Source organism: Novosphingobium rosa NBRC 15208 (assembly GCF_001598555.1).
Classification (GTDB): Bacteria; Pseudomonadota; Alphaproteobacteria; order Sphingomonadales; family Sphingomonadaceae; genus Novosphingobium; species Novosphingobium rosa.
Genome location: NZ_BCZE01000036.1, coordinates 1 through 56,613, shown reverse-complemented (window position 1 = coordinate 56,613; position 56,613 = coordinate 1). Strand labels below are relative to the sequence as shown.

Annotated in this window: 51 protein-coding genes (1 of these 51 only partly in view); 26 read left to right on the top strand and 25 right to left on the bottom strand. The window is 66.3% G+C overall.

What is annotated here, in order from left to right:
* A protein-coding gene (locus tag SR3_RS14635; protein WP_068087384.1) for a sugar kinase crosses the window boundary here: on the top strand, positions 1-892 show its 3' portion. Its footprint begins 128 nt before the window's first position; 892 of the gene's 1,020 nt are visible here — the last part of the coding sequence; its start codon lies beyond the left edge, outside the window; its stop codon occupies positions 890-892.
* Positions 893-935: 43 nt separating this feature from the next.
* Here SR3_RS14635 and SR3_RS14630 read toward each other — a convergent pair whose 3' ends face one another.
* Both SR3_RS14630 and SR3_RS14625 read right to left on the bottom strand, forming a co-directional pair.
* The gene (locus SR3_RS14630) at positions 936-1,976 is read right to left on the bottom strand and encodes an aldo/keto reductase (protein WP_068087382.1); all 1,041 of its coding nucleotides are present in this window, start codon (positions 1,974-1,976) and stop codon (positions 936-938) included.
* Between the two features lie 83 nt (positions 1,977-2,059).
* Entirely contained in the window at positions 2,060-3,019 is a 960-nt protein-coding gene (locus tag SR3_RS14625) for a phosphatase PAP2 family protein (protein WP_068087379.1), read from the bottom strand.
* A gap of 484 nt (positions 3,020-3,503) precedes the next feature.
* On the opposite strand from SR3_RS14625, the gene SR3_RS14620 reads away from it, so the two are divergent.
* Both SR3_RS14620 and SR3_RS14615 read left to right on the top strand, forming a co-directional pair.
* Entirely contained in the window at positions 3,504-5,267 is a 1,764-nt protein-coding gene (locus tag SR3_RS14620) for a DEAD/DEAH box helicase (RefSeq protein ID WP_068087376.1), read from the top strand.
* Positions 5,267-6,460: a BaiN/RdsA family NAD(P)/FAD-dependent oxidoreductase gene (locus SR3_RS14615; RefSeq protein ID WP_068087374.1), complete on the top strand. Its 1,194-nt coding sequence runs from the start codon at positions 5,267-5,269 to the stop codon at positions 6,458-6,460. The genes SR3_RS14620 and SR3_RS14615 overlap by 1 nt, the downstream gene beginning before the upstream one ends.
* Before the next feature lie 243 nt (positions 6,461-6,703).
* Here the strand turns inward: SR3_RS14615 and SR3_RS14610 are convergent, their stop codons facing one another.
* Entirely contained in the window at positions 6,704-9,124 is a 2,421-nt protein-coding gene (locus SR3_RS14610; RefSeq protein WP_068087371.1) for a S8 family peptidase, read from the bottom strand.
* A 270-nt stretch (positions 9,125-9,394) separates the two neighbouring features.
* Between SR3_RS14610 and dapD the strand changes: the two genes are divergently transcribed.
* Both dapD and SR3_RS14600 read left to right on the top strand, forming a co-directional pair.
* Positions 9,395-10,240 carry a 2,3,4,5-tetrahydropyridine-2,6-dicarboxylate N-succinyltransferase gene (dapD, locus tag SR3_RS14605; protein WP_068087368.1) on the top strand — a complete coding sequence of 282 codons (846 nt, stop codon included), beginning with the start codon at positions 9,395-9,397 and terminating at the stop codon, positions 10,238-10,240.
* Complete coding sequence (locus SR3_RS14600) at positions 10,240-11,052, top strand: glutaminyl-peptide cyclotransferase (protein ID WP_245653928.1); 813 nt, start codon at positions 10,240-10,242, stop codon at positions 11,050-11,052. The genes dapD and SR3_RS14600 overlap by 1 nt, the downstream gene beginning before the upstream one ends.
* A gap of 263 nt (positions 11,053-11,315) precedes the next feature.
* On the opposite strand, the gene SR3_RS14595 is transcribed toward SR3_RS14600, so the two are convergent.
* From SR3_RS14595 to SR3_RS14570, 6 genes are all read right to left on the bottom strand, one after another.
* Positions 11,316-12,638: a dipeptidase gene (locus tag SR3_RS14595; protein WP_068087365.1), complete on the bottom strand. Its 1,323-nt coding sequence runs from the start codon at positions 12,636-12,638 to the stop codon at positions 11,316-11,318.
* A gap of 135 nt (positions 12,639-12,773) precedes the next feature.
* Positions 12,774-13,928 carry a glycosyltransferase gene (locus SR3_RS14590; protein WP_068087362.1) on the bottom strand — a complete coding sequence of 385 codons (1,155 nt, stop codon included), beginning with the start codon at positions 13,926-13,928 and terminating at the stop codon, positions 12,774-12,776.
* A 105-nt stretch (positions 13,929-14,033) separates the two neighbouring features.
* On the bottom strand, positions 14,034-14,555 hold the full coding sequence (locus SR3_RS14585; RefSeq protein WP_068087489.1) for a DUF2141 domain-containing protein: 522 nt from the start codon (positions 14,553-14,555) through the stop codon (positions 14,034-14,036).
* Between the two features lie 59 nt (positions 14,556-14,614).
* Complete coding sequence (locus SR3_RS14580) at positions 14,615-15,553, bottom strand: hypothetical protein (RefSeq protein WP_245653927.1); 939 nt, start codon at positions 15,551-15,553, stop codon at positions 14,615-14,617.
* A 160-nt stretch (positions 15,554-15,713) separates the two neighbouring features.
* Complete coding sequence (locus SR3_RS14575) at positions 15,714-16,475, bottom strand: DUF2334 domain-containing protein (RefSeq protein ID WP_068087359.1); 762 nt, start codon at positions 16,473-16,475, stop codon at positions 15,714-15,716.
* Complete coding sequence (locus SR3_RS14570; RefSeq protein ID WP_068087356.1) at positions 16,472-19,093, bottom strand: MMPL family transporter; 2,622 nt, start codon at positions 19,091-19,093, stop codon at positions 16,472-16,474. The genes SR3_RS14575 and SR3_RS14570 overlap by 4 nt, the downstream gene beginning before the upstream one ends.
* A 195-nt stretch (positions 19,094-19,288) precedes the next feature.
* Between SR3_RS14570 and SR3_RS14565 the strand changes: the two genes are divergently transcribed.
* Complete coding sequence (locus tag SR3_RS14565; RefSeq protein WP_068087354.1) at positions 19,289-20,305, top strand: lysylphosphatidylglycerol synthase domain-containing protein; 1,017 nt, start codon at positions 19,289-19,291, stop codon at positions 20,303-20,305.
* Positions 20,306-20,410: 105 nt separating this feature from the next.
* Here SR3_RS14565 and SR3_RS14560 read toward each other — a convergent pair whose 3' ends face one another.
* The 4 genes from SR3_RS14560 to hpnI are packed head-to-tail and all read right to left on the bottom strand — an operon-like array spanning position 20,411 to position 25,098.
* Entirely contained in the window at positions 20,411-21,484 is a 1,074-nt protein-coding gene (locus SR3_RS14560) for an MlaA family lipoprotein (RefSeq protein WP_068087351.1), read from the bottom strand.
* A complete protein-coding gene (hpnK, locus tag SR3_RS14555) occupies positions 21,481-22,410 on the bottom strand; it encodes a hopanoid biosynthesis-associated protein HpnK (protein WP_084455580.1) in 930 nt (309 codons plus the stop codon). Before hpnK ends, SR3_RS14560 begins: the two co-directional genes overlap by 4 nt.
* Positions 22,411-22,466: 56 nt before the next feature.
* Positions 22,467-23,912 (bottom strand): hopanoid biosynthesis associated radical SAM protein HpnJ, encoded by a 1,446-nt coding sequence (hpnJ, locus tag SR3_RS14550; RefSeq protein WP_068087348.1) that lies wholly within the window; start codon positions 23,910-23,912, stop codon positions 22,467-22,469.
* Between the two features lie 7 nt (positions 23,913-23,919).
* Entirely contained in the window at positions 23,920-25,098 is a 1,179-nt protein-coding gene (gene hpnI, locus SR3_RS14545) for a bacteriohopanetetrol glucosamine biosynthesis glycosyltransferase HpnI (RefSeq protein WP_068087345.1), read from the bottom strand.
* Between the two features lie 119 nt (positions 25,099-25,217).
* Here hpnI and hpnA point away from each other — a divergent pair, with 119 nt between their 5' ends.
* The 8 genes from hpnA to SR3_RS14505 are packed head-to-tail and all read left to right on the top strand — an operon-like array spanning position 25,218 to position 33,381.
* Positions 25,218-26,222: a hopanoid-associated sugar epimerase gene (gene hpnA, locus SR3_RS14540; RefSeq protein ID WP_084455579.1), complete on the top strand. Its 1,005-nt coding sequence runs from the start codon at positions 25,218-25,220 to the stop codon at positions 26,220-26,222.
* Entirely contained in the window at positions 26,219-27,328 is a 1,110-nt protein-coding gene (locus SR3_RS14535) for a glycosyltransferase (RefSeq protein WP_068087342.1), read from the top strand. The genes hpnA and SR3_RS14535 overlap by 4 nt, the downstream gene beginning before the upstream one ends.
* On the top strand, positions 27,325-28,176 hold the full coding sequence (gene hpnC, locus SR3_RS14530; protein ID WP_174549155.1) for a squalene synthase HpnC: 852 nt from the start codon (positions 27,325-27,327) through the stop codon (positions 28,174-28,176). Before SR3_RS14535 ends, hpnC begins: the two co-directional genes overlap by 4 nt.
* Positions 28,173-29,015: a presqualene diphosphate synthase HpnD gene (gene hpnD / locus SR3_RS14525; protein WP_068087339.1), complete on the top strand. Its 843-nt coding sequence runs from the start codon at positions 28,173-28,175 to the stop codon at positions 29,013-29,015. The genes hpnC and hpnD overlap by 4 nt, the downstream gene beginning before the upstream one ends.
* Positions 29,016-29,017: 2 nt before the next feature.
* Positions 29,018-30,292 carry a hydroxysqualene dehydroxylase HpnE gene (hpnE, locus tag SR3_RS14520; RefSeq protein WP_068087477.1) on the top strand — a complete coding sequence of 425 codons (1,275 nt, stop codon included), beginning with the start codon at positions 29,018-29,020 and terminating at the stop codon, positions 30,290-30,292.
* Positions 30,292-32,250, top strand: coding sequence for a squalene--hopene cyclase (gene shc, locus SR3_RS14515; protein WP_068087336.1), 1,959 nt, complete (start codon positions 30,292-30,294; stop codon positions 32,248-32,250). Before hpnE ends, shc begins: the two co-directional genes overlap by 1 nt.
* Positions 32,238-32,915: a phosphorylase family protein gene (locus SR3_RS14510; protein ID WP_157098861.1), complete on the top strand. Its 678-nt coding sequence runs from the start codon at positions 32,238-32,240 to the stop codon at positions 32,913-32,915. Before shc ends, SR3_RS14510 begins: the two co-directional genes overlap by 13 nt.
* A gap of 10 nt (positions 32,916-32,925) precedes the next feature.
* Positions 32,926-33,381: a hypothetical protein gene (locus SR3_RS14505; RefSeq protein ID WP_157098860.1), complete on the top strand. Its 456-nt coding sequence runs from the start codon at positions 32,926-32,928 to the stop codon at positions 33,379-33,381.
* Positions 33,382-33,462: 81 nt separating this feature from the next.
* On the opposite strand, the gene SR3_RS14500 is transcribed toward SR3_RS14505, so the two are convergent.
* From SR3_RS14500 to ispH, 3 genes are all read right to left on the bottom strand, one after another.
* Complete coding sequence (locus SR3_RS14500; protein WP_068087328.1) at positions 33,463-34,107, bottom strand: PspA/IM30 family protein; 645 nt, start codon at positions 34,105-34,107, stop codon at positions 33,463-33,465.
* Between the two features lie 147 nt (positions 34,108-34,254).
* Positions 34,255-35,400 (bottom strand): adenosyl-hopene transferase HpnH, encoded by a 1,146-nt coding sequence (gene hpnH, locus SR3_RS14495; protein WP_068087325.1) that lies wholly within the window; start codon positions 35,398-35,400, stop codon positions 34,255-34,257.
* 80 nt (positions 35,401-35,480) lie between these two features.
* Complete coding sequence (gene ispH, locus SR3_RS14490; protein WP_281198729.1) at positions 35,481-36,446, bottom strand: 4-hydroxy-3-methylbut-2-enyl diphosphate reductase; 966 nt, start codon at positions 36,444-36,446, stop codon at positions 35,481-35,483.
* 350 nt (positions 36,447-36,796) lie between these two features.
* On the opposite strand from ispH, the gene SR3_RS14485 reads away from it, so the two are divergent.
* Positions 36,797-37,435 carry an ABC transporter substrate-binding protein gene (locus SR3_RS14485; protein WP_245653925.1) on the top strand — a complete coding sequence of 213 codons (639 nt, stop codon included), beginning with the start codon at positions 36,797-36,799 and terminating at the stop codon, positions 37,433-37,435.
* A 142-nt stretch (positions 37,436-37,577) separates the two neighbouring features.
* On the opposite strand, the gene SR3_RS14480 is transcribed toward SR3_RS14485, so the two are convergent.
* Together SR3_RS14480 and dxs are read right to left on the bottom strand one after the other, a co-directional pair.
* Entirely contained in the window at positions 37,578-38,033 is a 456-nt protein-coding gene (locus SR3_RS14480; protein WP_068087320.1) for a DUF2141 domain-containing protein, read from the bottom strand.
* Positions 38,030-39,982 carry a 1-deoxy-D-xylulose-5-phosphate synthase gene (gene dxs / locus SR3_RS14475; protein ID WP_068087318.1) on the bottom strand — a complete coding sequence of 651 codons (1,953 nt, stop codon included), beginning with the start codon at positions 39,980-39,982 and terminating at the stop codon, positions 38,030-38,032. The genes SR3_RS14480 and dxs overlap by 4 nt, the downstream gene beginning before the upstream one ends.
* Positions 39,983-40,211: 229 nt before the next feature.
* Here dxs and SR3_RS14470 point away from each other — a divergent pair, with 229 nt between their 5' ends.
* From SR3_RS14470 to SR3_RS14455, 4 genes are all read left to right on the top strand, one after another.
* Positions 40,212-42,212 (top strand): TonB-dependent receptor plug domain-containing protein, encoded by a 2,001-nt coding sequence (locus SR3_RS14470; RefSeq protein ID WP_245653924.1) that lies wholly within the window; start codon positions 40,212-40,214, stop codon positions 42,210-42,212.
* A 41-nt stretch (positions 42,213-42,253) separates the two neighbouring features.
* Complete coding sequence (locus SR3_RS14465) at positions 42,254-42,712, top strand: (2Fe-2S)-binding protein (RefSeq protein ID WP_068087314.1); 459 nt, start codon at positions 42,254-42,256, stop codon at positions 42,710-42,712.
* Positions 42,713-42,817: 105 nt separating this feature from the next.
* A complete protein-coding gene (locus SR3_RS14460; RefSeq protein WP_068087312.1) occupies positions 42,818-43,162 on the top strand; it encodes an arsenate reductase family protein in 345 nt (114 codons plus the stop codon).
* A 169-nt stretch (positions 43,163-43,331) separates the two neighbouring features.
* Positions 43,332-43,961, top strand: coding sequence for a class I SAM-dependent methyltransferase (locus SR3_RS14455; protein ID WP_068087311.1), 630 nt, complete (start codon positions 43,332-43,334; stop codon positions 43,959-43,961).
* 253 nt (positions 43,962-44,214) lie between these two features.
* Here the strand turns inward: SR3_RS14455 and SR3_RS14450 are convergent, their stop codons facing one another.
* Entirely contained in the window at positions 44,215-45,120 is a 906-nt protein-coding gene (locus SR3_RS14450; protein ID WP_068087309.1) for a glycerophosphoryl diester phosphodiesterase membrane domain-containing protein, read from the bottom strand.
* Between the two features lie 99 nt (positions 45,121-45,219).
* On the opposite strand from SR3_RS14450, the gene lipB reads away from it, so the two are divergent.
* Both lipB and SR3_RS14440 read left to right on the top strand, forming a co-directional pair.
* Entirely contained in the window at positions 45,220-45,906 is a 687-nt protein-coding gene (gene lipB / locus SR3_RS14445; RefSeq protein WP_068087307.1) for a lipoyl(octanoyl) transferase LipB, read from the top strand.
* Between the two features lie 26 nt (positions 45,907-45,932).
* A complete protein-coding gene (locus SR3_RS14440) occupies positions 45,933-46,253 on the top strand; it encodes a hypothetical protein (RefSeq protein ID WP_068087304.1) in 321 nt (106 codons plus the stop codon).
* A 256-nt stretch (positions 46,254-46,509) separates the two neighbouring features.
* Here the strand turns inward: SR3_RS14440 and SR3_RS14435 are convergent, their stop codons facing one another.
* The 6 genes from SR3_RS14435 to SR3_RS14410 all read right to left on the bottom strand — a co-directional run bounded on the left by SR3_RS14435 (position 46,510) and on the right by SR3_RS14410 (position 50,416).
* A complete protein-coding gene (locus SR3_RS14435) occupies positions 46,510-47,082 on the bottom strand; it encodes a carboxymuconolactone decarboxylase family protein (protein ID WP_068087301.1) in 573 nt (190 codons plus the stop codon).
* A gap of 111 nt (positions 47,083-47,193) precedes the next feature.
* Positions 47,194-47,556 carry a hypothetical protein gene (locus SR3_RS14430; RefSeq protein ID WP_068087298.1) on the bottom strand — a complete coding sequence of 121 codons (363 nt, stop codon included), beginning with the start codon at positions 47,554-47,556 and terminating at the stop codon, positions 47,194-47,196.
* Positions 47,556-48,542, bottom strand: coding sequence for a quinolinate synthase NadA (gene nadA / locus SR3_RS14425; RefSeq protein WP_068087468.1), 987 nt, complete (start codon positions 48,540-48,542; stop codon positions 47,556-47,558). The genes SR3_RS14430 and nadA overlap by 1 nt, the downstream gene beginning before the upstream one ends.
* Positions 48,543-48,672: 130 nt before the next feature.
* Positions 48,673-49,551: an MBL fold metallo-hydrolase gene (locus tag SR3_RS14420; RefSeq protein WP_157098858.1), complete on the bottom strand. Its 879-nt coding sequence runs from the start codon at positions 49,549-49,551 to the stop codon at positions 48,673-48,675.
* 28 nt (positions 49,552-49,579) lie between these two features.
* Positions 49,580-50,062: a DUF1465 family protein gene (locus SR3_RS14415; protein WP_068087295.1), complete on the bottom strand. Its 483-nt coding sequence runs from the start codon at positions 50,060-50,062 to the stop codon at positions 49,580-49,582.
* Between the two features lie 156 nt (positions 50,063-50,218).
* Positions 50,219-50,416 carry a YdcH family protein gene (locus SR3_RS14410; protein WP_068087292.1) on the bottom strand — a complete coding sequence of 66 codons (198 nt, stop codon included), beginning with the start codon at positions 50,414-50,416 and terminating at the stop codon, positions 50,219-50,221.
* Positions 50,417-50,893: 477 nt separating this feature from the next.
* On the opposite strand from SR3_RS14410, the gene SR3_RS30645 reads away from it, so the two are divergent.
* The 5 genes from SR3_RS30645 to tilS all read left to right on the top strand — a co-directional run.
* Complete coding sequence (locus SR3_RS30645; protein WP_084455577.1) at positions 50,894-51,049, top strand: YdcH family protein; 156 nt, start codon at positions 50,894-50,896, stop codon at positions 51,047-51,049.
* Between the two features lie 392 nt (positions 51,050-51,441).
* Complete coding sequence (ptsP, locus tag SR3_RS14405) at positions 51,442-53,745, top strand: phosphoenolpyruvate--protein phosphotransferase (protein ID WP_068087291.1); 2,304 nt, start codon at positions 51,442-51,444, stop codon at positions 53,743-53,745.
* 158 nt (positions 53,746-53,903) lie between these two features.
* Positions 53,904-54,938 (top strand): helix-turn-helix domain-containing protein, encoded by a 1,035-nt coding sequence (locus SR3_RS14400; RefSeq protein WP_068087287.1) that lies wholly within the window; start codon positions 53,904-53,906, stop codon positions 54,936-54,938.
* Between the two features lie 201 nt (positions 54,939-55,139).
* Positions 55,140-56,138, top strand: a complete 999-nt coding sequence (locus SR3_RS14395; RefSeq protein ID WP_307561507.1) for a tetratricopeptide repeat protein — start codon at positions 55,140-55,142, stop codon at positions 56,136-56,138.
* Positions 56,129-56,613: tRNA lysidine(34) synthetase TilS (gene tilS, locus SR3_RS14390; RefSeq protein WP_245653923.1), on the top strand; the 485-nt coding region annotated here is incomplete at its 3' end. The genes SR3_RS14395 and tilS, both read left to right, overlap by 10 nt.

Sequence of the window (56,613 nt, the reverse complement as noted above, 5' to 3'; positions counted from 1 at the left end):
CGCCGTGGGACTGGCCGCGATGGGGCATGAGGCGCGCTTCCTTGGCATGGTGCCCGAAGGTCCGCTGGGCGCCAAGGCGCGCGCCGCGATTGCCGCCGCTGGAGTCGATACGCGCGGTTTCATCAATGGTCCGGGCCGCATGGGGCTGTACTTCCTTGAGGTCGGCGGTTCGCTGCGTCCCTCTGCCATCACCTATGACCGGGCAGGCAGCGCTTTTGCCAGCGCCGAGCCCGAAGCCTTCGATTTCGCCAGCGCGCTGGACGGCGCGGGCCTGTTCCACATCTCCGGCATCACCGCCGCGCTGGGCCCCAAGGGCGTGGCGCTGGCCCGTGCGGGCATGGCGGCGGCGCGCGCGGCGGGCGTGCCGATCTCCTTCGACTGCAACTTCCGTGAGCGGCTGTGGAACGCCTGGGACAGCGATCCCAGGAGCATCCTCACCGATCTGATCGGCAACGCCACGATCCTCTTCGGCAACCACCGCGACATGACGCTGCTGCTGGGCCGCCCCTTCTCGGGCGATGGCGCCGAGCGGCGCCGCGAGGCGGTGGAAGCGGCCTTCGATGCTTTCCCGAATTTGCAGGTGATGGCCTCCACCGCGCGCCATCCGCTGACGCAGACGCATCACCGCCTCGCCGCGCGGGTCGATCTGCGTGAGGACCGGTTCCAGACTCAGGAGGTCGATATCACCGATATCGTCGACCGTGTGGGGTCGGGCGATGCCTTTGCCGCCGGCGTGCTGACCGGCTGGCTGGAAGGCGGCGACGCGCGGAAAATGGCCGAGCTGGGTCTGGCGATGAATGCGCTGAAGCATTCGCTGCATGGCGATCTGTTCCGCCTGCCGCGCGCCGAGGTGGATGCCTTCACCGGTGTTGGTGGCGACGTTCGCCGCTAAAGGCCAAACCGGCGCCTCTTGGTAGAGGCGCCGGTCTTTCCGTTCAGGGGCAGGGGTCGGGCAGGATGCGGTAGACATCCGCGATGGCTTTCAGGGCCTCTTCGGGCAGCCTGGTCAGGCTGCCCTCGATGTTTTCCTTCAACTGCTCGACGCTGGTGGCGCCGATGATCGAGCTGGTCACGAAGCCGCGCGAATACACAAAGCCCAGCGCCAGCTGCACGGGCGTGAGGCCCAGCGCATGGGCGATGCCGACATAGCGCGCGGTCGCCTCATGCTCCTGAGGCACGACATAGCGGGTGAACTGCTTGGCCACATCCAGCCGCGATCCGGCCGGCACCGTGCCGCCCAGATATTTGCCCGAGAGATAGCCCGCCGCCAGCGGGGAATAGGCCAGCAGACCCACATCCTCACGCAGGGCGAACTCCGAAAGGCCGGTCTCGAAGGTGCGGTTCAGCAGCGAATAGGCGTTCTGGATCGAGGCCACGCGCGGCAGACCCGCATCGCGCGCCAGACGCAAGGCCTCGCCCACGCCCCATGGCGTTTCGTTCGACAGGCCCACGGCGCGGATCTTCCCGGCCTTCACCAGATCGGCCATCACGCCCAGCGTCTCTTCCAGCGAGACCACCTGCGCATCGTCGCCCAGCGCCTGCAGCCCGCGCGCGCCGAACATCGGCACGCCGCGATCGGGCCAGTGCAGCTGATAGAGGTCGAGGTAATCGGTCTTCAGCCGCTTCAGGCTGCCGTCGATGGCTTCCTCGATGTTGCGGCGGTCCAGCCGGTTGCCGCCGCGCAGCTGATACCAGCGCGCCGGGCCCGAAACCTTACTGGCCAACACGATCTTGTCGCGCTTGCCGCTCTGGGCCAGCCAGGTGCCGATCATCGCCTCGGTATGGCCGAAGGTTTCCAGCTTCACCGGGGTGACGGGGTACATCTCTGCCGTGTCGAGGAAATTGATGCCGTGATCGAGCGCAAAGTCGATCTGGGCATTGGCTTCATCCTGCGTGTTCTGCGAGCCCCAGGTCATGGTGCCAAGACAGACGGCGCTGACCTGCATCCCGGTCTGGCCGAGAGGACGGTATTCCATGCAAATGCCTCATTGATTGGGGGAGGGGGAGCAATCTATACCGCCTGGTATAGCCAGCGGATCAGCCCCCCGCAAGCCGCCCTTCAGGCTGTGGCCAGCAGCCCGGTCGGCTGGGTCGAGGACCGGCGTACCCAGCGCTCCACCAGCGCGATGGCCAGCAGCGCCACGCCCGCGCCAAGGATCATGTCCGAAAGGTAGTGCACGCCCTCGATGGGGGTCGCCATCAGCATGGCGATGTTCATCGGCACCAGCACCCAGCGCAACCGGGGCGATTTCCACGCCCAGGCCAGATAGAGCACCCCGCTCACCGTGTGGAAGCTTGGCGCGCAGACCAGACCCTGCAAGGCGCCCAGATCGATCTTGGGCAGCAGATGTTCGCGCAGCGCGGGGATGATCACGCCCTGCCAGCGCCCGCTCGTCGGCATATAGGGCACCGGCCCGTCGGTCAGATAATCCAGCGCGCCCTTGGCGGGCATCAGCGGGAAGACGCTGAGCGTCATCACCACCGCCGCCCAATAGGTCAGCAGGAACTGGCGCGCGCTGGCCTTCTCGCCGTTCCACGCCATCGAGAGGAACAGGATCGCCGGGGTGATGTAGATGTTCGAATAGGCCGCCTGCCCCAGATGCTGAAGCAGCGGAGACGCCGCCACCAGATAGTACAGCGCCAGCCAGTCGAAATGCAGCATCTTGTCGGCACGATCCAGCTCGGCATCGACGAAGCCATGCGACACCCCCGCCAGCGCATAGCTGGCCAGCACGCCCAGCAGGCTGATGCACATGAAGGTCACGACATATTCGGCGAAATCGCGCAGCTTCTCGGCCGCGCCGCCCTTGGCGTCACGCAGGGCCCAGCGCAGCACGGCCAGCCCGACGAACCATGCCGACAGCACCCAGAAACGCGGCACCGCCGGATCGATCATCAGATCGATATGCACCAGAAGGGCGATCACCAGCATAAAGCTCGCCCCTAACGCCCCCGCCAGCACGCGGCCGGGGATGAAAGGAGCAAGACGGTCGAATCGCTGTTTGAAAGGCTGGTCCATGGGCCTCGGGAATCGCTGGAGCTGCGTTTCTGCTCCATGTGACGATTTTGTGAAAATGCAAGCGGGGGTGCGATGAAGGGAGAGAAAGGAGAGAAGATAGATGCGAGGGTGTTACACCCTCGCGCTCCCATAACGTCTCCCGACGCAAGGGCAGCGGTGCCCCACCCAAGCGCGTAACCTCCCGCGAAGCGGAATAAAACAGGCTGCGACGCAGCGAGGTGAAGCGCTCTGATCGGGTGCCACTGTCGCTTCGCCGGGAGACGTAAAGGGGGTGCAGGGGGCGATGGCCCTCTGCTTTAACCTTCATTCTGACCCAAACTATCGATTGCCCATGGCGGAACGGGACGTTTTCAGCTAGGGGGCGCGCACTTTCGCTGTTGGTCCGCTGTTTCGGGGGCCGTTTTGGCGATGCCCTTTCCTTAGCGGCGTTCCTGGCGTCCCTCGTCCGAGGGGCTGCTACGCCCGTGCAGACCAGTAGAGATAGATGCCTTTTTCTTCACTTCCCCAAGCCATTGCCGATGCCCTTGCCGCCAAGGGTTATGAGGCACCCACGCCGGTCCAGGCCGCCGTCATCACCGAGGAGGCCATGGGCCGCGACCTGCTGGTGTCGGCGCAGACCGGTTCGGGCAAGACGGTGGCCTTCGGCATGGCCATGTCGCGCGACCTGCTGGGCGAGAACGAGCGCCTGCCCTATGCGGGCAAGCCGCTGGCGCTGGTGATTGCCCCCACGCGCGAACTGGCGCTGCAGGTCAGCCGCGAGCTGGAGTGGCTGTTCCAGCAGGCTGGCGCGCGTATCGCCACCTGCGTTGGCGGTATGGACCCCAGCCGTGAGCGCCGCACCCTGTCGCAGGGCGCGCATATCGTGGTGGGCACGCCGGGCCGCCTGCGCGACCATCTGGAGCGCGGCGCACTCGACCTTTCCAGCCTGCAGTTCGCCGTGCTCGACGAAGCCGACGAAATGCTCGACATGGGCTTCCGCGAAGACCTTGAGCAGATTCTCGACGGCACGCCCGAGGGCCGCCGCACTTTCCTGTTCTCGGCCACCATGCCCGCGCCGATTGCGGCCCTGGCCCGCCAGTATCAGCACAATGCGCTGCGCATCAGCACCATCGACACGCGCGAATCGCACAGCGACATCACCTATAACGCCATCGCCGTCAGCCCGTCTGACATCGAGCATGCCGTGGTGAACCTGCTGCGCTTCCACGAAGCGGAAACCGCGATGCTGTTCTGCGCCACGCGCGACAACGTCCGCCACCTGCACGCCACGCTGGTCGAGCGCGGTTTCTCCGCCGTGGCCCTCTCGGGCGAGCACAGCCAGAATGAGCGCAACCACGCGCTGCAGGCCCTGCGCGATGGCCGCGCCCGCGTCTGCGTCGCCACCGACGTGGCCGCGCGCGGCATCGATGTCGCCACGCTGAGCCTCGTCGTTCACGTCGAGCTGCCGCGCGACGCCGAGACGCTGCAGCACCGCTCGGGCCGCACCGGCCGCGCCGGTCGCAAGGGCACCGCCGTGCTGGTCGTGCCTTATCCGCGCCGCCGCCGCATGGAGATGCTGCTGCGCTCGGCCCGCATCAACGTCGAATGGGTGCCCGTCCCCACCGCCGAGGCGATCCGCGCCAACGACCATGATCGCCTGCTGGCCACCCTGCTCGAACCCGTCGAGGTTTCCGAGGAAGACAACTCGCTGGCCGAGGCCCTGCTGGCCCAGCGCACGCCTCAGGAAATCGCTGCCGCTCTGGTGCGCGCCCACCGCGCCCGTATGCCTCAGCCCGAGGAAATGATCGAATCCGGCCCCGCCGAAGCCAACCGTGGCCCGCGCCGCGAAGGCTTCGACGATGTGGTGTGGTTCCGCATGGACATCGGCCGCCGCCAGAACGCCGATCCGCGCTGGCTGCTGCCGCTGCTCTGCCGTCGTGGTCACATCACCCGCGGCGAGATCGGCGCGATCCGCATCGGCGCCAATGAAACGCACTTCCAGGTGCCCCGCGCCGTGGAGGCCCGCTTCCGCGACGCCCTGGCCAAGACCGCCCGCGAAGGCGCCGAGGACGAGAGCGGCATCCGCATTGAAACCGCGCCCGAGGCCCCGCGCGAGACCGCCCGCCGCAACGCCCGCCCGGGCAATGACGGCCCGCGCACTCCGCACCGCAAGGGCCCGCGCCCGCCGCATGCCGGTGGTGGCCATGCTGGCGGCGGCAACCGTGAGGGCGGCTGGCAGGGCAAGAAGGGCCCGCGCGAGCGCTACTGATGCAGCAGCCCGCCGTGCCGACCGATCTGCATGATGTCATCGTGCTGGGCGGCGGCGCGGCGGGGTTGATGTGCGCCCGCGTCGCGGGCCAGCGTGGCCGCCGCGTGCTGCTGGTGGACCATGCCGAAGCCCCCGGCGCCAAGATCCTGATCTCCGGCGGCGGGCGCTGCAACTTCACCAATCTGGCCACCGCGCCGGATCGGTATCTCTCGGCCAACCCCCATTTCGCCCGCTCGGCGCTCAGCCGCTACACGCCGCGCGATTTCCTCGAGCTGGTCGAGGCCTATGGCATCGCCTGGCACGAAAAGACGCTGGGGCAATTGTTCTGCGACGGTTCGGCCAAACAGATCGTGGCGATGCTGCTGGAAGAATGCAGCATCGGCGGTGTCGAGATCGCCTGCGGCCGCGGCATTGGCGAGGTGCGCCATGCCGATGGCCTGTTCCATGTGGACGTCGGCAGCCGCACCGCCAGCGCGCCGTCGCTGGTGATCGCCACCGGCGGGCCCTCGATCCCCAAGATGGGCGCCACAGGCTTTGCCTATGATCTGGCCCGCCAGTTCGGCCTCAAGGTGGTGCAGCCCCGCCCGGCGCTGGTGCCCCTGACGCTGAGCGGCGAGGAAGCCCTGTTCCGCGACCTGTCCGGCGTGGCCACCCCGGTGATCGCCGAGGCCGGAAAAGCCAGCTTCCGCGAGGCCGCGCTGTTTACGCACAAAGGCCTCTCCGGCCCGGCGATCCTGCAGATTTCCTCCTACTGGAAGCATGGCGAGGCGATCTCCATCGACCTCCTGCCCGACGCCATCCCCGGCGCGCTGATCGCCGCCAAGCAGGCCAACCCGCGCGCCGGTTTCGCGCGTGCATTGTCGCAACATCTGCCCGAACGTCTGGCCGCCGCTCTGGCCGAAAGGCTGGCCCTGACCGGCGAACTGGGCACCATGACCGACAAGGTGCTGAACGCCGCGCAGGACCGTCTCCATGACTGGCGCTTCACCCCCAATGGCACCGAAGGCTTCGCCAAGGCGGAAGTGACGGCGGGCGGAATCAGCACGGCGGAGCTGTCCTCCAAGACGATGGAGGCTAAGAAGGTGCCAGGCCTCTACGTCATCGGCGAGGCCGTGGATGTGACCGGCTGGCTGGGCGGGTACAACTTCCAATGGGCATGGGCCAGCGGTTGGGCCGCCGGGCAGGTGGTTTAAGGTTTAGGTTAAAAGGAGACATGCGAGGGCCATCGCCCTCGCGCTCCCTTTAATGTCCACCTTGGCGTTACGGGCTCGGCCTTGCGCCCAGCTTGCCGCGCCGCAGGCAGATCATGATAGGCTGTGCCGGTGATCCTAAAGCCCGCGACGCCGCGACGTTGCTCTCTGGCCGAACCCGATGCGCCACGCAGACAGTAAAGGGAGCGCGAGGGTTATGACCCTCGCATCTTCACTGTCCTCCCTTTAAAACCCCTTCCGCCAACTCCAAGCCATCCCGCTGTCATCGGGCAGACCGGCATAATTCCCCGGCTCCTTGCGCCAGAACAGGCTGATCGTCCCATCCCCGGTGAACATCGGCGCATGCCAAGCCAGCTCGGCGGCGATCTCGCGCCCGGTCGGGGCCAGATTCAGCCGATGCGTGGACCACACCGCTTCCTGCGTCGCGTAATCATAGCTGTCGGGCAGGTAGAGGTTCACGCCCCCGCGCGCCACGCGCAGGGGCTGGCTGACGCGCAGGGACAGGCTGTCGCCCCATGCCAGCGCGTTGATCATCCCGGCATCGACCGACCAGCCATAGGAAGTCAGGCGCGAATCCGAGCCCACCAGCGAGCCGCCGCGCGCGCGGGTGAAGGCCTGACGCCATGCCGCGCCCAGATACCAGCCGCCCTCTGGCCGCCAGCCCATCGAGCTGTCGAAAAACAGCGTTTCCGCCCCGCGCGCACCGAAGGTATCGGCCAGACGCGCGCCGAGCAGCGTGTGGTCCTCGGTCATCCAGCTGGCGCCGAAGCTGGTCTCGAAGGTGCCGAAGCGGCGGTCCATGGAGAGGCCGACCCGGGTGGCGCTGTCGCGCTTTTGCAGCGCGTCGGAAAGCGCGCCCTGATGCCATGGGGTGGAGAGCTGGGCGCGGCCGTTCTCGGCAAAGACGGTCATGCCCCAGCGGCCCAGCTGGTGGCGCACGGCCATGGCGCTCTGGCCGCTGCGCAGGAAGCCGGTGTCCTCCAGCGGGTTGGTGGCGATCAGGAAGGCGGGGCGACTCTGGCCCTGCAGCTGGGCGGTCAGCCCGTCCGAGCCCTGTGCGAAGGCCATGGCCAGCGTGGCGCCGGGCGTGAGATGCGCCACCACGCGGGCGGCCAGCACGCGGGCGGCATTGCTGTCGCCGGGCGTCAGCTGCATCTGGCGGGCGAAACTGGAGAGGTTGGCGGAGAGGTGGTGCTGCCCATCAACCGTGAAGGCCAGCGAGAGCTTGTCGGTGCCCAAAGTGGTGGCGGTGCGGTTGGTGTCGAGCGCGCCCAGCAGGCGGGGCTGGATCATCGCCTGCCGCATCGAGGCGGCAAGGTTCACCTGAAAGGCGCGGTTGTAGCTGTCCAGCACCACGGCCTGCAGGCTGGCGCCATGCGCGGCGTCGCCCATGGCGGGGGAGGTGGCGATGGTGGTGTCGCCCAGCGCGATTTTCTGGCTGGAGGTGCCCATGGTGGTGGTGCCCTGCGCCGTAAACGCGCTGGCGATGTTGAGCACGCCCGCGCCATAGGTGGTGTCACCCGCGCCGGTGCCCTCGCGCGTGGCGGTGTTGAGCAGCAGGGTGACGGCCTGCCGGGCGGTGAGGTTGGGGAAATATTGCATCAGCAGCGCCACGGCCCCCGCGATCTGCGGGGCGGAGAAGCTGGTGCCCGAATAGACCGTCACATAGGTCGAGCCGCCCGAGGTGGTCGTCTTGATCGTGCCATTGGCATATTGGCAGCAGATGCCTTCGCCCAGCGCGGTGAGATAGTTGGCGGCTTCGGTTCCGGCCTTGTCGGAGAAGCTGGAGATCACATTGCTGCTGTTCACCGATCCGGCGATGATCACATTGCCGTTGCCCGCCGCGCGCACCCCCGAGGCGAAGGCATCGGGGTTGGCGGTGCCGTCATTGCCCGCCGCCACGATCACCACCACGCCCGCGCTGGCGGCGCGGCTGATGGCGGTGGTGACGGTGCTGCTGGGCGCGCCGCCGCCCAGCGAGATGTTGATCACCTTGGCCCCGGCGTTGATCGCGGCATTGATGCCGGCGGCGATGTTGGAGTCGCTGAAGCTGCAGCCGTCGGTTGTCGCGCAGCTGCCCGCGGTGTCGGCGCGGAAGGCGGCGACGGTGGCGCCATAGGCCATGCCCATGATGCCCGAATTGTTGCGCGCGGCGGCGGCCACCAGCGCCACCATCGTGCCATGGTCGCTGTCGGCATTGGCGAGGCCGCGCGTTCCCGCCACATCGGCGGAGGCGGCGGAGATGCGCCCGGTAAATTCGGGGTTGGTGGTGTCGAGCCCGGAATCGACGATGCCGATCGTCACCCCCGCGCCCGTCGCCCCCAGCGACCATGCCGTGATCGCGCCATGCTGCGAGGGGCCGGTGGAGCGGTTGTATTCCGCCGTGATGAAAGTGGAGGTGGGCGTGGTGGTCGGGGTGGCGGTGGGCGTGGGGCTGGCGCTGGTGGTGGGCGTCGGCGTGGGGGTGCTGCTGGGAGCCGGGGTGCTGTTCACCCCGCCGCCGCCATCGCTGCCGCAGGCCGCCAGCAGGGCCAGCGCCGAAATTGCGACCCCGGCGAGGGCGATGCGCTGCACCATGGAGCCCGGCAGAGCGGCGTCGACCGGATCGCGATGGTTTTGCGCGGCGTCCTCATCGATGATCTGCATGTCTGTTCTGTCCCCGGCGTGGCGGGCGGTCCCCTCGGCCCGGCCATACGCGATTCTTATGCCACGGCATGGTCGCCAAGTGGTGAAGGCGCCGCTTTCCGGGCTTAGGGGGAATACGGTGCCGGGCGGAAAAGGGCGGAAGGCTTTGGGCCGGTTGCGCTCGGCTTCAACTGGCGATAGGCGGGTTGGCGACATGGGCATGCCCTTCCGGGGGGGAGGCCCGCCAACGCTGTTCAGCTCCGTCTGGGCAGCCTTACAGGAAGACACTTCATGACCACTGACATCGCCGCCCTTGCCGCCTCCATCGAAGCCGCCTGGGAAGCGCGTGACACTGTGACCCTGGCCAGCGCCGATGTGCGCGTGGCTGTCGAGGCCGCTTTCGCCCTGCTGGAATCGGGCGAGGCCCGCGTGGCCGAGAAGATCGATGGCGAATGGGTGGTCAATCAGTGGCTGAAGAAGGCCGTGCTGCTCTCCTTCCGCCTGAACGACAATGCCGTGATCGAGAACGGCATGGGCGGCGCGCCCGCCTTCGACAAGGTGGCCCTGAAGACCCAGGGCTGGAGCGATGACCAGTTCCGCGCCGCCGGTTTCCGCGCCGTTCCCGGCGCCGTGGCCCGCGTCGGCTGCCATATCGCCAAGGGCGTGGTGCTGATGCCCAGCTTCGTCAATCTGGGCGCCTTCGTCGATTCGGGCACGATGGTCGACACCTGGGCCACCGTGGGCAGCTGCGCGCAGATCGGCAAGAACGTGCATATCTCGGGCGGCGCGGGCATTGGCGGCGTGCTGGAGCCCCTGCAGGCCGGCCCCGTCATCATCGAGGACGGCGCTTTCATCGGCGCGCGCAGCGAAGTGGCCGAGGGTGTGATCGTGGGTGAGGGCGCGGTGCTCTCGATGGGCGTCTATCTGGGCGCCTCCACCAAGATCATCGACCGCGCCACGGGCGAGGTCCACATTGGCCGCGTGCCGCCTTACGCGGTGGTCGTGCCTGGCTCGCTGCCCGGCAAGCCGCTGCCCGATGGCACCCCCGGGCCCAGCCTCTACTGCGCCGTGATCGTCAAGACGGTCGACGCGCAGACCCGCGCCAAGACCGGCATCAACGAGCTGCTGCGCGACTGATGGCGATGCGCGGGTCTGTGAAGCAGGCGCTGCTGGGGCTGGCCTTTGCGCTGGCCCCCTTGGCGGCATGTCATGCGGCGCAGCCCGCGCCCTCCAAGACATCGGCGGAACTGCCGGTGGTCAAGCCCGAGGTGGTGCGCAAGCTGCCGCACGACCCCCATGCCTGGACCGAAGGCCTGTTCTTCGATTCCACCGGCCAGATGTATGAAAGCACCGGTGAGCTGGGCCGCTCCACCCTGCGCCGGGTGAATGTCGAGACCGGCGAGGTGCTGGCCCGCGCCGATGTGCCCATGCCGCTCTATGGCGAGGGCAGCTCCCCGGTGGGCGACAAGATCTACTCGCTCAGCTGGCGCGACGGCATCGGCATGATCTGGAACAAGGCCACGCTGAAGCCGGAGGGCCAGTTCAACTATATGGGCGAGGGCTGGGCGCTGACCCGCCTCGGCCCCAACCTCATCATGAGCGACGGCAGCAGCAATCTGCGCGTGATCGACCCCAATGGCTTCCGTCTGCTGCGCATGATCCATGTGACCGCGCAGGGCAGGCCGGTGGACCAGCTCAACGAGGTGGAGCTGGTGGATGGCGAGATCTGGGCGAACATCTGGCTGACGGATCGTATCGCGCGGATCGATCCGGCTTCGGGCCATGTGAAGGGCTGGATCGACGTGTCCGACCTGCACAAGGAAGCTGGCACAACCGGGCCGGACCAGATTCCCAACGGGATTGCTTACGATGGGGTGCATCACAAGCTCTACGTCACGGGCAAGGAGTGGCCGGTGATGTTTGAGATTCGCGTTCCCGGGGTGAAGTAGGAAGGGATAGATGCGAGGGTCATAACCCTCGCGCTCCCTTTAATGTCTACGTTGCGCCACGGGTTTGGCCTTGCGCTTCGTTTGCCGCGCCGCAGGCTTTTAAACGAGAAAAAGGCGCCGGGGCATGCCTGCCTGCGGCGCCTTTCTGTTGTGCTGATGGAGAGGTGATGCGCCGCGATGCGGAGCCACTGCCTTATCGTCGGGAGACGTTATGGGAGCGCGAGGGAGTAACCCCCTCGCATCTATCCTTCTTCCAACGCCCCTTAAAACGAAGTCGGGCTTTCGATCGGCTTGTCGTCCTTATGCGCCAGCGCATAAGCTTCCGAAGCCTTCAGCACCCGCAGCGTGTTCAGGCTGGCGACCTTCTTCAGGTCATCCTTCGTATACCCGCGCTTGGCCAGCTCCAGCAGCAGCGCCGGATAGGCCGACACATCCGGCATCCCCTGCAGCCCGATCGAGCCGCCATCGAAATCGCCGCCCACGCCCACGTGATCGATGCCGATGCGCTTCACGATATGGTCGATATGATCGGCGACCTGCTGGATCGTGGCCACGGGCTTGGGGTTGGCTTTCTCCCATGCCTCAAGCCCGGCCTTGGCGAGGTCCGGGCGGTCCGGGTGGAGCGCTTTCTGCTCGGCCTGCTGGCCGGTGCGGGCGGCGCCCCACTTGTAGAGCGCGTCGGAGACGTAGTTGGGGTAGAAGTTGCACATCACGACGCCGCCGTTCAGCTTCACCTTGTCCAGCACCTCGTCCGAGACGTTGCGGGGGTGACCGCTGACCGCTTGCGAACCCGAATGGCTGAAGATGATGGGCGCCCTGGCCACCTCCAGCGCGTCCAGCATGGTCTTCTGGCTGACGTGGCTGAGATCGACGAGGATGCCGATGCGCTGCATCTCGCGCACCACATCCTTGCCGAAGGGGGTGAGGCCGTCATGCTGGGGGGCGTCGGTGGCGCTGTCGGCCCAGGCGATGCTCTTGAAGTGCGTCAGCGTCATGTAGCGCGCGCCCAGCGCGTAGAACTGGCGCAGCACGCCCAGCGAGCCGCCGATGGAATGGCCGCCCTCCATGCCGATCAGCGAGGCGACCTTGCCCAGCTTCCATGCCTTTTCCACGTCCGCGCTGCTGGTGGCCAGCATCAGGTCGCCCGGGTACTGGGCGATCAGGCGCTTGATGACGTCGATCTGCTCCATGGTGGCCTGCACGGCCTGCGGCTCGGGCAGGTTGGCCGAGACATAGACCGACCAGAATTGCGCGCCGATATGGCCCTGCTTCATCCGGGTGAGGTCGGTCTGCATGCCGGTGGGGGTGCCCGCCGGGAAGAAGGCGGCCATGCGGCGGTCAGACAGGGGCTCGTTGACGGTGTTGTTGAAGTCGAAACCCGCCAGCACGTCCTTGCGGCGGTCGCGCAGCTGTTCGGGCACGTCATTGTGGCCGTCCCACACGGGGGCTTCCTTCAGCGCGGCGGCGACAATTCGTTCCGGGGAGGTCTGTTCGGGAGACAGCGCCGCCGGGGCGGCGAAAGCGGGCGCGGCCAGCGCCACAGTGGCGCAGACGGAGAGCAGGCGGGCAAGGTGGCGCGATGACATGGGGGGCAATCGTCCTGTGTTGTTTGGTTGTACCAAAGGACGAGATGCGCCCCCATGCAAGGGGGTGAATGGCGATAAGGTATGAGTTCCCCTCAAGAAACCGGCGCAGGCCGGATTCTTGATCAGCAGTCTGACTCAGGCCGCGGCGTGGCGGCGCTGAATCAGCCCTTCGTAATCGGCGAAAAGCGCCTCGAAATGGCCTTGCGTGCTGGCGGGCAGGGCAAAGGGCCCGCGCGGCGGATGATGCAGCAGCCGCAGCGTGGCCTGAGCCGCCGCCAGCGCCGATCCCGAGCGATAGGTGAGGCCCGCGCCGCCGCGCGCATGGTCGGCGGCGCCGCCACGGTCTGGCACGATCACGGGCACGCCGCTGGCGCGCGCCTCGGCGGCGGCCATGCAGAAGGTTTCCGCCTCGCAGCCGTGGATCAGCGCGTCGGCGCTGGCCAGCAGGGTGGCGAATTTCTGGCGATCCTTCTCCACACCCAGCAGGCGGATATGGGGGTTGCCCTGAATCTGGTTCTCGATGCGCTTGCGGTGGTTGCCTGCCCCCACGATGACCAGACCGATCGGCAGCGACTGGCTGGCGGCGGTGACGGCATCGACCACCATGGGCCAGCGCTTCTCGCCCGAGAGGCGGCCCACGCCCAGCAGCAGATGCGCGCTTTCGGACAGGCCGCAGGTGGCCAGCAGGCGGCGGCGCAGCATCGGGTCGCGGCGATCGGGGCTGAACAGGCCGGATTCGATGCCCATGGGGTGAAGCACGGTGTTGGCCACGCCGCCCTTGGCGAGGCGATCCCGCAATTCGCCGCTGGCGCAGACGACGCGGTCGAAGCTCTGGCCCAGCTCGCGCAAGTGCTTCCAGAAGGGTTCGAAGCGGCGGTCGATGGCCTCGCGGCTCATCATCGGGCGCAGGAAGCGATAGGCATAGGCCGAGAGCGGATCGGCATGCATCACCAGCGAGCGCGCCGCATCGCCCCGCCAGCGCGCCACCATCGAGGGGCTGCGCCAGGGGCTGGAGACCTCCACCAGATCGGGCTGGAGCCGGTCCAGCTCGGCATGGAGCGCGGCCTCATCGGCGAAGTACCAATATTTGCGGTCCAGCGGGAAGCGTGGGGACGGCAGGGTGATCAGGCGGGCGTTCGGGCCTTTCTCGATCACCTGATAGCTGTCACCAGGGGCGAGGATGATGATCTCATGGCCCAGCGTGGGGCCGATCTTCAGCTTCTGTTCGACATAGGTCTTCACGCCGCCGCCATGGGGCGTGTAAAAGGCACAAACATCAACGATGCGCATGGCTGTCCCCCGAAAGCTCGCACCCGATCCCTGCGCGCTCCATACCCTTGATCGGGGTGGCGCGTCCAGCATTATGCGCAAGGGAAGAGGCGGCGCGTTGCATCATCAATGCGCCGCGATGGGCCCGACGCTCATCAGGCCGTTGCGATAGTTCATGATGACGGTGGTGCGGGTCAGGCCATTGCCGGCATCCACCCGCGTCGCCGCCGCCTTGGGCTTGGACCAGCCCAGCTTGGGATTGGCGGTGAAGCCGATGCCATCGACCGAAAGGCCGAACTTGCGGTTGGCGTCGCGGTCATGCAGCACCATCACCGAATAGGCGCCGGGGCCGGGGATGCGCGCGCAGATCACGACCGGGCCGTTCTGCGGCACCACCTCTTCCACGCGGCGGAAGGTCTTGCCGTAATAGATCAGCGCATTGTCGTCGCGCAGGAAGTCCTCGTCATTGCTGGGGTAGACCTCCAGCTTGAGGTTGCCCTTGCGGTCCTTCAGCCCGTCAATGGCGATCAGCAGGGCAGGGCCCTGTTCGCCGGGGCGGCAGCGCGCCTCGGCCTTGCCCAGATCGGGGGTGGAGGGGATCGGCACCCGCTCACCGGCCTGCGCCGGAGCGGCCAGAGAGCACACCATGGCGAAGGCCAGACCCATGGCAGCCGTCGCTTCAGGCAGCTTGCGGAGGGGGGTGGCATTCATGCATCGGCTCCTTCTCTGGATGCGAAAAGGTCGAGGGTAGCAAAGATCGTCCCCACGACAATATGCGAGACCGGCAGCAGCATGGCCATCATCGCCATCAGATTCTGCACCTGCGTATCCCGGCCTAGGATGAACACGGCCAGCCCGGCGAAGATCACATCCTTGTTGGGCACCAGCGGCAGGCGCGAGACCAGCATGCGCAAGGTGGCCAGCACCAGCCACAGATCGATCCCCACCTCGGGCAGCACCACATGCCACAGCAGCGCGGAGAGGCCGATAAAGCCGAGCGTGCGCGCGAAATGGATGGCGGTGATGATCCACAGCTGGCGCCGGGGCAGGGTGAAGAGCTTCTGGCGGAACAGCAGGATGATGAAGGAGGTGAACAGCACCACGCCCAGCGAGAGGAAGGTCGTGCGCCCCTCCATCCCGAAGGCGCCGGAGGAGATCAACCGCCAGGCGCCCGCCAGCATCACCAGCGTGACGATGTTGCCGGTCAGCGCGGACAGGATCGTCACATCCTTGATCGCCCCGAAGGGCGCGGCCACCATGTTGAGCCGCCCGCGCGCCCAGGCGTAGAACTGCACCTCGCCCAGATAGCCGAGCAGCAGCTCGTTGGAGACCAGCTTGCGCAGCAGCGCGGCCAGCCCCGAGACGGGAATGCGCCACAAATAGCGGTAGATCACCCATTCGGAAGCCGGACCGACCATGTAATAGGCGACGAAGACCATCCAGAACAAAGGCTTGCGCGGGATAAGCTGGAAAATGTCATGGAATTGCAGATGGCGCACTTCCAGCACCACGGCGGCCAGCATGGCGATCGAGATCATCGCCGAGAACAGCTCGCCCAGCTTGGCGGCGGTGCTCTTGCGGGGCTTGGGCAGCGCCAGCTGGAGATCGGGGATCGGTTCGCCGGGAGCAAACACGGTGGTGGCCATTGCGTCAGAATCCATGGAGCCGGTGCGGTTGTCCGACGGGCTCGAAGCAGAGTGGGGTGGCATGCCCTGATCGCTCATGCCGAGGCCTCCGAAAGGGTGCTGGCAGGGTCAGACATTGAAAAACCTATAGAAGAGCGAATCATAACCATGGCTGAACCGCTCAAGACCGGTTGGGGGCAGCAGGCGTGCCCCCCAGAAGATCGGCATAACGGGCGATGCGCCGCCCGCGCGCGAAGGCGGCATAGGTGGCGTGAATGGAGGCGATCAGCGCGGGCACGGTGACATCGCCGGGATGCACCGCCACGCGCGCCTTGGGCAAAAAGCCCAGCGCATTGCGCGCCAGCGAGGCGAAAAATCGTGAGGAACGCTGCCGCCCGACGCTGCGGCTGGCCCATGTGATCACGGGGCCGCGTGCGAGAATCTCGCCGGTGTCAGGGCGCCAGACTTTCATATGGTCCTCGGCCAGCTTGAAGCCGCTTTGGGCCAGCGCTTCCTGAGCGCCTTCGCCATAGAGCCATGCGGGCGCGATAAAACCGGCGCTTTCGCGGCCGATGATGTCCTCGATCAGCTTGCGGCCATCACCCATGCGGCGCGCGGCCTCATCGCGCGACAGGCCGAGGAACTCGCCCTCGCTGGCGGTCATATGCTTGGCCTTGATGGCGGCCATGCCGGTATGTTCGGCCAGATCCTTGTGGAACCAGCCGTGGACGAACATTTCCACGCCCTGATCGGCCCAACCGCGCAGCTTGGCCTGAAACGCCTTGTTGGTGGCGAGCGGCGCCTCACCCCAATGGTCGGGCACCACCAGCATGGCGAAGTTGAGCGCGCCCAGATGACTGCCCAGAATATCGCACAGCTGATCGACCGCGCCTTCGCTGCGCGGGCCGACATCATGGATCGAGGCGAGAAGCAGCTTGCTCATTCAGCGCGCCTCGTCTGGCCCGCAGGCACGGGGCCCAGCAGCGCGGGCTCGAAAACAAGCGCGCAGACCAGCGTCCAGATCAGCGAGATCATCAGGATCAGGCCCATGCTGGCCGTGCCGGGGTGATGCGAAAACCATAGCGCTCCAAAAGCGCTGCCTGTCGCCAGCGCGCTGCAAACCACGGCACGGGCAAGGCTGGTCTGCAACAGATCGCCCACGCCGCGGCGCCACGCCATCACGAAATAGATGTGAAACGCGACACCCACACCGAACAGCAGCGGAAATGCGATGATATTCGCAAAATTCAAGGGCTGACCAATGAGAACGCAGGAACCGAGCGTGAGAAAGCCCGACAGCACCACCGGCGCCAGCGTAAAAGCCACCTCTCGCACAGAGCGCAGCACCAGCCACAGCAGCAGGCTCACCAGCGCCAGCGCGATCACCCCGGCCTTCACGAAAGCCCCGGCGACGGTGCGCGCGGCCTCCTGCGTGGCCACGGGCAGGCCGGTGGCATGCGGGGCCTCGGCGCGGACGACCTGCGTGAAGCGGGCCAGCACTTTGTTGTCGGTGCTGTTGCCGGCGGGGGTGACCTGAATCAGCGCCTGCCCATCCTTGCTCACCCAATCGGCGGCGATTTCGGGCGGCAGGCTGGCGCGGGTCACCTCGCTGGCGGTCAGCGAGGCGCGGATCGTGTCGAGCGTGACCGTGAGCGGCGGGATCAGCATGGCTTCCACCGCGGCGCGCTGGGCGGGCGTGGCGGCGGCTAGATGGTCGAAGCTGGCCGCCAGACCCGTGGCGGCCTGCCCCAGATCGCCGCCCTTCGCGGCCAGCATGCGCAGCGAACCAGCGGCCTGCGTTAAAGCGGCGCGGGTTTCCTCATCGCTATGCGCGGCGGGCATATCGAAAGGATTGACCGCCGCATCCAGCAACAGCGAGGCGTTCTGGATATAAGGCAGCTTGGCGGCCTGATCCTCGGGCACGAAGCTGTCCACGGTGATGGCATGGGCCACCTCGGGGTGCTTCTCCAGCTTTGCCGCCAGCGTGTGGGCGGCATCGGCATTGGGGGCCAGGATGGTGATGGTGTTGGGGGTGCGGTCCGCATCCTTCATCAGCCCGGCCAGCTCATGCATGGCGGGCGCATTGGGATCGCGCAGATGCAGCGGGTTGAAATCGAACACCACCCATTTGAGCAGCGCGATCGAGCCAATCATGGCGATCACAAAGGCCCAGAGGATCGCCTTGCGGCTGCGGTGCAGCCATGCGTCGAACGGCGCGGCCCCGGCCCAGCCCACGCGGGCGGCAGGCACGGCGGGGCGCATCAGGATCAGCAGCGCGGGCAGCAGCGTGATGTTGAGCGCAAAAGCCACGATCATGCCAAGGCCCGCGATCACGCCCAGCTCGGCGATGCCGGTGTAATCGGTGGGGAGGAAAGCGCCCAGCGCCAGGAAGATCGCGGCGGCGGCCAGCATCAGCGGCTCGCCGATGGCCGAGCCTACGCCCTTGAGTGCGCCCATCGGGTCGGCCCCGCCATGGCGCTCGGCATTGAAGCGCACCGCGACCTGAATGCCGAAATCGACGCCAAGCCCCACAAACAGCGGGATAAAGGCCACCGAAATCACATTGAGCCGATGCACCGCCAGCAGCCCCAGCGCCAGCGTGATAATGAGGCCAGCCACGATGGTGACCATGATCGCGGCGACCATCCGCCCGCTACGGGTGGCCAGCCAAAGGCAGACCAGCATCGCCAGCGCCATCGCCGCGCCGATCACGCCGATGTTGTCCTGAATGGTGGCGAATTCCTCATCGGCCAGCGGCACCTCGCCGGTGATGCCCATGCGCAGGCCATGCGCCGCATCCAGACCCAAGACTTTCGACTGCGCCTTGATCGCATCGACCGCCACGCCGCCCGGCTCCAGATCGCCGAAGCGCAGCACGGGGTGGACCATCAGCAGACGGCGCGTGGGCGGAGCCAGCGGGCCCTTGGCATCGGAGAACAGACGTTGCCATGAGAACCACGTTTGCTGGCCCGCCAGCTTGGCATCCACGGCGGACGACAAAGCGCGCAGCGGCGTCGCCAGCCGCGAGGCATCCTGCGTGCCATTGGCCGCGCCGCTGGCCATGGTGTCCATGGTGGTGGCCAGACCATGCAGGCTGGGATCGCCCGCCAGACCGCCGAGCAGCGGCTGGGCATCGACCAGCTTGGATGTGGCGTCCTTCACCTCATTGGGGTCGGCAAAGAGAAGTCCGTTGGTGTCGAAGAAGGGCCCGCCGTCGGGGCGTTCCACCGTGCCGATATGCGTCTTGTCGGCTTGCAGCGCCTGCATCAGCCGTTTTGCGCCGTCCTCGGCCAGCTCGGGGGTCTGGCCGTCGATCACGACGATGATCGAGTCCTTCTGCTGGGGGAAGGCCGCCTCCACCGCCAGACCGTCCTGCCGCCAAGGGGTTTTCGCGCTGATCAGCTCGCCCGTGTCGGTGGTCATGTCGAAGGTGAGGAGGATGCCGGCCACGGCGGCCATCACCAGCACCGCCGCCAGCGCCACCATGCGCCAGGGCGCCCGCGCGGCGGCGAGCAGAATCGCCGTCAGGCGCGCGGGAAAGGCAGAGGTCGGCTCGTTCATCTTGTCGGTCCTCTGGCGGAAAAGCGCGCGCGCGGCAATGCCCTCTTGGGCTGGTTTCGGGGAGCCGTGTGCCAGGATGGACACACCGTAGATTCACTTGTTTGACCATCCGCCCCACCCGCGAATTTTCGTGTTCGCGTGAGAACTGACAAAAACCGGTTCCCACTTTTTGTCATCACGCTCTAGAGGGGCGGCATGGATCAATCCCCTGTTCTGACCGCCAAGCCCGCAGCCTCCGCCAAACGCTGGGCCGCTTTGGCGGTGCCCTTGCTGATTATGGCCGGGCTGGCGGCGGGGGTGCTGGCCAATCCCGGCCTGCGCGAGCTGTTCGTCGACGCCATCCATCGCATCGATCCATGGGCGGTGGCGGTGACGCTGCCGGTGCAATTCATCGCCATTCTGGTCTGCACCTGCGCGCAGCAGGCGCTGAAAGTGGGCATTCCCTTCCGCTCCAGCCTGATCGCGCGTTTGACCCGCGATGCCGGGCACAATCTGCTGATCTTTCCTCCCGGCCTTGGCGAGGCCATCGGCGCGCGCGTCGTGGTGCTGCTGGGCGGGCGGGGGCGCTCGGCCGTGGCGCTGCGGGTGCTGGATGTCGCCGCCGAGGTGATCGCCGAGATACCCTATATGGCGCTGGCGGGCTGGGTGCTGTGGGGCTGGTGGCATCGCGGCGGCTCGAAACAGGGGCTGGCGATGGAGCAGGCACAGCATGGCGGCTCGGCAGGGCTGTGGGTGTTGGGCGCGGTGGTGGCGCTGGTGCTGGCATGGCGCCTGTGGCGGCGCAGCGCGCATCACGCAAGCTGGCGCAAGACGCGTATGGGGCGCCGCGCTGCAGCCGAGGTCCATCTGATGCGTCGCGAATTGCAGCGTCAGCGCATGGGCTTGCCGCTGGCGATTGCGCTGCATGTGGTGGGCTGGGGCTTGTCGGGCGTGCAAGTGTGGCTGGCGGCCATGGTGATGGGCGTGCCTCTGCCGCTGTTCAACGCGCTGGCGATCGAGAGCGCGGCGACCTCTGCCCGCGTGATCCTGTTCTTCGTGCCCGGCGGCCTTGGCATGCAGGAGGCGGGCGCGGTGCTGGCGGGTCTTGCGGTGGGCATCGATCCGGCGACGGCGCTGGCGTTCAGTCTGGTGCTGCGCCTGCGCGATGTGTGCTTTGGCGCGGGCCTGCTGTTCTGGCCATGGCTGGAATACAAGCGGGGCAAAGCGGCCTGACCCGCTGCGAAGTAGCAGAAAACCTCATAGCGCAATGCAGGGTACGGGGCGCTAACAATAAAGGGATTGCAAAGGGCGATGGCCCTTTGTCCGCCGGAGGCTCTTTTACTTTGCCGGAGCCGGAGCTGGCTGGGCAGGCGCGGGCTGCGCTGCTGGATCGGCCAGAGGATCGTCGAAGGCGGCCACGGGCGCGGCCTGACCGTCCTTGGCTTTGAGCGCGGCGATCTCGGCCTCGCGATTTTGCAGATAGGCCTCGCGCAGCGCCACATAGGGATCGACGGCGGAGGCTTTGAGCGCCTTCAACTCGGCATCGGCCTCGGCGCGGCGGTCGAGGGCGCTCAATGTCGCCAGCACCACGCCGAAGGTGGAGAGCGACAGGGTGGAGCTGAAGCTGGACACCTTGCGCGGGCGCATGGCTGGCCCCACCGTGCGATCCTGACGGCTGTAGACGCGGTTGACGAGCAGGGGCTGGGCGAAAGTGTCGCCGCCCGCGCCAAGCATGTCGCGGAAGCTGCTGGGGCCGATGAAAGGCAGGTAGAGATAGGGCCCGGAGGTCATACCCAGCATGGCCAGCGAGTTGCTGAAGCTGTTGGTGTGGCCCTGCATGTGGAAGGGCTTGCGCTTGGCGATGTCGAACAGGCCGCCGATGCCCAGCGTGGAGTTGATCACGAAGCGGCCCAGCGTGGTCAGCGCATGTTTGGGGCGCAGCTGGACCACATCGTTGAGGAAGGTGACCGGCGAATAGATGTTGGAGAGCGCGTTGCGCACGCCTTCGCGCGCGGGGCGGGGGATCACGGCCTTGTAGACCATGGCGGGGGGACGGAAGATGAAGCGGTCGATGGGCTGGTTGATAGCGTAGAACACGCGGTTCATGCCGATCAGCGGATCGCGCGCGGCATAGACCGGGCCGCAGACATGGCAGGTGCCCAGAGGGGCCGGGTTGGTGGCCTCGGCCTTGACAGCGGCGACTTGCGCGGTGGCATCGGGCTGAGGTGCTGCGGCGGGGTCAGCGGTGGGTGAGGTCGCCTCGCTTGCTGGTGGCGTTGTATCGGCAGCAGGGGCCGTGATCACCGGGGGCTCGATCACGGTCAGGGCCGGGGCATCCACAGTGGGTGCCAGAACACCTCCAGTGGGTGCAAGCACCAGGCCCAGCCCGGCGATCGGGGCGGTGAAAATCATCGGGCGGCTTTCTGCGAAGGGCGGTGGTCGATCTGCATTCCTTCGCTGAGCGATGGGTCTTGGGCAAGACTCCCAAAGGTCTTGCTCGGTAAAATTGGCAAGATTTTATCTTGAAAGCGGGCGAAAGGCCCAAGCTGCGCCCCGCTGTCGCGGAGGGCAGCGATGGTGGCCGGGGCGATCAGCGCCGCCAGCTCGTCGCGATAGCGATAGCCCGGCGCGCTGCCGGGCCAGACATCCTGCGTGGCGGGATGGGTGTAAAGCTCGGTCAGGCCATCGGGCAGGGTTTCCAGCGCCGCCGCCATGGCCTCGGGCGTGAAGGCGCCGGTCTGGGCCAGACCCATCACCTGGTCGTTCACCATGATGCCCCGCGTTTTCAACCGGCGGCCCAGCAGCCCGGCCCACCAGCGCATGGCGGCGGGGCCGAAACCTTGCGCGCCATGCTCCACCGGCACGCGCATGGCGGGGATCCCTATCGTGCGCCCGGCATCGAGAATCGCCGAGGTGATCATCGGGTGCATATGGAAATGCTTGTGGGCATTCACATGGTCGAGCGGCAACCCGGTGGCGGCGAAGGCGGCGAATTGCGCCTTCACCTCGGCGCGCATTTGCGCCCGCGCGGCGGGGTTGCAGGCGATGGCGAAGGCGGTCTTCACCATATCGGGCTGGAACCAGCCGTCGGGGCCGACCAGCGCCGGGATCTGTTCGGGCGGAAGGATGGGCTGGCCATCGACCAGCACCACATGAAGCCCCACGCCGAGATTGGGTAGACGCTTGGCGCGCTCCACCGCGTCGGCGGCGCCCTCACCGGCCACCATCAGGCTGGCGGCGGTAAGGATGCCATCGACATGGGCGCGTTCCACCGCTTCGTTCACCGCAATGGCGGCGCCGAAATCGTCAGCGGTGACAACAAGGCGTTTGCGCGACAGGCCCCCCCCGTCGTTACCCGCCGCCTTCTGCTCGCGTGGTGCCCCCTGGCTGGTGCTCAGGCTGCTTCCTTTCTGCGACGCAGGAAGTCGAAGAACTCCACGCCTTCGCGCAGGCGGCGCTTCATCATATCCCAGTCGCGCACCATTTCGCCCACGATCTGGGCGATCTTGCGGGGACGGAAGTAGTAGCGCTTGTAGAACTCTTCCACCTTGTCGAAGATCACGGCGGAGGAGAGATGCGGGTAGGACAGCTGGGCGATCTGGTTGCCGCCATCGGTCAGCAGATGGTCGCTGCCGTCGAACCAGTTGTTTTCCACCGCCTGCTTGTAGAGGAACGTGCCGGGGTAGGGCGCGGCCAGCGACACCTGAATGGTGTAGGGGTTCAGCTCGATGGCGTATTTGATCGTTTCCTCGATCGTCTCCAGCGTTTCGCCGGGCAGACCCAGGATGAAGGTGCCGTGGATGGTTAGCCCCAGGCTGTGCGCATCCTTGGTGAACTGACGCGCCACATCGACGCGCAGGCCCTTCTTGATGTTGTGCAGGATCTTCTGGTTGCCGCTCTCATAGCCGACCAGCAGCACGCGGCAGCCGCCTGCCTTCATTTCCTTGAGCACATCGTAAGGCACATTGGCCTTGGCGTTGCAGCCCCAGGTGATGTCGAAGCCCTTGGTGCCGAAGCCCAGCTTGCGCAGCTCGCGCGACAGCTCGACGACATGCGCGTGGGCATCGGCCAGCGTGTCGTCGTCGAAGAAGATTTCCTTCACCTCGGGCATGTTCTCGAGGATGTACTTCACCTCCTCGATCACCTTGGGCACGCTGCGATAGCGGTAATTGTGCCCGCCGATGGTCTGCGGCCACAGGCAGAAGGTGCAGCGGCTCTTGCAGCCGCGGCCCGTGTAGAAGCTGACGTAAGGGTGGCGCTGATAGCCGCCGAAATATTTCACCGGGTTGAGGTCGCGCTTGTAGATCGGCGAGACCATGGGCAGATCGTCCATGTTCTCGACCATCTTGCGGTCCTTGTTGCGCACGATGGAGCCATCGGCGGCGCGCCAGGTGATCCCGTCGATCTCGGCGAGCGGCAGGCCCTTGGCCAGATCGACGCAGGTGTAATCATACTCCTCGCGGCAGACCAGATCCACGGCCTGGCAGGCCTGCAGGCTCTTCTCGTCCTCGACCATCACCTTGGCGCCGACCATCGCGATCTGGATGTTCGGGTTGCGCTGCTTGATCAGCTCCGCCGTGCGGATGTCCTGGCCGAAGCTGGGGGTGGAGGTGTGCAGGATGACCAGATCGCGATCGTCGAACTCATGCGCGATATCGTCCCAGCTCTGGTCATGGGCGGGGGCGTCGATCAGCTTGGAACCCTCGACCATGGCGGCGGGCTGGGCCAGCCAGGTGGGGTACCAGAAGCTCTTGACTTCGCGCTTCATCTGGTAACGCGCGCCGGCGCCGCCGTCATAGCCGTCAAAGGAGGGGGCCTGGAGGAAAAGGGTCCGCTTCATTTGTCTCTCATTGCTGTGGGGCGGGTCCGGCCTTTGCGCGGGGGCCGCGCTCAGGAGCATGCCGGATGCGTCCATTCTCTGTCATTGTAAGGCTTGCGCCGCGCCAATCAATCTTTCGAGCGATCAGGCTGACGCAAAAGATGGCGAAGCCTAGCACATCGCCCGCCGCGATGCACCATAGCGGCGCCGCCTTTCTGCGCGCTGTACGACGAATGGCCAGCGCTACGGCCAGCCGTGTGGCGATGGCGCAACAGATGGCGACAATTCCGGCGGCGGGCGCGAAGGGCAGGGCGAGCAGGGCGAGGGGCAGGGGCTGCGTCACCACGGACCCGGCATGGCCGCCCGGATTGAGATCGCGGATGGTGACGGCCCAGCGCAGGAAATGGCGCCAGAGTTCGGCGAGGCTGGCCTCATCCCCGGCATGATCGAGCAAAAGGGGCGGCACGGCGATTCTCTGGCCCATGGCGGCAACGGCGGCGCCCATGGCATGATCGTCGGCCAGCACATCGGCGAAGGCTTCGAAGCCGCCGATGGCCTCCAGCGTCTCACGCCGCAGGGCGATGGTCGATCCCATGCAGGGCTGGGCCAGGCCATGATGCAGCGCGAAGATCATGTTGGGCGTCTGCTGGAAGGAGATCATCGCCGCGCCGATCTGGCTCCACGGCCCGGCATCGCCGCGCCCGATGTAAAGGCAGGTGGCCAGCCCCACGCCCGGCTGATCCAGCGCGGCGGTGACGGTGGAGAGGTAATCGCGTTCCACCACCATATCGCTGTCGGAGAGGATCAGGATATCGTGTCTGGCCAGCGGCATCATCGCCGCCAGATTGCCGATCTTGCCATTGGCGCCGGGCAGGCGCGGGCCGGGATTGAGCGCGATATCGGCCTTGGGATGGCGCGCCATCAGCCATTCGACGGCGGAGCGTGCCTTGTCCTCGGGCGTGTTGATGCCGCAGACCATCTGCACCGGCGCGTCATGATCCTGCGCGAGGAAGGTTTCCAGATTGGCGCCCAGCTTCGGCTCGGCACCATGGAGCGGTTTGAGCAACGTCACCGGCTCGGCGCGCGTGGCCTGCGGGGCAGCATGCGCGAAAAACCGCCTGATCGCATGGACCAGCGCCAGCTGATACGCCGAGCCCACCCCCGAAAGGGCGGCAAGCGCAACACCGATGGCTTCAATCCCGTGCATGGTGGGCCCTTTAGAGCATCGCGCGAAAAAGTGGGAACCGGTTTTTCGCAAAAGCGATGCGGCAACCGCAAAATCTAGCTGCTTTGCATGCCGCGTAAAAGCCTTTAGGAGGCCGCGCTGTGACTGCTCCAGATCCCTCTATCACCGTGGTAACCGGCGTCGCCGGCTTTCTTGGCAGCGCCGTGGCGCGCGCTCTGGCGGCGCAGGGCCGCAAGGTGCGCGGCGTGGTGCGTGGCTCGTCGCCGCGTGCCAATCTGGCGGATTTCCCCGGCGAACTGGTCGAGGCCGATCTGCGCGATGAAGGCGCAGTGGCCGCCGCCATGCAGGGCGCGGGCGCGCTGTTCCATGTGGCCGCCGATTACCGCCTGTGGGCGCGCGACCCCGAAGAAATCGTGCGCAACAACCTCTCCATGACACAGGCGGTGATGGGCGCGGCGCTGAAGGCGGGCGTAGGCCGCGTGGTTTACACCTCCAGCGTGGCGACTCTGCTGCCGCTCGATGGTGCTGTTTCGGATGAGAACCATCCCGCCACGCCGCAGCAGGCCACCGGCGCCTACAAGCGCAGCAAGGTGGTGGCCGAAAGGCTGGTCGAGGAGATGGTGGCAAGCCAAGGCCTGCCCGCCGTGATCGTCAACCCATCGACCCCCATCGGCCCGCGCGATGTGCGCCCCACGCCGACCGGGCGTGTGGTGGTGGAGGCCGCCAATGGCAAGATGCCCGCCTATGTCGATACGGGGATGAACCTTGTCCATGTCGACGATGTGGCGCGCGGCCATCTGCTGGCTGAGGCCAGGGGGAAGCTGGGCCGCCGCTATGTGCTGGGCGGTCAGGATGTGACTCTGGGCCAGATGCTGGCCGATATTGCCGCTCTGGTGGGCCGCAAGCCGCCGAAGGTGAAACTGCCCATCGCGCCGCTTTTCCCGATTGCTGCTGCTGCCGAGCTGGGCGGGATGCTGACCGGCAAGGAACCTTTCGTTACCCTCGATTCGCTGCGGATGGCGCGCCATCGCATGTTCTATTCCAGCGCGCGGGCGCAGGTGGAGCTGGGCTATCACGCCCGCCCCTATCTCGAAGCGCTGCGCGATGCGGTGGACTGGTTCCGCACGGCGGGCATGATCGCATGACCCTGCTCGGCCTTCTGGTGGCAGCAATCTGGATCGGCCTGACGCTGACGGGCTTCTGGACCTGCCGCGAGCGTGACACCAACGCCCCGCTGGCCCGGCCCGATGTCTGGCCTGAGGTGGTCGCCGTGGTGCCCGCGCGTGACGAGGCCGATGTGATCGCCCGCTCGATCGGCAGCCTTGCCGCGCAGGATTATCCCGGCCCTTTCCGCATCGTGCTGGTGGATGACAATTCCAGCGACGGCACGGGCAATATCGCCCGCGCTCTGGGCTCGGAGCGCCTGACTGTCATCAATGGCCAGCCTCTGGCCGCTGGCTGGACGGGCAAGCTGTGGGCGGTTCATCAGGGGATTGCCCAAGCAGGCACGCCGCAGTTCCTTTGGCTGACCGATGCCGACATCGAGCATGCCCCCGATACGCTGCGCACGCTGGTGGGCATTGCACTGGGCGGGCGTCGGCGCTTGGTCTCCTTTATGGCCAAGCTGCATTGTAGCACATGGGCCGAAAAGCTGCTGATCCCGGCGTTTATCTGGTTCTTCATGATGCTTTACCCCTTCAACTGGGTAAACCGCAAAGGCCCCGTCGCAGGCGCGGCGGGCGGCTGCGTGCTGGTGGAGCGCAAGGCTCTGGAAGAGGCGGGCGGGATCGCCGCCATGCGCGGCGCGTTGATCGATGACTGCACTTTGGGCGGCCTCATCAAGAAGACCGGCCCTATCTGGCTGGGGCTGACCGACCGCAGCCGCTCGATCCGGCCCTACACCGGCTGGCGCGAGATCGGCATGATGATCGCGCGCAGCGCCTATGCGCAATTGCGCTACAATCCGGTCTTGCTGGTGATGACGATGCTGGGTCTGGCGCTGGTGTTTCTGGCGCCCTGGGCGCTGGCCTTTACGCAGGTCGGTGTTGCGGGCTGGGGCGGGGGCCTCGCCTGCGGCTTGATGCTGGCGCTTTACCTGCCGGTGCTGGCTTTCTATCGCCGCTCATCGCTGTGGGTGGTGGCGCTGCCGCTGGTGGCGATCTTCTATCTGGGCTGCACGCTCTATTCGGCGCAGGCCTATTACCGGGGCCGGGGGGGCATGTGGAAAGGGCGGGCGCAAGCCGCAAGATGACTGAAACAACCCTGAAGGCCTCCGACCTCGCCAGCGGCAAGGATCATAAGGGCGAAAACTTCCCCGTCGCCAGCTGGCTGGTGCGCCCCGATGCGCGCGCGCCGATCATGGCTTATTACCGCTTCGCCCGCGCCTCCGACGATGTGGCGGATGACGAAGGCACCTCCTCTGCCGAAAAGCTCCGCCTGCTCGCCCATATGCGCGCCGGGCTGGAGGGCAAGGGCAGCCCCGAGGCCATGGCGCTGGGCGATGTCTGCCGGGAACGCGGCATCGATCTGGCCCATGCCCATGATCTGCTCGACGCTTTCGTGCAGGACTGCCGCGTCAACCGCTACGAGGATTGGGAAGGGCTGATCGGCTATTGCCGCCTTTCGGCCATGCCGGTGGGCCGCTTCGTGCTCGATGTGCATGGTGAGGATCGCGCGACCTGGGGCATGAACGATGCGCTGTGCGCCGCGTTGCAGATCATCAACCACCTGCAGGATTGCGGCAAGGATTACCGTGGCATCGACCGGGTCTATATCCCCGTGCCGATGCTCAACGCCGCGGGGCTGGATGAAAGCGCGCTGGGCCGCGACCGTGCCGATCCCCGGCTGCTGGGCGTGATCCGCCTGCTCGCGGAAAAGACGCAAGGCCTGCTGCGCCAGAGCGCCGGTTTCTCCCGCGTGATCCGCGACGCGCGCCTTTCCGCCGAAGTGGCAATCATTCAAACTCTGGCCGAGGATCTGACGCGGATGCTGCTCACCCGCGATCCGCTGGCCGACAAGGTGCATCACGGCAAGGGGCGCGCCGCATGGCTGGCCCTGACCGCCGTGGCGCGCAACAGCATTTCAAGGATTTCCCGATGACCACCGCCCCTCTGACGATGCAGGATCTGCAGGCCAAGGTCTCGGGCAGCAGCTTTTACGCCGGCATGCGCATCCTGCCCAGGACCGAGCGCGAGGCGATGTTCGCCATCTACGGCTTCTGCCGCATGGTCGATGACATCGCCGACGATCAGCAGACCCCGCGCGACCAGCGCGGCGCGGCGCTGGATGAATGGGTGTCGGGCATCCATGCGCTCTACCATGGCGGCGAGCCCGGTGTGGCGGCTTTCCTTGCGCAGGCCGTGCGCGATTTCGATCTGCAGGAAGCCGATTTCCTCGCGGTGATCGACGGCATGCGCACCGATGTCGATCAGGATGTGCGCTGGCCCAGCTTTGCCGATTTCGACCTTTACTGCGACCGGGTGGCCAGCGCCGTCGGACGCCTGTCGGTCAATGTTTTCGGCATGGAGCGCAAGGTGGGCGTCGAGCTGTCGCACCATCTGGGCCGCGCGCTGCAATTCACCAACATCCTGCGCGATATCGACGAGGATGCCGGGATCGGCCGCGTCTATCTGCCCATCGAGGCGCTGGAAGCGGCAGGCATCGTGCCTTTGACCCCCGAAACCTTGGTGCAGGAGCCCAGTCTGGATGCCGCCGCCCGCTGGCTGGCCCCCAAGGCACAGGAGCATTTCACGCAGGCCGCGCGCATCCTCAAAAGCCGCCCCAAGGGTCATCTGATCGCCCCGCGCCTGATGGAGAGCGCCTATGCGCGGTTGCTCAAGCGCATGGTGGCGACGGGCTGGAACGCGCCGCGCGTGCGGGTGAAGACCTCGAAGCTGCGGCTGGTGCTGGCGCTGATCCGCTTCAGCGTGTGGGGCTGACAGTGGGATTCGCGCGCGCGCATGTGGTCGGCGCGGGACTGGCCGGGCTGAACGCCGCCACTTTGCTGGCCGAAGCTGGGCTGGCGGTGTCGCTCAGCGATTCGGCGGCGCGGGCGGGTGGGCGCTGCCGCAGCTATTTCGACCCCTCGCTGGGGCTGACCATCGACAATGGCAACCATCTGGTGCTGGCCAGCAACCCGGCGGTCAAAGCCTTCCGTGAGCGGATCGGCGCGACTGAACCTTTGGCCGGGCCCAGCCATGCCGATTTTGCCTTCGCCGATCTGGGCACGGGCGAGCGTTGGGAACTTCGCATCAACGATGGCGCGATCCCCTGGTGGGTCGCCGTGCCGAGCCGCCGCATCCCCGGCACGCGGATGGCCGACTATCTGCCGCTGGGCAAGCTGCTGCTGGGCAAGGGCGAGCAGACCATCGGCGATCTGATCGCCACCACGGGCCCGGTGTGGGACCGCATGCTGGCCCCGGTGCTGCTGGCGGTGCTCAACACCGATGTCGCCAGTTCCAGCGCGGTGCTGGCGGCCAATGTGCTGAAGGAAACCCTCGCGAAGGGGGGGCTTGCCAGCGCCCCGCGCATCGCCATGCCCACGCTGGGCGCGGCCTTTATCGATCCTGCCATCGCATGGCTGGGCGGCAAGGGCTGCGATCTGGCCACCGGGCGCCGGTTGAAAGCCATCAAGACCGAAGCGAATCGCGTCTCCGCCCTCGTCTGGAACGATGGCGAGGAAGCGGTCTCCCCTGACGCCGCCGTGGTGCTGGCCGTGCCCGCATGGGTGGCGGGCGATCTGGTGCCGGGCCTGTCCGTGCCCGACGATCACCGCGCTATCGTCAACGCCCATTTTGCCTGTGCGCCACCCAAGGGCGCGCCCGAGATGCTGGGCCTGCTGAACGCCACGAGCGAATGGCTCTTCACCCATCCTGACCGCGTGTCGGTGACCATCTCCGCCGCTGACCATCTGGTCGATATCCCGCGCGAAGACCTCGCCCGCACCATCTGGGCCGAGGTGGCCCAGGCGCTGGGCCTGCCTGCGGACACGCCGCTGCCGCCATGGCAGATCGTCAAGGAAAAGCGCGCCACCTTTGCCGCCACCCCGGCGCAGGAGCGGCTGCGGCCCGGCCAGCGCACCGCTTTCACCAACCTTTTTCTGGCCGGAGACTGGGTCGATACCGGCCTGCCCGCCACCATCGAGGGCGCCTTGCGCAGCGGCGATACGGCGGCGCGTCTGGTCTTGGGGCAGCGACTGGTCTATGGGCGCGGGTGATGAGCACCCCCGATTACGATACCAATGCCGACACGCTGACCCGCAACGCGCTGGATGAGGGCATCGCCCGCGGCGCCGACCGGCTGGGCCATGAGCAGCAGGGCGACGGCCACTGGGTCTATGAGCTGGAAGCCGATTGCACGATCCCCAGCGAGTATATCCTGCTGCGCCACTACCTTGGCGAGCCCGACGATCTTGCGCTGGAAGCCAAGATCGGCACCTATCTGCGCCGCATCCAGAGCAGCGTCCACGATGGCTGGGCGCTGTACCATGATGGCGGCTTCGATATCTCGGCCACCATCAAGGCGTACTATGCGCTCAAGATGATCGGCGACCCGGTGGATGCTCCGCATATGGTCCGCGCCCGCGCTGCCGTGCTGAAGGCGGGCGGGGCCGAGCGGGCCAATGTCTTCACCAAGATCCAGCTGGCGCTGTTCGGCGCGGGCAGCTGGCAGGTGGTGCCGACCATCCCGCCCGAGCTGATTCTGGCCCCCAAGTGGTTCCCGGTCCATCTGCTCAAGATGAGCTACTGGGCGCGCACCGTGGTGGTGCCGCTGCTGGTGCTGTGCGCCTTGCGTCCGCTGGCGAAGAACAAGCGCGGCATCAAGGTGGATGAACTCTATTCGGGCCAGCCTGCCGGGCTGACCTCTCAGGCCGCCCATGTGCATCGCATCTGGAAGACCGGCTTTGAGGTGCTGGACTGGGGCCTCAAGCGCTTTGAGAACCATTGGCCCAAGGCCATGCGCCGCCGCGCCATCGACCTTTGCGCCAGCTGGGTGACCGAACGCCTGAACGGCGAGGACGGTCTGGGCGCGATCTATCCCGCCATGGCCAACAGCGTGATGATGTATGATGTGCTGGGCTATGCGCCTGACCATCCGCATCGCGCCATCGCCCGTCAATCGGTCGAGAAGCTGCTCGTCATCAAGGACGATGAGGCTTACTGCCAGCCCTGCGTCAGCCCGGTGTGGGATACGGCGCTGGCCGCCCATGCCATGCTGGAGGTGGGCACGCCCAAGGCTGTCGAGCAGGCCCATGCCGCTCTGGACTGGCTGGGCGAACGCCAGATCCTCGATACGGTGGGTGACTGGGCCGAGCAGCGCCCCGATGTCCGCCCCGGCGGCTGGGCCTTCCAGTACGGCAATGATTACTACCCCGATCTCGACGACACCGCCGTGGTGGTAATGGCGATGGATCGCGCTGCGGGCGTGCGCGGCGGCAAGGATGCCGAGGCGATCGCGCGCGGCGCCGAATGGACTTTGGGCCTGCAGAGCCACGATGGCGGCTTCGGCGCGTTCGATGCCGATAATGACAAATTCTACCTCAATAATCTGCCCTTTGCCGATCATGGCGCGCTGCTCGATCCGCCCACGGCGGATGTGTCCGCGCGGGTGGTCTCGATGCTGGCGCAGATGGGCGAGCTGGACAGCCCGCGCATGAAGGCGGCTCTGAGCTGGCTGGAGAAGGAGCAGGAGCCGGAAGGCTCGTGGTTCGGCCGCTGGGGCGTGAACTATATCTATGGCACATGGTCGGTGCTCTGCGCGCTGGGCCGGGCCGAGCTGGATGCCGATCATCCGATGGTGGCTCGCGCCGTCGCATGGCTGAAATCCGTGCAGAACGAAGACGGTGGCTGGGGCGAGAGCTGCGATTCCTATGCGCTGGACCGCAAGGGGCATGAATTCGCCGCCTCCACCGCCTCGCAGACGGCATGGGCCTTGCTGGGGCTGATGGCGGTGGGTGAGGCCCGCTCGCCGGAAGTGGCGCGCGGGGTGGCATGGTTGCTCGCCAACCAGGCCGAGGACGGGCTGTGGGGGCAGGAGGTCTACACCGGTGGCGGCTTCCCGCGCGTCTTTTATCTGCGTTATCATGGTTATCCGCGCTATTTCCCGCTCTGGGCGCTGGCGCGTTATCGCAATCTGTCGGACTCGAATTCGGAGCGCACCGCGTGGGGTATGTAAGTGACAAGCCGGTGATCGCGGTGACCGGCACGCTGCGCGAGGGCGATCTGGTCAAGGGTCTGGGCGTGACGGTGGTGGCCGGGGGCTCCGACCCTGAACGCCTGCGCCGCGAGCTTGCCGATCTGGCGCCCCATGCGGCGGGCATCATCAGCTTCGGCATGGCGGGCGCCATCGACCGGCACCTGAAGCTGGGTGACATGATCATCGGCACGCGGCTGATCGGCGGTTTCACCGGCGATTGCGACGCGGCATGGATCGCGGCGCTGAAAGTCATGGTGCCCAAGGCCAAGCTGGGCGCGATCCATGCCGATGGCCGCTTCTTCGCCGATTACCGCAGCAAGAGCGAGCGGGCCGGGCGCAGCGCGGCGCTGGCGGTGGATATGGAGAGCCATATTGCGGCTCAGGCGGCCGCCGATGCGGGCATTCCCTTCGCCATCCTGCGCAGCATTTCCGATCTCAGCGAGGTCAACCTGCCGCCCGCCATCGCCGTGGCGATGAAGCCCGATGGCGGGGTGAATTACGGCGCGGTGATCGGATCGATCCTGAAGCAGCCGGGGCAGCTGCCGCATCTGATGGGCACCGTCAGCGGATTTGCCAAAGCCTATGGACAGTTTGGCAAGGCTTTGAAAAAGTCTGACGGGCGGTTGGGTTTCGATCGGCGGTAAGGACCGGGAGATGATGATGCCGAAGCTTGGAGTTGTTGCCCCCCTCTTCGGCATGCTGGTCAGCACGGTGGTGAGCCCCGTGCAGGCGGCGCAGGATGTGCTGCCCGGCGATTCTGAAATGCAGAAGGCGCTGGGCGGGGCCTACAACCATCTGGGGCTGATAGAATATTGCGCCGATCATGGCCATGCCTCCGAGGCAGATGTGTCTCAGGCGCGCAAGGTGACCTCGATCATCGTCGGCAATCTGACGGTCGAGCCCGCTGCGCTGGATCAGGAGCAGGCCGGGCGCGATGGCACCATCGTCGGCCTGCAGATCGTGGGGCGGATGGATCTGACCAATGCCGCCCATCCCGAGGTGGTGCCCGAGGGCCGGACCATGCTCTTCGCCGACAACGCCCGCGCCCAGAAGCTGACCGAGCGCGAGCTGTGCCAGCAGATGGTGGCGCAGATGCAGTCGCCGGAATAGGCGCCGGAACAGGGCGGCGCCTTCCGAAGGACCGCCGCATCATCCGATGGGCAGCCCTGCTTCCATGCGCTGGTGCCGGATTTAATCGCTCTTCAGCGCGGCCAGACGGGCGGCGACTTCATCCGCTTTCCGCATCGCCTCGATCTCGGCGACATGATCGGTGGGGGCGGGTTTGGGTTTGTCGGCTGCCAGAATGCGGTCAAAGGCCTCTTCGGCGTGGCGCAACTGCTGGGCGGTATCACGCTGGGCCCTGGTGGAGCCATGGCCGCTGAGCGCCGTGTCGAGACGGTTGGCCAGATAGGCTTCCAGCTCCTGCTCTTTGGCGTCCTTGCGGGCCTTTACAGCGGTCAGCTCCGCGGCGAGTCGCGCTTCTTCCATGGCGAGATCGGCTTCGGCCTGCTTGAGCTTGTCGGCCTGTGCTTCCAGATCGATCTGTTGCGCAATGGCCGCTTCGGCCAGATCGGGGCGGTCCTTGGTCAGGGCGAAGCTGGCCTTCCCGGTGAGCTCCTCGGCGGTCTGGCGCAACTGCTCCTGCTGCCGCTTGCTTTGCTCGCGGCGGGCCACCGTGGTGTCATGCTCGGCCTGAAGCTGGGCGAGGGCGCGATCCACCTCGCGCATGGCTTCGCGCAGGATGCTGCCGCTGCTGGCGGCTTCCATACGGTCCACAGTGTCTTCCAACCTGGCCGAGATGATGCGCCCCACGCGCTGGTAAATCGGTTCCGCCATGCCATGCCTCTTGAATGAATCGATGCCGTGGCGAGGCGATATGCGATCCATGCTTAAGCTATGTCTAAGAAGATCGTGGATGGCGAAAAGAAAAAGGGCCGCCTCACCATATGGCGAGGCGGCCCTTTTTGTTCGGCGCAAATCCGTTTACGCGGCGCGCGTCGCCCGGCGGTAGCCTTCGGGGTCGGAGATGCGGATCTTTTCCAGCTCCTGCTCAACCTGCGTGGCATGCACGTCCACCGCGCGGCGCTGCTTCGAAAGGTCGATGTCCTTGGCCATCGGGCCGTCGGTCTTCACGCCCTTCATGGCGACCTTCATGAACTCCAGCGGGCGCACGATGCCTTCGCGCGCGGCGGTGCCCTCAAAGCCGCAATGCACCATGCAGTTGGCGCATTTCTCGTACTTGCCGACGCCGTACTGCTCCCAGTCGGTGCCTTCCATCAGCTCGGCGAAGGTTTCGACATAGCCCTCGCCCACCAGATAGCAGGGCTTCTGCCAGCCGAAGACGGTGCGCAGCGGCATCGACCAGGGGGTGCACTCATACGAGCGGTTGCCCGCCAGGAAATCGAGGAACAGCGGCGAGTTGGTGAACTTCCAGTTCTTGGCGCCATTGCCGCGGGCGAAAAAGTCGCGGAACAGATTCTTGGTCTTCTCGCGGTTCAGGAAGTGCTCCTGATCGGCGGCGCGCTCATAGGCGTAGCCCGGCGAGATGGTGACCTCGACATCCAGGCTGGTCATGTGATCCATGAACGTCGCCAGGCTTTCGGGCGAGGCATCGTTGAACACGGTGCAGTTGACCTGAACGCGGAAGCCCTTTTCCTTGGCCAGCTTGATGGCTTCCAGGGCGACATCATAGGTGCCGTCCTGATCCACGGCCTTGTCGTGCATCTGCTTGTCGCCATCGAGATGGATCGACCAGGTGAAATAGGGGCTGGGCTCGTACTCGCCGATCTTCTTCTTGAGAAGCAGCGCGTTGGTGCACAGGATCACGAACTTCTTGCGCTCGATATAGCCCTTGACGATCTTGGCCATCTCGCGGTGAAGCAGCGGCTCGCCACCGGCGATCGAGACGGCGGGGGCGCCGCAATCCTCGATGGCGTCCATGCACTCCTGAAAGCTCAGGCGGCGGTTGAGGATGGCATCGGGATAGTCGATCTTGCCGCAGCCCGGGCACGCCAGATTGCAGCGCAGCAGCGGCTCCAGCATCAGGACGAGCGGAAATTTGTCACCCTTGATGGTCTTGGTGATCGCGTGCTTGGCGATGCGGAGCATGGGGGCCATAGGAAGCGACATTCGCGTGGTACTCCAGAACAGTCAGGGGCGCGTATAGACGGGGGGCGCGAAAGGGTAAAGGGCGCGGGTAAGGTCCGGTGTCAGCCTGCCTGTGCCGTCCGGAGACCCATGCGACGAAGCGCAGGCGGCAGGCTGAAGGAGACGTTTTCGCGGATTCCGTCGAGTTCGGATACAGAAAGATCACGGGTTTGTCCAAGCCGCGCGATCAGTTCCTGCACCAGCACATCGGGCGCGCTGGCCCCGGCGGTGACGCCAAGGCGCATGATGCCGTTCAACCAGGCAGGGTCAAAGGCGTCGGCATCGCTCACCAGCCAGGCCGGGACGCCGCAGGACCGGGCGATTTCCGCCAGCCGAGTCGAGTTGGAACTGTTGGCCGCGCCGACGACGACGATGGCATCGACACGCTCGGCCAAGGCGCGCACGGCGGTCTGGCGGTTTTGCGTGGCGTAGCAGATGTCGGCCACATCGGGCCCCACGCAATCGGCAAAGCGCGTCTGCAGCGCCGCGATCACCGCGCGGGTTTCATCCACCGACAGCGTGGTCTGGGTGAGATAGGCCACCGGGGCATCATCGACCAGCGGCAGGGCGGCGACATCCTCGGGCGTGGCCACCAGATGGACCGGCGCGGGGATCTGGCCCAGCGTGCCTTCCACCTCGGCATGGCCGGCATGGCCGATCAGCACGATGTTGCGGCCCTCACGCGCGAAGCGCAGGCCGTGGTTGTGCACCTTGGAGACCAGCGGGCAGGTGGCGTCATAGACGGGCAGGGCGCGGCGCTGCGCCTCGGCCTCCACGCTGGCGGGCACGCCATGGGCGGAAAAGATGGTGACGGCGCCATCGGGAATCTGGTCCAGTTCCTCGACGAAGATCGCGCCCTGCGCCTCAAGATCTTTCACCACGCGGGCATTGTGGACGATCTCATGGCGGACATAGACGGGCGCGTCATGCGCCTCGATGGCCTGCTCGACGATGGCGATCGCGCGCTCCACCCCGGCGCAGAAGCCGCGCGGCGAGGCCATGATCACGCGCAGGGGAACGTTAAGCACGGCGGAGGGAACGGCGGCAGGCGGGAGAGTCCTTTCCTGGCCATTCCATGCCGTATCGGCCCTGGAATCTCTGTTTGACGGCAAAAGCCTGTCCCTATGTTGCGGTCCGTCCAAACGGGGGCCTTAGGAGCAGACGGCCGCGTTCGGACAGCCAGACTAACGTGCAAAGTCTGGCCGTGCGATGAACAAAATGCCGTTGGAACAGTTGCATCGGGAACTGTGGGGTGATTGCAACACAGGGAATGGCCCTTAAGGTGCCCCTTGAAGTGGACGATCCGTGTATGGGGCATTCATTGCGCCGACAGGCCCCGTCCTCTAGGCAGAGACGGCATAGACAGCAGGTGTTGACGATGATGAATGCGCGTAAGCAGTGGGTGAAAAGCGTGGCTGCCGTGGCTCTGGCCGTGGCGCCTGTGGCTGGCATGGTGGCGGGCGCTGTCCCGGCCATGGCGCAGAGCAGCGATCCGGCGGCGGGTTCCGTCGATGCGCTCAACAACGGGCTGATCGGCATCATGAAGGCGGGCAAGGCGGCGGGCCAGTCGGGCCGGGCCCAGCGCCTCGCCCCGGTGATCGACCGCGTCTTCGACATTCCGCTGATGACGCGCCTGTCGGTCGGGCCCAGCTGGAACACCATCGCGCCCAAGGATCAGAGCGCGCTGGTCGCCGGTTTCCGCAATCTGACCATTGCGCAATTCGCGCATAATTTCGACGATTACAGCGGCGAGAAGTTCACCATCGCCCCGCAGGTGGACACGCGCGGCAATGACAAGCTGGTGCGCACCACGCTGGTGATTCCCAACCACGCGCCCGAGCAGATCAACTACCGCCTGCGCCAGAACGGCGGCCAGTGGAAGGTGATCGACGTCTATTTCCGCAATTCGATGAGCCAGTTGGCCACGCGTCAGGCCGATTTCGCCGGTTCGCTGGCCAAGGGCGGCGCCCCGGCGCTGATCGACCATCTGAACAAGCTGGCTGCTTCGCCCCAATAAGGCTCGAGCCATCCGGACATGCGAAGGGCGGCGAGTTGCCTCGCCGCCCTTTTGCGTTTCCAGACCGGCAGGCGTTTTTGCCAGGGTGCAGTGATGCTGCGCATCAACACCCTGGGAACGCTCAGGCGCCGCGCGGGCTCATTTACTGCCCGCCCTTTTCCTTGCGCCATTCCTCGGGCGATTTGGGCCCGGTGAAATAACGCAGGCTGAAGCTGATCGTCTGCGCCGCCGCGCCATGGTTGAACACCGCATCGCGCCATTTGGGCGGGCTCATCACGATCTTGGCATCGCGCGAAAAGCCCACGCCTTCCTTGGGGATGCCGAAGATGCCGCGATCGATCTCGGTGTTGCCATTCTCGTCGAGAAAGGCCTGAGCGCCCCATTCGCCGGGCGGCACATGCTCGATGGTCACCGTGGTGACGCCCGGATGCGCGGGCACGCTGCCGCTGATCGCGCAATTCTCCGCCAGCCACTTATCCTGCGGGCAGATCGCCACGATCACGCGGCCATGCGCATTGCGCACATTGCCGACCTGAACCACCAGCGGCGCGCCTGTCGTCGCGGCGGCTCCGGCCAGCAATAGGAGGGCGGGAATCAAGCCCGCGCCTCCGCGCCGGTGTTCATCCCGGCCCCAAGGCCCGTTTCATTCCAGCGCAGCGCCTTGAGCACCGTATCGACGATATGCGGCGCGTTGAGCCCCGCCTCGTCATACTGCTTGTCGGGGCTGTTGTGGTCCTGGAAGGTGTCGGGCAGGCGCATGGTGCGGATTTTCAGGCCATTGTCGGTCAGGCCCTCGTCGCTCGCCATGGTCAGGATATGGGCGCCAAGGCCACCCACGCTGCCTTCCTCCACCGTCACGACCACCTCATGCGTGGTGGCGAGGCGACGGATCATCTCCTCATCGAGCGGCTTGGCGAAGCGCAGGTCGGCCACGGTGGTGGGCAGGCCCTTGGCCTCCAGCACGTCGGCGGCCTTGAGAGCCTCGGCCAGACGGGTGCCGAGCGAGAGAATGGCGATCTTGCCGCCCTTCTCGCTGCCGCGCACGATGCGGCCCTTGCCGATTTCCAGCACCTGCGGCACCTCGGGCAGGGGCACGCCCACGCCATTGCCGCGCGGATAGCGGAAGGCGATGGGGCCGCTGTCATGGGCGACGGCGGTTGCGGTCATATGCGCCAGTTCGGCCTCGTCCGCCGCGGCCATCACCACGAAATTGGGCAGGCTGGCCAGATAGGTGATGTCGAAGGTGCCCGCGTGAGTCGCGCCATCCGCGCCGACCAGACCGGCGCGGTCGATGGCGAAGCGCACCGGCAGGTTCTGGATCGCCACGTCATGCACGACCTGATCGTAGGCGCGCTGCAGGAAGGTGGAGTAGATCGCGCAGAACGGACGCATCCCCTGAGCGGCCAGACCGGCAGCGAAGGTGACGGCATGCTGTTCGGCAATGCCCACGTCGAAGGTGCGGTCCGGATGCGCCTTGGCGAATTTGTCGACGCCGGTGCCGCCGGGCATGGCGGCGGTGATCGCCACGATGCGCTCGTCGGTCTGGGCGATCTTGGCCAGCGTTTCGCCAAAGACATTCTGATAGGCGGGGGCTGCGGCCGGGGCCTTGACCTGCTCGCCGGTGACGACGTTGAACTTCTGCACGCCGTGATACTTGTCGGCCGCGGCTTCGGCGGGGGCATAGCCCTTGCCCTTTTGCGTCACGACATGGATCAGGCAGGGGCCTTCGGCGGCGTCGCGCACATTTTCCAGAACCGGGATCAGCTGGTCCAGATTGTGCCCGTCGATGGGGCCGACGTAATAGAAGCCCAGCTCTTCGAAGAGGGTGCCGCCCATCACCATGCCGCGCGCGAATTCGTCGGTCTTCTTGGCGGCGCTGTGCAGCGAAGCGGGCAGATGGCGCGACAGCTTCTTGGCCAGACCGCGCAGTTCGAGGAAAGGACGCGAGGAGACCAGACGCGCCAGATAGGCCGAGAGCCCGCCGACGGGCGGCGCAATCGACATATCATTGTCGTTCAGGATCACCACCAGACGGTTGCCGGCTTCCTGGGCGTTGTTCATCGCCTCATAGGCCATGCCCGCGCTCATCGAGCCGTCGCCGATCACGGCGATGGCCTTGCCCGGCTGCCCGGCGATCTTGTTGGCCATGGCAAAGCCCAGCGCCGCCGAGATCGAGGTGCTGGAATGCGCCGCGCCGAAGGGATCGTACTCGGATTCGCTGCGCTTGGTGAAGCCGGACAGGCCGCCGCCCTGGCGCAGGGTACGAATACGATCGCGCCGACCGGTGACGATCTTGTGGGGATAGGCCTGATGGCCTACGTCCCAGATCACCTTGTCGCGCGGCGTTTCGAACACATAGTGCAACGCCACGGTCAGTTCGACCACGCCAAGGCCCGAACCGAGATGGCCACCCGTCTGTCCCACGGTGTGGATCATTTCGGTGCGTACATCGTCAGCCAGCTGACGCAGCTGCGCCATATCAAGCCCGCGCATATCGGCGGGCACCTTTACCCGATCGAGGATCGGTGTCGACAGCTCCAAGTCCATCTTCTTGCCTTACACGTCGCGACCGGCCCTGTCGATGCGTTCGGGGGGGAGGGCACGGTCAATTTCCCCTGCTGGGGTGCTTTTGCAACGGTCGGGGGCAGCAGTTTTGTGCGGCCCCGTCCAGTTGGCTTGCGGCGCCATGCCCCCTATAGCGGCTCAAATCAATGGAATTGGAGCAATGATGCGGGCAAGAATGCGGCTGATGGCGGGTTGTATGGCCTTTGGTCCCATGCTGGCATGGCCCCTGATGGCGATGGCCGACGAGGCCGCAGACCCGCAAACCATCGTGGTGACAGGGCGTGGCCTGGAGGAAGGCGCGGCCCCCGCCGCCTATGACAGCCAGGTGATCACGCGCGACACGCTGCTCTCCAGCGCCTCGGGCCGGATCGAGGATGTTCTTTCGGGAATCGCCGGTTTTCAACAGTTTCGTCGGTCGGACAGCCGCTCGGCCAATCCGTCCTCGCAGGGCGTGACGCTGCGCGCGCTGGGTGGCAACGCAGCGGCGCGCACGCTGGTGCTGCTCGATGGCGTGCCCATGGCGGACCCGATGTTCGGCTCGGTGGCGCTTTCTGCCATCGCGCCGGAACGTCTGGGCGCGGCCAAGGTGATGCGTGGCGGCGGTTCGGGCGCTTTCGGTTCGGGCGCGGTGGCGGGGACCATCGCGCTGGAAAGCGCCGGACGCGATGAAACCGGCCCCGTCTCGGGCGAGGCGCTGGTGGACAACCGCGGCGAGACCACGCTCTCGGCGGGAATCGCCCCCAGGCTGGGCGCGGGCTTTGCCGAAATCTCGGGCCGCTGGGATCGCGGCGAGGGCTTCTGGACCACGCCCGTCAGCCAGCGCGTGCCCGTCAGCGCCCGCGCCGCCTATGACGGCTGGAGCATCTCCGCGCGCGCCGTGGCCCCTATCGCGCCCGACATCGAGCTGCAGGGCCGCGTGCTGGCCTTCCGCGACCAGCGCACTCTGCGCTTCACCGGGGCCGACAGCCGCAGCTTTGGCGAGGATGCCAGTGTGCGCCTTGTCGGCCGGGGCCCGTGGGCCTTCGATGTGCTGGCCTATCTGCAGGATCGCGGTTTTTCGAACATCACCGTCTCCTCCACCACCTTCAAGCCCACGCTGGACCAGCGCTCCACGCCCTCGACGGGAATGGGCGGCAAGGCGGAACTGCGCCCGCCGGTGGGCAAGGATCATGTGCTGCGCTTCGGCACCGACTGGCGCCGCACGCAGGGCGATCTGGCCGAGGTGAGCCTGTCGGCCACGGGTGCCGCCACCGCCTATCGCTGGGCGGGTGGGCGCAACGACGATGTCGGCTTCTACGCGCAGGACGACTGGACTCTGGGCATGCTGACCCTGACCGGCGGAGTGCGCGAGGATCGCTGGAGCATCAACGACGGCTATGTCCGTCTGGCGGGGGCGACGGGCGCTGTTACCTCCAACACTGCCTATGATCCGCGCGCCGGCTGGGCGCTGTCGGGCCGGGGCGGGGCGCTGTTGCGGGTGGCGCCGGGCGTGGTGCTGCGCGGCTCGGCCTACAGCGGGCTGCGCATGCCGACGATCAACGAACTGTACCGCAGCTTCGTGGTCTTCCCCATCACCACCAACGCCAATCCGCAATTGGGCAATGAGCGGCTGAAGGGTTATGAGGCGGGCGTCGATTTTGGGCCCTTTGCCGGGCTGACGCTATCGGCCACGGGGTTTATCAACCGGCTCGACCATGCCATCGCCAATGTCACCATCGGCACCAATCTGCGCGAGCGCGAGAATGTCGATGCCATCCGCGCCAAGGGGCTGGAGTTCGGCGCCAAGGGCAATTGGGGCGCGGTGAACCTCGATGCTTCGCTGGCGCTGACCGATTCGCGGATGGAGACCAGCGGGGCGGCGATCGGCCTCAACGGCCTGCGCCCGGCGCAGACTCCTTTCTTCGCGGGCAGCGCCACGCTGGGCTGGCATCCGCATCAAGGGCGGCTGGCAGGCTGGCAGATGGCCGCTACGGTGCGCCGCTGGGGCTGGCAGTATGAGGATGATCTCAACAGCGCCAACTCGATCATGCCCGCCGCGACCACGCTGGGCCTCTTCGCGCAGGCGCCTTTGACGCATGGCTTCAGCGTGATCGTGCGCGCGGAAAACCTGACCGATGCCACGGTGCTGACGCGCAACCAAGCCGGCAGTATCGATCTGGGCACGCCGCGCACCATCTGGGTGGGCGTGCGTTTCGGGGGAGCGAAGGGGTAAAGGCTCTTGCGCGTCATGGCCGGGCAGGCCACCAGACCGCCATGCCCAGCCTGACCGTCAACGGCCATCCTCTGGCCTTTCATCTCGACCCGCAGACGCCCCTGCTCTGGGCGCTGCGCGAGGCGGCCAATCTCACCGGCACCAAATATGGCTGCGGCAGCGGCGATTGCCGCGCCTGTCTGGTGCTGGTCGACGGGCAGGCCTTGCCCTCCTGTCAGATGAGTCTGGCGCAGGCCGAGGGGCGCAACGTCACCACCATCGAGGGGGTGAGCCATGATCGCTCGCACCCCGTGCAGCAGGCGATGATGGCGGAAGGCGCGGTGCAATGCGGCTTTTGCACGCCCGGTCTGGTGATGGCCGGGGCGGCGTTGCTGGCCAGCAATGCCAACCCTTCCGATGCCGATATCAAGGCGGCCATCACCGGCCTGTGCCGCTGCGGCGTCTATCCGCGCCTGCTGCGCGTCATTCATCGCGCCGCGCGGGTGATGCGCGGGGAATAGAAGATTGCCGCCATGCCCGCGCCGGGCATCGTGCAGACTGTGCCCGCCTTGCATGAAGAGCGTGGCACCCGCTAAGGGGCGGAAAATTTCGATAGGGATTATTCGATGAAGGCGACCATCTGGCACAATCCGGGCTGCTCCACCTCGCGCAAGACGCTGGCGATGCTGGAGGACGTGCCGGGCATCGATCTCACCGTCGTCGAATATCTCAAGACCCCGCCCGGCGCCGAGAAGCTGGCTCAGCTCTATCGCGATGCCGGCATGACGCCCCAGCAGGGCCTGCGCACCCGCAACACCGACGCTGTCGAGCGCGGCCTGCCTCAGGCCGATGACGCCACCGTGCTGGCTGCCATGGTCGCCACCCCCGTGCTGATCGAGCGCCCGCTGGTGGAGACCGACAAGGGCGTGCGCCTGTGCCGCCCGCAGGAGCTTGTAAGCGAAATCATCTGATCCCATGAAGGCCACGGCTGGTGGCGCGGTGGGGTGATTATCCACCGTATTGCGCAGGATACGCCTCATGGCGAGACAGCGCTGACACCGGTTTGCTTGCATTCATCGGAGCAAATGGGCACATCACGGCCCAACATCGAAGACGATAGCTCAGGGAAACGACGAAAAGATGACAGGTGAACTTGTCCGCGAGGCGCCCCTCGACCGGTTCAAAACCGGGATCAAGCGCCGCCTCGGGCCTTGGGGCGTGTTTCTCGAAGGCTTTCTGCGCAACCCGGTGATGGTCGGCTCGATCGTGCCCTCCTCGCGTTTCACCATCAACAAGATGCTGTCCCGCGTGAACTGGGACGAATGCAAGCTCTTCGTTGAATATGGCCCCGGCGTCGGCACCTTTTGCCGCCCGGTTCTCAGCCGTCTGCGTCGTGACGGCATGCTGATCGTGATCGACACGAACCCGCTGTTCATCGACTATCTCAACGCCACCATCGCCGACAGCCGCTTCGTGGCCGTCCACGGCTCGGCGGCGGATGTCGAGGCGATCGTGCGCGCCCATGGTCACGATCATGCCGATTACGTGTTGTCCGGCCTGCCCTTCTCCACCCTGCCGGATGGCGTGGGGCCAGCCATCGCCTCGGCCACGCATCGCGTGCTGCGCCAGGGCGGGGCCTTTCTGGTCTATCAGTTCACCTCCCGCGCGCGCGACTTCATGGCGCGGCATTTCTCGCGCATCGACAATGCGATGGAGTTCATCAACGTGCCGCCGTGCTTCCTTTATTGGGGCTGGAAGGACGAAGCATAACAGGAAGATGCGAGGGGGTTACCCCCTCGCGCTCCCATGACGTCTTCCGACGATAGGGCAGTGGTATCCCAAGGGTGCGCAACCTTCCCATGGGCACAGAAAAGGCGCCGCAGGCAGGAATGCCCCGGCGCCTTTTTCTCGTTTAAAAGCCTGCGGCGCGGCAACGTTAGCTCTGTGGCCGAGCCCGAGGCGTTCCGTGGACATTAACGGGAGCGCGAGGGCGATGGCCCTCGCATTCCTCTTTTTCCTTAAATCACCGAAACGTCTCCGACAAAGACTCCCGCCCGCCCCCGCCGGCCAATTGTCCATGCACGGCGGCGATTATCGCGCTGGCCAGGATGCTCACCACGCCGCTGATCAGGCCCGAAACCAGCCCGTTCGCCGTGAAATAGGCCTTGCTGTATTGCGGCGTGCCCAGCTTCACCAGCGTGCTCAGCAGCATGAAGACGACCATGCCGATCACGGCATAGGCCACCATCAGAACCAGATAGAAGCCCAGCAGCGTGGCGGTGTTGCCGCGCGTCAGCGCCCATGAGCGGCGCAGGGCGCGCCATGGGTTGGCGATCTGGTCGATCACGATGGCGGGCAGGGTCAACGACAGGCGGGTGACGGCATAGATCAGGAAGCCGATAAAGCCTGCCGTGCCGATGGCCACGATGATGATGACGGGCGCGCTCATGGCGCCTGCGCCTGCCGCGGCTCCGGTCGCCACGCCGACGATGGCGCCCAGAATGCCCAGCACCAGCACGAAGACCATGCCAGAGAGAACATAGCCCAGCATCAGCAGCAGCCCCACGCCAAACACCGTCGGCAGGCGCTTCAGGCCCAGCAGGATGGCCTGGCCCACCGTGGGCCGCGCCGCATCGGTCAGCAGCGCCATCATCGACATGGTGCCCACCGTCTGCACCAGCAGCAGCCCCACGATATAGGGGCCCATCTGGGCATAGATGCCGCTCAGCGCCTGAAACATGGCTTTCGGGTCTTGCTGGTTGGCGGCGGCCATGTTGCGCATCAGATCTTCCTGCAGGCCCGACAGGAAGAAGGCCGAGGTCACGCCCGGCAGAAAGAAGAAGACGCCGGCCAGAACCAGCAGCAGTTCCTTGTTGGCGCTGCACAGGCGAACGGCCTGCTGCCAGGCCAGATTGCCATCGAAACGCATTGGTGTGGGCCCCCTTTGTGGCACGTTGAACGCCCCGCATGGCGCAGGGTTCACTATGCCCCCTTGATAACCACGGCAAATCGTTTCAGGCAATCACCCATGTCGCCGAGTCCCGAAACCGCCGCCCTGAGCCACCCCATCGAGTTCCGCCACGAAGCCGAGCCCGTGCCCTATCGCGCGGCGCTCGACGCCATGACCGCGCGCAACACCGCCATCGCCGACGGCACGGCGGGAGAGCTGATCTGGCTGCTCGATCATCTGCCGGTCTACACCGCCGGAACCAGCGCGGCGGCCTCCGACCTGCTGGACCCGCGTTTCGAGATCGTCGAGGCCGGGCGTGGCGGGCGCTACACCTATCACGGCCCCGGCCAGCGCATCGGCTATGTTCTGCTGGACCTAACCAAGCGCAAGCGCGACGTGCGCGGCTTCGTCTCCGCGCTGGAAAGCTGGGTGATCGCCACTCTGCGCGATTTCGGCGTGGAAAGCTGGCGATCGGACGCGGGCGTGGGCATCTGGACCCGCGATATCGACGGCTCGGAAGCCAAGATCGGCGCCATCGGCGTGCGCATCCGCCGCTGGGTGACGATGCACGGCTTTTCGGTGAATCTCTCGCCCGACCTCACCCATTTTTCGGGCATCGTGCCCTGCGGCATCGCCGAAAAAGGCGTCACCAGCCTTGAAAGGCTTGGCATCAAGGTTTCCGCGGTGCAATGGGATGAGGCCCTGCTGGCGCGCGCGGACGAGTTCCTCGCCATGCTCGACCAGCCCTGTCCCCCCCGGGGCTAACCCCCCTGATCTTGCCTGAGGACTCTATGCCCGCTCTCAAGACTTCTTCGCTTCTGCTGGCGGTGGCCGCTGCCCTGTCGCTGTCGGCCTGCCACGGCAAGCCCGACAAGACCGAGGATTCCCGCTCCGCAGAGGGCGAGGTGCTGTCCGCCACGGTCAGCGATTCCATGGTGCCGGTCGAAACGCCCACCTCCACCCCGCCGCCCGCGCCGCGCAAGGATGTCGGCTCGCAGGCGGCTGAGGACGCCACCAGCGATGCCGCCGATCTGAAGCAGGCGATGGATGCGCTGAAGGCCGATCAGAGCGGGGCGGATAAGCCTGCCGATAAGCCTGCGGATTCGCAGTAAGGTTTAGCAGGAAGAGGCGAGGGCCATCGCCCTCGCGCTCCCTTTACTGTCTGCGTTGGCGTCAGGGGTTCGGCCATAGGGCTAACGTCGCTGCGCCGCAGGCTTTTAAATGAGAAAAGGCGCCGGGGCTTCCTGCCTGCGGCGCCTTTCTGTTGTGCTGGTGGAGAGGTTGAGCGTGGCGATGCGGTGCCGCGGCCCGAGCGTCGGAAGACGTTCCGGGAGCGCGAGGGGGTAACCCCCTCGCACTTTCCTTTTCTTACAGGTCTTCCTCTTCCGGCAAAGGCACCTTGAACCCGTTCAGCGTGGTGGACACCATGCAGTACAGCCCGACCAGATAGATGAACTCCGCCGTGCCATCGCGGCCGAAGGCCTGTTCGGCTTCCTGGTACAGGATTTCCGGCACGATTCCGCCGTTCACCAGAGCGAAGGCGAAATCATAGGCCAGGCCTTCCTCATAGGTGAGGTCGGCGGGGCGGTTGCCGCTGCTGATGGTGCGGACCTTGGAGTCCGAAAGCCCGCGCAGCTTGGCCACAAGGATATGGGCATAAAGCTCGTAGGCGGAATGGAAATGCGCGCCGGTGACGAGGATGCCGATCTCGCGGATGGGCTTGGGCAGGACGGGGTTGTCGCCCAGCGCCAGCACCAGCTTCCACACCGGGCCGCCGAATTGCGGGAAGCTGAGCCAGGGGTTCCAGGGGCCGATCAGGTCGTCCTTGTTGTCGATGGCGGTGAAGCCGGCGAAGTTCTTGTGAATGCCGGCTTTCATATCCTCATAGAGGGCCAGCTGGTCGCCTTCGAGGGTGGTGTGATCGAGTTGGGGGAGGCGCATGGGGACTCCTTCTGATGCAGCGAGGGGGGGGGTGGTGCTGCATCTGCGAAGTAACCATGGGAGGGGCTTGGTCGCCAAGAAGAAATTTGGCCCCCTGAACACAGGAGGTGATCAGATGTACTGTGGTCTCGACAGACAGATTGGCGTGGTGGCCAGCATGCCGACGACGAGGGCATGCCTGTCGCTCTGGCTGAAGCCGAGGCGCAGGCCGAGCAGGGCGATCAGGCCACTGGTGTGCCTGGGGAGCGCGGCGGTGGCTGGGCGCCGCTCGCTCCAGAGCTGAATCTGGAGGGTGAGCGTGCGGTCGATCAGCGCTGGATCATCGCGGGCCGTGATGCAGCCCCATGGCTGAATGGCGAGCGCGCCCTGGTTCAGGGCATGGCGGGTGAACAGCACGCAGCCGCCAGCGGCCAGTGCGGTGAAGCAGGCCAGCTCGGCGAGACTCCATGCCAGCCGCCGGACCAGCCTGCGCATCACTTCGCTCCCAGATCGCCCTTGCCGACCGAGCCGCTGGCCATCTCCAGCATGCGGTCGAGGCTGTGCTTGGCCTTGAGGCGCAGGCCTTCCTCGATCTCGATGCGGGGGCTGAGATCACGCAGGCTGATATAGAGCTTTTCCAGCGTGTTGAGCGCCATGTAGGGGCAGATGTTGCAGTTGCAGTTGCCGTCTCCGCCCGGCGCGCCGATGAAGGTCTTGTCGGGCATGGCCAGCTGCATCTGGTGGATGATATGCGGTTCGGTCGCCACGATCAGCGTGTCGCCGGTCATCGCCTTGGCGTAGTTGAGGATGCCGCTGGTGGAGCCCACATAATCGGCGTGATCGACGATGGTGGGCGGGCATTCCGGGTGAGCCGCGATGGGCGCGCCGGGGTGCTGGGCTTTCAGCTTGAGCAGTTCGGTCTCGCTGAAGGCCTCATGCACGATGCAGACGCCGGGCCACAGCAGCATCTCGCGGTTGAACTTGCGCGACAGATAGCCGCCCAGATGGCGGTCGGGGCCGAAGATGATCTTCTGGTCCTTGGGGATCTGCTGCAGGATCGTTTCCGCCGAGGACGACGTCACGATGATGTCCGACAGCGCCTTCACCTCGGTCGAGCAGTTGATGTAGGTGAGCGCGATATGATCGGGATGGGCCTCGCGGAAGGCCTTGAAGCGTGCGGGCGGGCAGGCATCTTCAAGGCTGCAGCCCGCGTTCATATCGGGCAGGATCACCGTCTTTTCGGGGCTCAGGATCTTGGCGACCTCGGCCATGAACTTCACGCCGCAGAAGGCGATCACCTCGGCATCGGTTTCGGCGGCCTTGCGGCTCAGTTCCAGCGAATCGCCGACGAAATCGGCCAGATCCTGCAATTCCGGCTTCTGATAGTAATGCGCCAGGATGACGACATTCTTCTCGCGGCGCAGGCGCTCGATCTCGGCGCGGATGTCGATGCCAACGAGCGATGGGTGCTGGGCGGTCATGAACGGCATTCCCTCGATGAATTTGCGCCCATCTAGGAAGCCTTGGCGCTTCTCCCAAGGGAAAACACCAATTGCGAGTGATTATCATTGTGTTTGCCATCCGGCTTTGCCGGGATGCACATGGTCCCATTCAGATCAGCGCGAAGCTCTCACCCTCCTGCCGCACCAGCCCGCGCCGGATCAGATCGAGCAGATGTGCCAGCACCGAACGTCCCGCCGCGCCCACCAGCCGCGAGTCCAGCCCGACGTACATGCGCGCGACCAGCGCGGGAATGTCGCTCAATCCTTCCTCCAGCAGGGTCAGGATCTGGCGCTCGCGCTGGCGGCGGTGGCCGATGTTGCCGCGCACGAATTGGCGGGGTTTTTCGATGGGCTCGCCATGAGCGGGGTAATAGATGCGGTCCTGCCGCTCATAGAGTCGCTCAAGGCTGGCCATATAGGCGCCCATATCGCCATCGGGCGGCGAGACCACGCTGGTCGACCAGCCCATCACATGGTCGCCGGTGAAGAGCGCGCCGCTCTCCTCCAGCGCGAAGCACAGATGGTTGGAGGTGTGGCCCGGCGTGGCGACAGCGGTCAACGTGAAGCCGGGGCCGGCGATCTGCTCGCCATCGGCCAGAATGCGGTCGGGGCGGTAGTTGGCGTCGAAGGCGGCGTCGGCGCGGGGGCCTTCATCCTCCAGCGTCAGCGGGGCACAGCCGATGATCGGGGCCCCGGTGCGTTCCGCCAGAGGCGCCGCGGCGGGGGAATGATCGCGATGGGTATGAGTGCAGGCGATGGCCACAACCTGCGCGCCGCCGATGGCGGCCACCAGCGCGTCGAGATGCTCCTCCTCCGCCGGGCCTGGATCGATCACCACCACGGCCTGATCGGTGCCGACCAGATAGGTCTGCGTGCCGGTGTAGGTGTAGGGCGAGGCATTGGGCGCCAGAATGCGCCGCACCAGCGGTTCGGGGCGGGTGACAAGGCCGGTGGGCCAGGGTTGGGGGGGCAGGGCCATGCTTCCCATATGGGGAGCATGGCCGGGCTTGTCGAGGTTACGCCGCGCCGGCTGTGCTTTGGGTCAGGGAATCGAGCCGCGCCCGCAGCCTGTCGAGCCCGGAAGGGCCGGTGCCGCGATACTCCTCGCGCCGTTGTTGGTCGATGCGCAGCAGGCGGGCGTAGAAATGCTCGGTGGCGGTGATCAGCTCGCGCACCGAGGCATCGAACATCATCATCCGCATCGGATCGGCGGTGGGGAAGTCCGGCGCAAGCCTGCCATAACGGCGCAACTGGAAGGCGCTCAACTCGCCCATGAAGAAGGCGCGGTGGTTGAGCAACCAGGCCATGGCATGCATCATCCGCGTGGTTGTGCGCAAAGCCTCGCAAGAGAGCGCAATACGCAGCGCGTCCTCATTCGAGCCGGTCGCCTCGATCCGTCCCGACAGGTCGAAGACGCTGCGTACCTCATCCGAGAGGACGAGCGCCTCGGCATAGAGCCCTTCCACGATCCGGGCATTGAGAGTGCTGGTGATGGTCATCGCATGCCCTGTTAACCGGGGCGGGGCGGCTCTGACAAATGGGGCCTTGGCGCAAGATGGTCCCGAAACGGGACGTTTGGCAAAAGGCCCCGAAATGGCACGGATCAGGGTTTATCCGGAGTAGGGCTTGCCAGCGCTGGCGGTGCCCCTTTCGGGTTAGGCGATGATGTCGGGGATCAGATAGTCCTCGATCTGGCTGATCTGGTCCTTCAGGCGCAGCTTGCGCTTTTTCAGCCTGGCGATCTGCAACTGGTCCTGGCTGCCCGCGCCACTGAGGGCATCGATGGCGGCATCCATATCACGATGCTCGATTCGCAGCATTTCCAGCCGCTTGCGCAGTTCTTCCTCGGTCATGGTCACAGGTCTCGGGCGCAAGAGGGAAAGGCGGCGTGAGGCATAGTGGGGGGCATATAAGGACAACTCATCGCAATCACATGCGGCTCACCGCCACAGGCCTTGGCAGGATAGGCGCGATGTGGCTCTATGACAATCACGGAAGGCACAGTGCCTTGCCGAGTCGGAACTGGCACCGCAGGAAGGGCGACAGGGTCGTCGCCTCAGGAACGCCTTGGGAACAGCGCGAAAAACGCAAAAAGACGTGCCGACGACCGGACAGAAGGGCCCATAAAGGGAAGGATCCCCAAAGGGTCTGTGCCGGATGTATCTGCTGAACGCCCCTTTGGGGGTAGCCTCTCCCGAGGACCAGCGGACATGAGGGTGAACCGGGCCCCGAGCAGGCTGCCGATAAAGGGCAGGCTTGCCACGCGCCCCTTCCAACCGACCAAGGCCGAACCGATCAAGTCTCGCGGCCTTCGAGAAGGAGAGTAGCTCATGGAAACATCGCACTACACTGCCCTGCAAACCAAGCACGCCGGCCTGGAGCGCCGTATCCATCAGGAAATGTCCCGACCTCTCCCCGATCCCGTGACGATCCAGTCGCTCAAACGCGCCAAGCTGCGCATCAAGGATGAACTTCTGGCGCAATAGCAGCCGGTTCGATCCGATCTTCGGCAGGCAGGTAACAGGCGGCAGGTTTCACGTCGCGCTGATGGATTGCGTGCGCATGGTTGTGGCGTGATCGGCCATCCCATGCGGCTCAACCATCATGCAGCGCGAGCTTTGCCCGCGCGCTTGCGCCTCAGCTGCCAATGCGCGGCGCTCCGGCCTGTAACCCGGGGCGCCGTTGCTTTTCAGCGACTTTTGCATCGCCCTCTTGCACTGGCCTGATAGGCCGGTTTCAGTGACAAGGTCATGACAGCCATGCCTGAAACGCATGGAAGCAACATTTGTTCTGCGGCTTCGGGCCGCTGCATGTGAATTCATGGGTGTGGCCACCTTGTGCGCATTGCATTCGCCGCGCTTTCGGCTAGGCCATGGCTATGACCAGTGCTCCTGTCGGCCCCGTGAACTCCTCCTCCGCCGTCAGCGCGGCGCGCACCATTCTCACGCGTCTGCATGAGGTGATGGCCAGCCGCCAGAACGCCCAGGCCAAGCTGAACACCGTGGTCGAGGTGATCGGCGAGAGCCTGCATTCGGAAGTCTGCTCGATCTATCTGCTGCGCGAGGGCATGCTGGAGCTGTTCGCCACCCGCGGCCTGGCGCAGGAGGCGGTCCACGTCACCCGCATGGCCATCGGCGAAGGTCTGGTCGGCAGCATCGCGGCCCGCAACGAGACGCTCAATCTGGCCGAGGCGGCGGCCCACCCCGACTTTTCCTATCGCCCCGAAACGGGCGAGGACCGTTTCCACTCCTTCGCGGGCGTGCCCATCGTGCGGCGCGAGCGGTCGGTGGGCGTGCTCTGCGTGCAGCATGTCGATCCGCGCCGCTATGAGGAGATCGAGATCGAGGCGCTGCAGACGGTGGCCATGGTGCTGTCCGAACTGATCGCCAATGCCGAGCTGGTCGATGAGGAGGATTTTCTCGGCCTCGCCGCATCGCTGACCGGGCCCGAACAGCTGCGCGGCCTCACGCTGGTGAAGGGCCTGGCGGCGGGCGTCGCGGTCTATCACCAGCCGCGCATCACCATCGAGCATATCGTCGCCGAAGACACCGAGGCCGAGCGCCAGCGCGTCTATATGGCCTTCGACAAGATGCGCGACCAGATCGACCGCATGGCGTCGCAGGCCGAATTCGGCGGTGGCGGAGAGCATGACGAGGTTCTCGAAACCTATCGCATGTTCGCCTATGACGAAGGCTGGAGCCGCCGCATCAATGAGGCGATCGACAGCGGCCTTACCGCCGAGGCGGCGATCGAGCGCGTGCAGCAGCGCACCCGCATGCGCATGCGCCAGATCGACGATCCGCTGCTGGCCGACCGCATGCATGATCTGGAGGATCTCTCCAACCGCCTGCTGCGCATCGTTTCGGGCCAGCTGGGCACGGCGGCCAGCATGGGGCTGCGTCATGACGCCATTCTGATCGCCCGCAACCTCGGCCCCGCCGAGCTGCTGGAGTATGACAAGCGCCGGCTCAAGGGCGTGATCCTCGAGGAAGGCTCGCTGACCGCTCACGTCATCATCGTGGCGCGCGCCATGGGCATTCCGGTGCTGGGCCGGGTGAAGAGCCTGCGCGGTGTGGTGCGCGAAGGCGATCCGCTGCTGCTCGATGCCGATCAGGGCATCGCCTTCGTGCGCCCCACGCGCGACATGGGCATCGCCTTCGACGAGCGCCATGCCAAGACCCGCGAGCGCCAGGCCGCCTATGCCGCCCTGCGCGACATGCAGCCGGTCACCGCCTGTGGCGAGCGCATCACGGTGATGGTCAATGCCGGCCTGCGCGAGGACATGCCCAATGTCTCGCTGACGGGCGCCGATGGCGTGGGCCTGTTCCGCACCGAATTCCAGTTCCTCGTTTCGGCCACGCTGCCCAGCCGCGAGCGCCAGACGCGGCTCTACCGCGATGTGATGGATACGGCGGGCGACAAGCCGGTGGTCTTCCGCACCGTGGACATCGGCGGCGACAAGAGCCTGCCCTATCTGCGTCATGACGAAGACCATAATGAGGAAAACCCGGCCATGGGCTGGCGCGCTTTGCGTGTCGCCCTTGAACGCGACGGGCTGCTCAAGGTGCAGGCCCGCGCCCTGCTGGAAGCTTCGGCCGGGCGCACGCTGCATGTGATGTTCCCGATGATCTCCGAGCCATGGGAGTTCGATGCCGCGAAAGCCGTGTTCGACGGCCAGCTCGCCTGGCTGCGCGGCCAGCGCAAGGCCCTGCCCGAGGCTGTGAAGTTCGGCGCCATGCTCGAAGTGCCCGCTCTGGCGGAAATGCTCGATGTGCTGTGCCCCAAGCTGACCTTCCTGTCGGTGGGCACCAATGATCTGACGCAGTTCCTCTTCGCGGCGGACCGCTCCAACCCCAAGCTGGCCGAGCGTTACGACTGGCTCAGCCCGGCGATCCTGCGCTTCCTGCGCCGGGTCTCGCGCACCTGCCAGCAGCATGGCACGCTGCTGACCGTCTGCGGCGAGATGGGCGGGCGCCAGCTGGAGGCGCTGGCGCTGCTGGGTCTGGGCATCCGCCGCCTGTCGATCACGCCGGCGGCGGTGGGGCCGATCAAGAGCATGCTGCGGCAGGTCCATCTCCATGAAATCGAGGAGGAAATGAACCGCCTGCTCGATGAACCGGCGCAGGATCTGCGGGCGCGGCTGCTGGACTGGGCACAGGCGAGGGGCATCACCTTCGACTAAACCTGCATCCGCCGCGCATCGGGCCGGACCGGGGGCCTTGCGCAGCGCTTCACTTCAACGATTTCCACGCTGCCAACCCGGCTTGGCGGTTGACTTTTTTACCGCTCTGGCCTTGATTCTGGCCCGGGCTTGCGGACACATCGAAAACGGGATCGCACATGGGTGCCGAAGACAAAAATGAGCAGCAGTCAGCACTGACCGCCGGGGGGCGGTTGCGTGGTGCGCGTGAGGCGGCGGGCCTCTCGCTGGAGCAGCTGGGGGAAAAGACCCGTATCCGCGAACGCCATCTGGAGGCGCTGGAGGTGGGCGATTTCGCCGCGCTGCCCGGGCGCACCTATGCGCTTGGTTTTGCGCGCACCTATGCCCGCGCTGTCGGGCTGGATGACGCCGAGATCGTGACCGCCATGCGCGCCGAATATTCCGGCGCCATGCCCGAGGCCGAGGCGCCTCCGGCCCCGGCCTTCACGCCCGGAGATCCCGCGCGCGTGCCCTCCTCGGGCTTTGCCTGGGTGGCGGGCGTGCTGGCGCTGGTCGCGGCAGTGGGCGGCTATGTCTGGTGGAACAATTACTACAGTCCGGCAGCCGAGCTGCCCTCGCTGCTGCCGGCCGAAACGCCCACGCCTCAGGCCACGGCCAGCGGCGCTCCTGCGGCGCCCGCGCCCAAGCCTGCGCAGCCCAGCGGCGACGTGGTCTTCACGGCGCAGGGCACCGGCGTCTGGGTGCGCTTCTACGATGGCGACGGCAAGACGCTGACGGAAAAGGTGCTGAAGGACGGCGAGAGCTACACCGTTCCCGCCGATGCCCATGATCCCAAGCTGCGCACCGGCCATCCCGAGTTGCTGACGATCACCATCGGTGGCCAGAGCGTGCCCAAGATCTCGGAAGAGATGAAGACGGTGAAGGATGTGTCCGTCACCGCCGCCGCGCTGAACGCAAGGGGCAATGCGGCCCCTGCGACCCAGCCCTCGGCTGCGCCATCCGGTCAGGCTTCTGGCCAGCCTGGGCCGCAGCCTTCCGCGACGCCCGGCGCTTCACCCAGCCCGAGCGCCAGTGCGGCGCCTGCCGCGCCTCGCCATGCCGCGCCCCATCCGCGCCGTCACAAGGCCAGGGGTGAGACGGTGACGGCTGGCGGCGTGCTGCCCGCTGGCGTGCCGCTGATCACGCCTCCGGCTGCAAATGGGGGAAATCCCTGATCTTTTCGTGAAGGCCCCCCTGCGCTATCCACAGTTGCAGCGGGGCGTTCCGGCGCAAAGCGGTGCATCACAGGGGGGCGCGGCTCGACAAGAGCGGCGTCCCTGATGCATCAACGATCAGTTTTGTAAAAAGCCTGAGGTCGACGGGGTCGCCGGTCGCAGGCTGCTATGGGCCAGACGGCCTGTTTGGAGCAACGGACGATGAACGAGATGCGGCGGGGCAAGCTGCGTGCGGTGATGCTGGCGGTGCTGGCTTGCGGCACATCGCTGGTGGCGGTGCCGGTGGTGCATGCCCAGGAAGGCACGGTGGAGGAAATCCGCCTGCGCAAGCTGGAGGCCGAAGTGCGCGCCCTTCAGCGCCAGGTCTTCCCCGGCGGCGATCCGAAATTCTTCCCTTCCGACGGTTCGGCGTCCACCATGCCGCAAACCGGCTCACCCACGCCTCAGCCCGGTTCGCCCGCCACCACGCCGGTCACCGATCTGCTGACCCGCATGGACGCGCTCGAAGGGCAGAACGCCCGCCTGACGGCTCAGGTCGAGGATCTCACGCATCGCCTGCGCAAGCTGGAAGGCGCAGCCCCCTCGGCCCCCGGCGTCTCCTCCACCGTTGTGACGCCGCCGCCCTACACCGGCCCGCAGCCGGATGTGGGCGCCACGCCGCTGCCCGCCAGCCAGCCGGCCTATACGCCGCCGCCCCCGCCGGTGGCCAAGCCCAAGCCCGCCCCGGTGGCCGCCGCGCCGACGCCGCCCGCCAAGCCGACGGCAGCGCGCCTCGCGGCGGTGAAGGCCATCGTCAAGCCGCAGACCGACGATCCGGGCGAGGATGAATACACCTATGGCTTCAAGCTGTGGGAGGCCAAGTTCTACCCCGAGGCCGCGCAGCAGCTGAAGCTCTATCTCGAGAAATACCCGCGCCACAAGCGCGTGTCCTACGCCAAGAACCTGCTGGGCCGCGCCTATCTGGATGACAACCAGCCGCGCGAGGCCGCCAACTGGTTCCTGCAGAACTATCAGGGCAACAAGCGTGGCGACCGCGCCGCCGACAGCCTGCTCTATCTGGCGCAGGCCATGGTGGATCTGAAGGACAGCAGCCGCGCCTGCATCGCGCTGGGCGAATTCTCCGACACCTACAAGACCGAGGCCGCCGGGCGGCTGCGCAGCCAGTATGACGAGACCCGCAGAAAAGCGGCGTGCAACTGAGTTTTGCTGCCGAGGCCGAACGCTTCGTTTCGGACCTGACGCGTATCTGGCCTGAAAGCACGAAAGGCGAGTCCCCTCTGGGGCTCGCCGTTTCGGGCGGGCCGGACAGTCTCGCGCTGCTGCTGATCGCTCATGCCGCCCTGCCGGGCCGTGTGGCCGCCGCCACGGTGGACCATGGATTGCGCCCCGAAAGCGCCGCCGAGGCCGCCGAAGTCGCCCGCATTTGCGCTTTGCTGGATGTGCCCCACGCCACGCTGGAGGTCAGCGTGGAGGATGGCAATGTGCAGGCGCAGGCCCGTGACGCCCGCTATGCCGCTCTGGCTGCATGGACGGAGCAGGAAGGGCTCTGCGCCCTCGCCACGGCCCATCATGCCGACGATCAGGTCGAGACGCTGGTGATGCGCCTCAACCGCGCCAGCGGCGTCTCGGGGCTGGCGGGCGTGCGTGAGCGCGGGCTGGTGCCCGCCACCCGCCT

Excerpts from the sequence above, each read along its gene's own strand:
- SR3_RS14630 (WP_068087382.1), bottom strand. The coding sequence starts at position 1,976 with ATGGAATACCGTCCTCTCGGCCAGACCGGGATGCAGGTCAGCGCCGTC.
- SR3_RS14625 (WP_068087379.1), bottom strand. The coding sequence starts at position 3,019 with ATGGACCAGCCTTTCAAACAGCGATTCGACCGTCTTGCTCCTTTCATC.
- SR3_RS14620 (WP_068087376.1), top strand. The coding sequence starts at position 3,504 with ATGCCTTTTTCTTCACTTCCCCAAGCCATTGCCGATGCCCTTGCCGCC.
- SR3_RS14615 (WP_068087374.1), top strand. The coding sequence starts at position 5,267 with ATGCAGCAGCCCGCCGTGCCGACCGATCTGCATGATGTCATCGTGCTG.
- SR3_RS14610 (WP_068087371.1), bottom strand. The coding sequence starts at position 9,124 with ATGCAGATCATCGATGAGGACGCCGCGCAAAACCATCGCGATCCGGTC.
- dapD (WP_068087368.1), top strand. The coding sequence starts at position 9,395 with ATGACCACTGACATCGCCGCCCTTGCCGCCTCCATCGAAGCCGCCTGG.
- SR3_RS14600 (WP_245653928.1), top strand. The coding sequence starts at position 10,240 with ATGGCGATGCGCGGGTCTGTGAAGCAGGCGCTGCTGGGGCTGGCCTTT.
- SR3_RS14595 (WP_068087365.1), bottom strand. The coding sequence starts at position 12,638 with ATGTCATCGCGCCACCTTGCCCGCCTGCTCTCCGTCTGCGCCACTGTG.
- SR3_RS14590 (WP_068087362.1), bottom strand. The coding sequence starts at position 13,928 with ATGCGCATCGTTGATGTTTGTGCCTTTTACACGCCCCATGGCGGCGGC.
- SR3_RS14585 (WP_068087489.1), bottom strand. The coding sequence starts at position 14,555 with ATGGTGTGCTCTCTGGCCGCTCCGGCGCAGGCCGGTGAGCGGGTGCCG.
- SR3_RS14580 (WP_245653927.1), bottom strand. The coding sequence starts at position 15,553 with ATGGCCACCACCGTGTTTGCTCCCGGCGAACCGATCCCCGATCTCCAG.
- SR3_RS14575 (WP_068087359.1), bottom strand. The coding sequence starts at position 16,475 with ATGAGCAAGCTGCTTCTCGCCTCGATCCATGATGTCGGCCCGCGCAGC.
- SR3_RS14570 (WP_068087356.1), bottom strand. The coding sequence starts at position 19,093 with ATGAACGAGCCGACCTCTGCCTTTCCCGCGCGCCTGACGGCGATTCTG.
- SR3_RS14565 (WP_068087354.1), top strand. The coding sequence starts at position 19,289 with ATGGATCAATCCCCTGTTCTGACCGCCAAGCCCGCAGCCTCCGCCAAA.
- SR3_RS14560 (WP_068087351.1), bottom strand. The coding sequence starts at position 21,484 with ATGATTTTCACCGCCCCGATCGCCGGGCTGGGCCTGGTGCTTGCACCC.
- hpnJ (WP_068087348.1), bottom strand. The coding sequence starts at position 23,912 with ATGAAGCGGACCCTTTTCCTCCAGGCCCCCTCCTTTGACGGCTATGAC.
- hpnI (WP_068087345.1), bottom strand. The coding sequence starts at position 25,098 with ATGCACGGGATTGAAGCCATCGGTGTTGCGCTTGCCGCCCTTTCGGGG.
- SR3_RS14535 (WP_068087342.1), top strand. The coding sequence starts at position 26,219 with ATGACCCTGCTCGGCCTTCTGGTGGCAGCAATCTGGATCGGCCTGACG.
- hpnC (WP_174549155.1), top strand. The coding sequence starts at position 27,325 with ATGACTGAAACAACCCTGAAGGCCTCCGACCTCGCCAGCGGCAAGGAT.
- hpnD (WP_068087339.1), top strand. The coding sequence starts at position 28,173 with ATGACCACCGCCCCTCTGACGATGCAGGATCTGCAGGCCAAGGTCTCG.
- shc (WP_068087336.1), top strand. The coding sequence starts at position 30,292 with ATGAGCACCCCCGATTACGATACCAATGCCGACACGCTGACCCGCAAC.
- SR3_RS14505 (WP_157098860.1), top strand. The coding sequence starts at position 32,926 with ATGATGATGCCGAAGCTTGGAGTTGTTGCCCCCCTCTTCGGCATGCTG.
- SR3_RS14500 (WP_068087328.1), bottom strand. The coding sequence starts at position 34,107 with ATGGCGGAACCGATTTACCAGCGCGTGGGGCGCATCATCTCGGCCAGG.
- hpnH (WP_068087325.1), bottom strand. The coding sequence starts at position 35,400 with ATGTCGCTTCCTATGGCCCCCATGCTCCGCATCGCCAAGCACGCGATC.
- SR3_RS14485 (WP_245653925.1), top strand. The coding sequence starts at position 36,797 with ATGATGAATGCGCGTAAGCAGTGGGTGAAAAGCGTGGCTGCCGTGGCT.
- dxs (WP_068087318.1), bottom strand. The coding sequence starts at position 39,982 with ATGGACTTGGAGCTGTCGACACCGATCCTCGATCGGGTAAAGGTGCCC.
- SR3_RS14470 (WP_245653924.1), top strand. The coding sequence starts at position 40,212 with ATGCTGGCATGGCCCCTGATGGCGATGGCCGACGAGGCCGCAGACCCG.
- SR3_RS14465 (WP_068087314.1), top strand. The coding sequence starts at position 42,254 with ATGCCCAGCCTGACCGTCAACGGCCATCCTCTGGCCTTTCATCTCGAC.
- SR3_RS14460 (WP_068087312.1), top strand. The coding sequence starts at position 42,818 with ATGAAGGCGACCATCTGGCACAATCCGGGCTGCTCCACCTCGCGCAAG.
- SR3_RS14455 (WP_068087311.1), top strand. The coding sequence starts at position 43,332 with ATGACAGGTGAACTTGTCCGCGAGGCGCCCCTCGACCGGTTCAAAACC.
- SR3_RS14450 (WP_068087309.1), bottom strand. The coding sequence starts at position 45,120 with ATGCGTTTCGATGGCAATCTGGCCTGGCAGCAGGCCGTTCGCCTGTGC.
- lipB (WP_068087307.1), top strand. The coding sequence starts at position 45,220 with ATGTCGCCGAGTCCCGAAACCGCCGCCCTGAGCCACCCCATCGAGTTC.
- SR3_RS14440 (WP_068087304.1), top strand. The coding sequence starts at position 45,933 with ATGCCCGCTCTCAAGACTTCTTCGCTTCTGCTGGCGGTGGCCGCTGCC.
- SR3_RS14435 (WP_068087301.1), bottom strand. The coding sequence starts at position 47,082 with ATGCGCCTCCCCCAACTCGATCACACCACCCTCGAAGGCGACCAGCTG.
- SR3_RS14430 (WP_068087298.1), bottom strand. The coding sequence starts at position 47,556 with ATGCGCAGGCTGGTCCGGCGGCTGGCATGGAGTCTCGCCGAGCTGGCC.
- nadA (WP_068087468.1), bottom strand. The coding sequence starts at position 48,542 with ATGACCGCCCAGCACCCATCGCTCGTTGGCATCGACATCCGCGCCGAG.
- SR3_RS14420 (WP_157098858.1), bottom strand. The coding sequence starts at position 49,551 with ATGGGAAGCATGGCCCTGCCCCCCCAACCCTGGCCCACCGGCCTTGTC.
- SR3_RS14415 (WP_068087295.1), bottom strand. The coding sequence starts at position 50,062 with ATGACCATCACCAGCACTCTCAATGCCCGGATCGTGGAAGGGCTCTAT.
- SR3_RS14410 (WP_068087292.1), bottom strand. The coding sequence starts at position 50,416 with ATGACCGAGGAAGAACTGCGCAAGCGGCTGGAAATGCTGCGAATCGAG.
- SR3_RS30645 (WP_084455577.1), top strand. The coding sequence starts at position 50,894 with ATGGAAACATCGCACTACACTGCCCTGCAAACCAAGCACGCCGGCCTG.
- ptsP (WP_068087291.1), top strand. The coding sequence starts at position 51,442 with ATGACCAGTGCTCCTGTCGGCCCCGTGAACTCCTCCTCCGCCGTCAGC.
- SR3_RS14400 (WP_068087287.1), top strand. The coding sequence starts at position 53,904 with ATGGGTGCCGAAGACAAAAATGAGCAGCAGTCAGCACTGACCGCCGGG.
- SR3_RS14395 (WP_307561507.1), top strand. The coding sequence starts at position 55,140 with ATGAACGAGATGCGGCGGGGCAAGCTGCGTGCGGTGATGCTGGCGGTG.